Genomic DNA, 57671 nt, shown 5'->3' on the forward strand with positions numbered 1-57671 from the left:
ACGCCCCGGCGCGCGCCCGGCCCCGACCGCCCCGACAACCCACCCCCGACCGCGCCGGCCAGACCCCCGACCGAGCCTCCGCCCCGGACCCCGGCCCCCGGCCCCCGGACCCCGACCCCGGACCGGCCCCCGGAATCCGCCGAGCCTCCGGCCAGGACCCGGCCAGGACCCGGCCAGGCCCCGGCCAGGCCCCCGACCCGGACCCCGGACCCAGGACCCCGCCGAGCCTCCGGCTAGGAACCCGGCAGGGTGAGGACCGCCAACCCCCCGCCCCCCTCCGCCTCCAGGAACTCCAGCCGCGCCCCGATCACCCCGGCCTGCCCCACCGCGATCGTCAGCCCCAGCCCATGCCCCTTGCCGCCCCCGCTGCGGAACCGCTGCGGGCCGTGCGCCTTCAGGTACGCGGGGAACCCGTCCCCGTGGTCCCGTACGGTCACCACCGGCCCGTCCACCGTCAGGACCACCGGCGTCCGCCCGTGCTTGTGGGCGTTGACCACCAGGTTCCCGAGCACCCGCTCCAGCCTCCGCCGGTCCGTCTCGACGTGCGCGTCCCGGACGATCACCACCTCCGTGTCCGTCCCGGACGCCCGCACCACCCGGCGTACCAGCCGCCCCAGCTGGTGCAGATCGCCCTCCACCACCTCGCCGCCCGAGTCCAGCCGGGAGATCTCCAGCAGGTCCTCCGTCAGTTGCCGCATCGTCCGGACCCGCTCGCGCACCAGCTCCGTCGGCCGGCTCTCGGGCAGCAACTCCGAGGCCGCCTGCAGGCCCGTCAGCGGCGTGCGCAGCTCGTGCGCCACGTCCGCCGTGAACCGCCGCTCGCTCTCCAGCTTCGACTGCAGGCTCCCGGCCATGGTGTCCAGCGCCGCGGCCACCGTCGCCACCTCGTCCTGGTGCCGCGCGGGGGCCCAGGTCCGCGGGTCGTTCACCCGCGCGTCGAGGTCGCCCTGGGTGATCCGCCGGGCCACCGCCGCCGTCAGGTGCAGCCGCCGGGTCACGCGGGTCACCGCGAACGCGCCGATCAGCAGCGTCCCGCCGATCGCCAGCAGCGACGACCCGATGATCGCGTTGTCCAGCCCGCTGATCGTCTCGGCGCTCTGTCCGTAGTCGACGGCGGCCGCGAGCGCCCGGCCGTCCGCCGGACCCGCCGCCCACATGGTCGGGCGGCCCCGGTGGTCCGCCACCAACGTGCCCCGGCGCCCGCTGACGGCCAGAGCCCGCAGCTCCGGCGGCAGCCCGACGGGGTCCAGCCAGGAACCGCGCGGCAGGGGTTCGCCCGCCTCGTACGCGCGCGAGACCTCCAACAGCTTGCCGAGGGCCTTCTCCCGCGCCGTGGCCACCGTCTGCCGGGTCACCTCCACGTGCACGAGGGCGCCCAGCACGGCCGCCAGCGAACAGCACATCACCACGATGAAGCACGCCGACTTCCAGGTCAGCGTCGCAGTCCACGAAGGCAACCGCACACGTGGCACACGTGGCACACGTGGCACACGTGGCACACGCGGCACACGCGGCACACGCGGCCCACGCCGCACCCGCACCCGCCGCACAGGCGTCACGGCCGGCCCGGCACGGGCGCGGGCTCCCGGTTGCCCGGGCCTTGCGGATTGCCCGGCACCCGTACGATCTGCTCGCGCGTGGGCAACATGGTGAGCTGCTTCTCGTCCCAGGACCAGGCGGTGATCAGCTCGTAGCCGTGGTTGCCGCTGGGCACCCGCAGGACCACGTCACCCCCGGCCAGTTCCACCGAGATGACGGTCTCCGTGGTCGCCATGATCCGGTTGAGCCGTCCGTCCGGGTCGGCCGTGTAGACCCGTACGGACATCATCTTGTCCGGGAACTCGATGCCGACGATCAGCTCGTCCTTCCCGTTGCCCGTGAGGTCCCGGTAGTACGGCTTGAGCACCGGGCACGCCTCCGGCTCCTCCTCGTCCTTGTCCGCGCCCTTCGCGCATTCCCGGATCGCGGCCGCCGTCCGGGGCGGCATGCCGTCCGCGCCGACCTCGGTGTTCGGATTGGTGGTCAGCTCGGCCTGGACGAGGGCCACCGGGTCGACGGCGTGCACGTCCTGGTCGCGGACCGGCGGGATCCCCTTGATGTACTCGGGCGGGGCGCCACCCGGATCGGCGGGCGGTACGGACGCGCCGCGACGGTCGGGCCACAGATGTACGGGCCCGCTCGCGGTCGGCGTGGAGCCGGCGCTCACCAGCCCGCCGCTGTCCCCGCAGCCGGCCAGCAGCGGCACCAGCGCGAGGAGGGGGAGCACCGTGCGCGCGGGCAGACGCAAGCGCAACCTGTTCACAGCTCCCGTGCCCTTCTGCCCGCGACATGCCGACGGTCGATCACGTCAACCATATGCGGTGGAACATCCGTTTTTACCCTGAGGTCTCAGCTGTCCGTGCGTCCTCGGCGCAGCATGGCGAAGCCCAGCCCGGCCGCACCGACCGCCGCGATGCCGCCCGCGGCGGCGAGCAGCAGCACGCCGTCGCCCGGACCGTCCGCCAGCGTACTCAGCCGCCGACCGCCGCCGGACCCCTCGGCGACGACGTGGGTGTCCCCGCTGGTCGCCTTCCGGGGGCCGGAGACCGGGACGACCTGCCCACCGGGCGCGTCGCCGCGGGTTTCGGTGCGGGCTTCGGTGCGGGCCGCGCTCCGGGTCCCGGTCTTGTGCCCGTCGCCCGCCACGGTGTGGTCGACGCCCCGGGCCGGGACGTCACCCATCCAGGAGCTGAGCCGCCCCGCGGAGTCCAGTGCCGCGTGCAGGTCCCCGGAGCCACCGAAGGCGGTGACCCCGTCACGACTCGTCAGGGTGGCCGCCGTGGAGCCGTCGGCCGCCAGGATCTCGGCCTGGTAGGCCCCGTCGGCCGTGCGGTACAGCTTCGCCGTGGAGACCCCGTCCGCGAGCGCGAGGCTTTTGACGAGGGTCGTGCGCGGGGCCGCGGAGTGCGCGGACGAGGCCGCGGGCACCCCGTCGGCCAGGGCGGCGGCCGTGGGCAGCGCCAGCAGGCTTCCGGCGCACGCGGTCACGGCGGCGGCGCGAACGAGAGTGCGGCGGCTGACGGTGCTCACGGGGGAATCCTTCGGTGCCGGTCAGGGCCTGGGCCATCCAGGTGGGTCAAACCTAGGGCTCGGCCGTTGCGGCAGCGCCCCGTTCATGTAACAGCGGCGTCGCAACGTTCCGTCGGAGTCGTTACACATCCGAGGGATTGCCCTGCGGCGCCCCGGCTGCTCCCATGGACGGCGGGGGTGAGGGCGATGCGCGGACTCAAGGTACTGCCGAGCGGCCGGCCCGGCCGCGGCCGGCTGTATGTCAACCTGCCCGACGGGCAGGCGGTGGGCTGGTACGACCGGCAGGCCAACCGGATCAGTGTCCTGGCGGACGATCACCGCGAGGCGATCGTGGCGGTGCTCCGCCCCTACCTGAGCGGGACGGTCTCGATCGGCCCGCCCCCGGTGCCCACGGCCTCCGACCTGCGGCGTCTCGCACTGCTGCCGGACGCGGACCTGGCGCCCAACCGGCCCGGCGAGACCTTACTGGGCGAACTGGAACACGGTCCGGCCGGCACCAGAGCCCGGCACCGACTCCGCCAGGACCTGACCGCGCAGCAGCGGATGGGCGACTCCTTCGACGCCCTGGAGGCGGAAGGTTGGCGCGCCCTGCACTGCGTCCCGCTCCCGGGCCTGGGCCACATCGACCACCTTCTCATCGGCCCGGCGGGCATCTTCTGCGTGCGTACGGTCCCGGGCCGGCGTCAGCGCGCGGTGGTCGGCGACCTCCTGCTCACGGTGGGCCGCGCGGAACCCCGCCCGGACCCCCGCTGGATCCGCCGCGCGGCGACCTTCGCCTCGGCGGCCCTGGCCGCCAAGGTCACCCCGGCGCTGGCGGTGGTCGACGCCTCACGGGTCGAGACGGCCCCCACGGTCCGCGACATCCGCATCCTCCAGCCCCCGACGGCGACCCCGACCCTCACCACGTCCCCCACGACCCTGAAACCCCCGGAAGTGGAAGCCCTCTTCGCCCAGGCCCGTGACACCACCACCTGGCTACGCCCGAGCGGCGCCCAATCCGGCCTCGCCGGCGTTTGAGCGCTCCCCGGCACCGTCCCCGCCGGCGTTCGAGGCGCGGGGTCCGGGGCGGAGCCCCGGTTTCGGGAAAGGGCGGGTAGGGCGTGTAGGGGGAAGCGCCGCAGGCTCCGCTCCGATCCGCCCCGCCCGGCCGCCCCGACCCGCCTCAGGCGGAGGTCCGCTTCCGCGGCGTCGCGGTCTTCTTCGCAGCCGCCGCCGCACCGGTCTTCTTCGCCGCCGCGGTCTTGGCCGTACTCTTCGCCGCGCTCTTGGTCGCGCCCGTGCCGCCCGCGCGCGAAGTCGACCTGCCCGCCGCCGACTTGCCACTGCTCGCCGTCGTCGACTTCTTCTTCGTCGCGGCCGAGGCCGCCGTCTTCTTGGCCGAAGCCGCCGTCGACTTCTTCCCGCCGACCGCCTTCGGCGCGGCAGCACCCGTACCCGTACCCCGCCCCGTACCCGCACGCGCCCCGGCCTTCCGCCGGATCGGCGTGACCTCGGCCTCCGCCTCGCCCTCGGCGCCCCCGGAGTCCTCGTCCGCCCCCGCCTCCCCCCGGGAAGCCTTCGCGGCCCGCACGCTCTTCTCCAACGCCGCCATCAGGTCGATCACCTGACCGCCGGCCGGCTCCACCACGGCCTCCGTCGGCTCGAACGCCCCACCCGACTTCGCCACGATCAGCGCCTCCACGGCCTCCCGGTAGTCGTCGTGCAGCGACGCCATCTCCACGTCCCCCAGCGTCGCCATCAGCGCGTCAGCCAGGTCGAGTTCGGCGTCCCGCACGGTCACGTCGGCCTCCGGCGCCACGCCCTCCGGCGCCCGGATCTCGTCCGGCCACAACAGCCCGTGCATCGCGATCACGTCGTCCACGACCCGCAGCATGCCCAGCCGCTCGCGCCCCCGCAGCGCGTACTTGGCGATCGCGACCTTCCGGCTCCGCTTGAGCGCCTCCCGTAGCAGCGTGTACGGCTTCGCCGCCGTCGCCCCGTTCGCCGCGAGGTAGTACGCCGCGTCCATCTGCAGCGGATCGATCTCGTCCGCCGGTACGAACGACATGATCTCGATCGTCTTCGCGGTCGCCAGCGGCAGCTGCGCCAGGTCCTCGTCCGTGATCGGGACGATCGACCCGTCGGCCTCCTCGTACCCCTTGCCGATCTCGGCGCTCGGCACCTCCTCCCCGTCCAGCTCGCACACCTTGCGGTACCGGACGCGCCCGCCGTCATTCACATGGATCTGGCGGAAGGAGATCGAGTGGCTCTCGGTGGCGTTCACGAGCTTGATCGGGATGCTGACCAGGCCGAAGGAGATCGCCCCGTTCCAAATGGATCGCACGGTTCCTCCTGTTTCGTGGCAGTCTCATCGTATGACGCCGATCACATTGGTGGAGGGCCGTCGCATCGCGCTCAGCAATCTCGACAAGGTCCTCTACCCGGAGACCGGCTTCACCAAGGGCGAGGTGCTGCACTACTACGCCACCGTCGCGGACCCGCTGCTCGCCCACATCCACGACCGACCGGTGTCCTTCCTGCGCTACCCCGACGGTCCGGACGGCCAGCTCTTCTTCACCAAGAATCCGCCGCCCGGCACGCCCGACTGGGTGAGGACCACCCCCGTGCCGCGCTCCGAGGACCTCTCCGCCGCCCAGGTGGTCGTCGCCGACCTGGCCACCCTCATGTGGTCCGCCAACCTCGTCGTGGAGTTCCACACCCCCCAGTGGACCGCCGGCCACCCCGCCCTTGCCGACCGGATGGTCCTCGACCTCGACCCCGGCCCGCCCGCCACCGTCGTCGAGTGCTGCGCCGCCGCGCTCTGGCTGCGCGAGCGGCTCGCCGCCGACGGCCTGCACGCCTACGCCAAGACCTCCGGCTCCAAGGGCATGCACCTGGCCGTGCCGCTGGAGCCGACCCCGTCCGAGCGGGTGTCCGCGTACGCGAAGCGGCTCGCGCAGGAGGCCGAGCGCGAGCTCCCCGAACTGGTCGTGCACCGGATGGCCAAGGCGCTGCGCCCCGGCAAGGTCTTCGTCGACCACAGCCAGAACGCAGCAGCCAAGACCACCGCCGCGCCCTACACCCTGCGCGCGCGGGCCCGACCGACCGTGTCCGCGCCCGTGTCCTGGGCGGAGGTCGAGGCCTGCCGGACCGCCGCCGACCTCGTCTTCCTCGCCGACGACATCGCCCCGAGGCTCGCCCGTGACGGGGACCTCTTCGGCCCGCTGACCGACCCCGAGCAGGCCCGCCCGCTCCCCGGCACCGGGACGGCGACCGGCACCGGCTCCGGGACGGGGACGGCGCCAGGGGCCGGGACCCGGCCGTGATCCGCGTCGCGCTGGCCGCCGCCGTACGGACCCTGCCGCGCGGGGCGGGGCTGGCGTACGAGCCGAAGTTCGACGGCCACCGGCTCGTCGTGCTGCGCTCGGCGACCGACGTGACGCTCCAGGCCCGCTCCGGTCGGATCGTGACCAGCGCCTTCCCCGACCTGGCCGCGGCCGCGCTGCTGCTGCCCGCCGACACGGTCCTCGACGGCGAGGTGGTGGTCTGGCACGCGGGGCGTACGGACTTCGCCCTGGTGCAGCGGCGGGCGGCGGCCACCGCCGCCCGGGCCGCCGTCCTCGCGCAGCGCCTGCCCGCCTCGTACGCCGCCTTCGACGTGCTGGAACTGGCCGGGCTGGACCTGCGCGGCCGCCCCTACGAACGCCGCCGGGCCCTCCTCGTCGACCTGCTGCTGCCGCTGGGACCGCCGTTGCAGCCGGTGCCGATGACCACCGACCCGGAACTGGCCGCCACCTGGTACGAGACCCTGCCGGCCAGCGGTATCGAGGGCCTCGTCGTGAAACGGCTCGACCAGACCTACCCGGCCGGCCGGCGCGGCTGGCAGAAGCTGCGGCACACCGACGTCCGCGACGCGGCGGTGGTCGGCTACACCGGCACCCCGCGCCGCCCGCTCGCCCTGGTACTCGTCCTGCCGGTCGGGGACGAGACCCCGCTGGTGTCGAGCCCGCTGAGCGCGGCACTGCGGGCGGAGGTGGCCGCCGAGGTGGCCGCCCGCGGGGCGGCCTCGCCCTCCCTGGCCACGGTCACGGCCATCGGGCTCGGGGAGGTCCCCTTCCGGGCCCTCGACCCACCGCTCACGGCCGAGGTCCGCTGCACCTCGGCCCGGCACCCGCCGCCGGAGGTGCTCCGGCTACGGACAGACCTCTGACCCGCGCGGGAGGCGCGGGTCGGAGGCCGTCGAAGTGGGTGCGTGCCGGGTGGTGCGGCGGATGGTGCGGCGGGGGTGGTGCGGCGGGTGGTGCGGCGGGGGTGGTGCGGCGGGTGGTGCGGCGTCAGGCGTGTGCGCCGCGCCCGGCGTCCGGGGGAGCCCCCGGCTGTGGATGCGGCCCCGGGCCTTCCGGCAACTTGTAGCCGGACTCCCGTTCCGCCCGGACCTCGTCCGGATGGGTGGAGGTGGTGGAGCCGAAGTTCCCGTAGCCCTGCATCTCGTGCGGCCGGAGACCCCCCTCGGGGATCTCCACCTGGTCCCGCTCCTCGCGGACCTCGTAGACCGCCCCGCCCTCCGGCAGGTGGGGCTGGCTCTCGGCGGTGGGCGGGGGTGGCTCCTTCTCCCGTACCTTCTTGCCCAGCAGGAAGCCGCCCAGCAGGAAGCCGGCGACGAGGATGCCGACGACCAGGAACCAGGCGATGTCGGCAAGGGTCGCGTCCACGCTCAGGGTCGTGTCCATACCGACCATGTTCCCGCACGCAGGTCCGAAATGCTTCGCTATGCCCTGGATGCCGTGGGCCATCCGGGGTACACGCCCGGTACACGCCGACGTGAGAAGGAGGCCGACGATGCCCCGCGGATCGTCCCCGAAGCGCGAACGACAGTACGAACACATCAAGGAAGGTCTGGAGGAGCGCGGCGAGCCGGAGGAGAAGGCGAAGGAGATCGCCGCCCGGACCGTGAACAAGGAACGAGCCAGGGCCGGCGAATCCCGGACCGCGAGCAGGGAATCCCTCCAGGACATCTCCTCGTCCCGGCGCGGAGGCCTGCACTCCCACTCGGGCGCGCAGGGCCCCACGTACGAACAGCTCTACGCCGAGGCCCGGCGCCGCAACATCCACGGCCGCTCGGACATGAACAAGACACAGCTCAAACGGGCCTTGGGCGAGTGAAGGCCCCGGTCAGGCGTTGATGGGCCCGTCGGCATCCCGCAAGGCACCGGCGGCCTTGCGCTCCCCGAGCGCCCCCAGGATCTCGGCGCAGATCGCCAGCGCGGTCTCCGCCGGGGTGCGGGCGCCCAGGTCCAGGCCGATCGGGCCGTGCACCCGCGCCAATTGAGCCTCGGTGACCCCGGCCGCGAGCAGCCCCTCCCGGCGCCGAGCCGTGGTCTTGCGGGAGCCCAGAGCGCCGACGTACGGCACCTCCTGGGCCAGCGCCACCCGCAGCGTCGGCACGTCGAACGACTCCTCGTGGCTCAGCATGACCAGGCACGCGGCGTCCCGGCGCGCCTCCAGCACCTTGCCGGCCTCCTCCGGGCCCGTGACCAGTACGGCCTCCCAGCCCAGCAGCAACGACTGCCGCTCGATGATCTCGGCCAGCTCACCACCGCCGCCGATGACCACGTACGGGGCCGACGGGAACGCCTCGACCAGCACCAGTCCCGACTCCGCGTACAGCGCGTCCCGCCCGGCCCGCCGGGTCGCCAGCAGCTCGCCGGCCCGCCGCCCGGCATCGTCACCGGGCGGGTCCGTGGCCCGTACGACCGCACTGGTGGCCTGGTCGGCGGCCTCGTTCAGCCGGGTCACCAATGCCACCCCGACCCCCTCGCCCAGCAGCTCCCACCACTCGGCCGGGATCGCGGCGAGCGGCTGCAGCAGCACCTCGGCCTGCCCGCCGCAGGTCAGCTTCGCGGCGACGGCCTCGGCCGCCCGCACGGACACCTCGCAGACCCGCGCCGTGACGCCGGGCGGCAGGGCCGCGACCTCGGCGGCGAGCTCGGCGTCGAAGACCCCGCGGTAGAGCGTGCCGACACACTCCCCCCGAGGGTCGATGAGCACGGCCCCGGCCGGATCCCGCGGCCCGAACCCCTGCTCGGTCACGGGCCGGGCCAGATACCCGCCCCGCCCCTCGGCCGCCCACCGCCGCGCCGTCTCCACCAGCTCACGCATCCGTGCCGCCCCTTCTCGATCGCCAGAGCCCGCCGCAGAGCACCTGGCGAGCGGCGCGGTGCGGCCTCACGATTCACCTTAGGCAGCCCCGCAACGGCACCCCATCCCCCGAACCCACAGACTGCCCCACCCCCACTTCGTACGGACCACCGGAACGCGCCGCCAGGATCTGCAGCCGCCTAGGCAGGCGTGCGCCCGGCCTCCGCAACCGGGACGGCGGCGGGCAGTCCGTCGGCCGAGGGCCAGATCCCCAGAACCACCGAGGCGAGGTAGGCGCCCCGATCCCGGATGCGGTCCTCGTCCCAGGAATCGGCCCATGCGGTGATGGCGGAACCGGGCGGGGGATTGAGCAGCGTGCCGTGAGTGAGACGGAGGAGGCTGTGTTGACTCAGCCACTGCCGCTTGCCGTCCCACGCCATGTTGCCGAGGGTGGGATTGAGACGGGCTGTGACCAGGGTGAGGTTGCCGAGGGTGTGCACCAGCTCGTCGCGGTCGGCACCTTCGTTCGGATCGTCCTCCAGGGGCGGCCAGTTGTCGCGCCAACTCTGCGGCATGACATGTTCAATCGTCAGCTTCGAACCGAGCTGTTCGCCAATGGGCATGGTGAGCTGCTCGGTGTGGTCGGTGCGTAGCTCGTCCTCCAGTGCTTCCAGGAGGATGCGGACGCGGTGGCGGTAGAGGCGGGCGTACAGCGGATCCTGTTCCAGTGCCGTGCGGAATTCGGCGTCGGACGGCCAGTTCCGGTGTTGGCCGTGCATCCCCGTGAGCGTCCTGACGATGACTTCGTCCGCGCGCTCGGGCTCCCGGGCCGCTGCGGCGACGAGGTCGCGGAAGACATGGTTGTAGTCCCGGTTGCTGAGGTTGAGGATCGCCCGCCGCACCAGGTAGCTGTCGATGGCGCGGATAGCCCTGTTCCGGCGCTCGGGGGACAGCACTTCGTCGCCCAGACCGTAGAGGAAGAGGAGCAGAGGCATCGGTGTCGACATCTGCATGACCTTCATCCGGTACAGGAAGCGGCCCTCGAGACCATGGGAGGGGTACTGGTCGAGACGCTCGTAGATCTCGGCGTACCGCGCCAGTTCCGCGAACACGTCCTCGGTGGGGACGTAGGCGGAGCGCAGCCAGCGCTCGAACTCCTTGAACAGGGCCGAGGAGGTGAATTCACGTTGGGTACGCATGGTGAGCCAATAGGTCAGGAAGACGTCGAGACGGCTGCGTGTGATGCGTCCGGTCGTCTGCTCGGTCCGCCACTCGGCCTGATCAAAGGGGGCCCAGTAGGTCCTGTAGAGGCGGTCGATGTCCGCGCCCGCGTGTTCGGCGTCCCGGAACAGCAGGTTCTTGACCAAGTCCGCATGCTCCAGCGGCGTGCCACGACTGTTGAGGGTCTCGAAGACGACCTGGGCGTCATCATGCTCCTCCAGGTCGATGATGACCAGACGCAGATGTTCCCGCATCGTCTGCACCAGCGTCCCGAGCCGCTCATGCGGTTCGGGCGCTTCCGCCAGCCACTTGTCGATCTCCTGTTGGAAGTAGTCGACGGCCAGGGTCAGTCGCCCGCTGCCGCCCTTGCCGAGCATGACGGAGCGGAACTCCTCGCGGTCGGCATTGGTGGGCCAGACCTTGTAGAGGTGGTCGGGATGGCGGCCGCGGTCGAAGAGGTCCGCGTCGTTCTCCAGGAACTTGCTCAGCAGCCGGACGGACTTCTCGTGATCCCGGGCCGTGGCCGACAGCCTTGCCGCGAAGAGGAACAGCTGGAGCGTCGTCAGCCGCTGCTGGCCGTCGATGACCTGACGGGTCTCGAGATCGGAGGACATGTGCGGTGCCTCGTCGAAGACGACAGCACCAAGGAAGTGCGGGGCGACGGGCTCGCCGACCTGCGCCGCCTCCTCCGCCCGCTCCACCGTGCGGCGGATGTCCTCCCACAGGGCGGCCCAGTTGTCGTCCCGGTCCCACACGTACGGACGCTGGAACAGCGGCACCGTGTACCGGACGTCCCTGCCGAAGATCCGTCGGAGATCAACCGTGTCTGCCTTCATGGGGCTCCCCTCCCTCACACGAACGGCCACCACCGTAGCGATCTTCCGCGCGCCTGACGTCGACTCGGCCGTATCCACCCACGGCGACCAGGGCGGGCAGGGGCCGCTGGGCGGCCAACACGGAGCGGCTCCCCGAGCTGCTGGAGGAGCGGGATCTGTCGCTTGCCGCCCCGTACCGGCGGATCACCGGCATGCGGGAGTTGGCCGATCATCTGCTCACCGACGAGTCGGTGGGCCACGGCCTGATGGCGGTCGCGTCCGGCGAGCTGGAACTGCTGGCCTCCATCGCCGCCCTTGCCCTGGAGCGGCACGGTCCCGTCGCCGGCGGTGACAGCGAGGACGGCCCCCGGTACCCGTGGCAGCAGCATCGGCCGGTGGAACCGGCAGACCGGCTGGTGGCGGAGAAGGACGTGCTGGCCTGATTCGAGCCGGGGGAGCACCGGCAGCGCGCCGAGCGCATGCTCGGGCGGCTGCGTGAGCGCGTTCTGCTCCTTCCCGCGCCCAGGGGCAGGCCGTCGCCGCCGCTGCACGTCCGGGCCGCCGGGTTCGACGGCTACGGCGGCACCGCGGACTGGCTGCTGACCGCCGCCTACAACGCCCCCGAGGTTAAGCGGATCGCCGCAACCCTGTTGGGCGACGGCGCGGCCCGCACCCGGGACCCGGCCCAGGAGCTGATCACCGCACTCCTCGCCGACGCCGCCCGGGTCCGAGCTCTGGTGGCGAAGTCCCCAGCCCCCTCCTGGATGCGGAGCCGTTCACCGCGACCGCACCGCTTCCGCCGGGCTGGGAGGGGCAAGGCGCCGCGGCCGCCGCCTGGCGGGCCGAACTGGTCCTGCGGGCGCTGGCCGCCCAGCCGGTCGCGATCCGCAAGGCGGGCGGGATCGCCGTACGCGACACGCGGCGGCTCGTGCGGACGAGTCGGACACCCGGCTGTGGCTCGACCTCGCCGTCAACGCGGGGCTCGCCGCACCGCAGAACGAGGAGCCGTCCCCCGCCCTCGGGGGCCGCCGGAACTCCAAGGCTTCCCGGCCCCCCCAACCCTCCGCCCGGCTGCTGCCCAGCGACCACTACGACGCCTGGGCCGCCGCCCCGGCCGCCGGCAAACTGCTGCCGCTGCTGGCCGCCTGGGCGGCGGTCCCCGAAGTCCTCAGCCACTGGCCCGACCCCGACGAACCCCCGGTCGCGCTCATCAGCCCGCAGGACGAGGGCGCCGTAACCCTGCGCACCGGGGTACTGCGCGCCCTCGCCACCCTCCCCGACGGACACGGGCTGAGCGGGGACGCCCACGGCTACACCGAACTCGTCTCCCGGGCAGCGTGGTTCCAGCCCGCCTTGGGAGGCCACCTGGCCGCGGAGGACACCAGAACACCGGCCCCCATGGACGAATTCCTCGACCGCCTGGCGGCCACCCTGAACGAGGCGGTGCTGCTCAGCACATCCGCATCTGGGGTACTTGGCGCGCGGTCCGCAGCGTGCGAACCGCCCACTACGCCAACCGGCGGCCTGTCAGTCGTCCTCGCCCTGACCGAGGGCCTACCCCTCCACCTCCCACCGGCGGAACCAGTGGCGGTACGTGGGCTGCCGTAAGGGAAACGCCGCGGTGCGAGCGCCGAGGCCCCTCCGGAGAGTGGCCACGTCCCAGCTCAGCGCACTCGCGCCGTGGCGGGCCTCAGTTGACTCGGCGGTTACCGGGTGGGACCTCGCTTCGGTGTATACCCACGACGACGGAACCGGGGCCTTCCGAGGACAGACTCCTCCGGATGAGTTCAATGACGTAATCCGAACCGGTGCCGCGGGTTCCGAGCCACCCATCCCTGAGCAGTGTGGTGAAGGTGGTGTTGTTCAGATACCGGGGGATTGAGTGCTCGACGATCCGTGTCCCACCTGACGGCCCCGTGGCCTCCGGGCGCTGAAGCAATTCGGAGAAGTGCTCTCGTGTGAGGTACATACCGGGGATGAGCGCGGCGGAGTTCATCATGAAGGGTTCGGTCCGGCATAGCTTGACCATGCTTGGCGTGGTGACCAGGCGCGGATCTCCCGCCGTCCCCGCCGCGGGGCGGCCGGTCTCGATCCATGCCGGATCGCATTCGGCATCGACGGCCTCCATCCGCTTCATCTCGCGCTCGCCGGTGCCGTCGTGCCAATACACCCAGTTGTGCCCGCTCTGTCGCATGCGCTTGTACTGGACCATCGCCACGCTGTGCGCGTGCTCGTTCACGTAGATCATGTCGACGCCCATGGCGGCCTCGGCCTGAGTGCGGTTCGCGTTGAACACGAACAGCCGGTGGGACGACTCGGTGCTGCGGCGGTAGATACGCCAGCCCACCTGTACGGCGTCCTCTCCATCCATGCCGGGAAAGCGCATGTAATCGTGGACAATCTGCTGGTCCTCGATCTGCCGGAGGGAGGGCAGCCCTTCGAGGAACGGGACGGAGCGGGAGTGAGGGCCGTCCTCGCCCAGCGGCGGCTGCCACGCTTCGAGGGGATCGCGGTCCATTCCGGCCGTCTCGAGAAGGGTTCCCACGGCATCCTTCTCAAGGCTCAGCCGCTCGCCGACCTCCCCCGTAGGGGCATTGGCTCCCAGACCGGCCTCCAAGCCGTCCAGTACATCGCCCAATTCCCGCCGTAGGTTCCGCACGGCATTGAGCAAGTTGCGTCCCGCCGCCGGCGGCATGTGGCCGTCATGCTTCAAGAACCGGCGGCTGGCCCCCATGGGGGTCTCGAGATCGACAAGCCGCAATGGTCGCTCGAGTGCGGTGAAGTCCCGCGCGATCAGTGCGCGCTCGTACGTTCCCGATCGCCGGCCCGGGAAGACGGTGCCTACGCCGATGATCGAGCGCTGCTCGAAGCGAGGGTGCCGATCGGTGAAGAAGGCGAGACACCAGACGCGCGGCTTCCGCCACTCGTGGTGTGGATACGCGAAGGTGCGCTCGCCCCGCGTCAACCATGCCGGCGGCCTCTCCGGCAACCGTTCCAGCATCAACGCGGTGCTGTGCACCAGTGCGATGGCGAGCAACTGCGGCCTCCTGCGTCTCAGAAGTCAGCTGACTTGACCTCGGCTGAGCGTCAGCCCAGCACCTTGGCGATGGCGAGTGCGATCCGCTCGATCCAGTCGATCGCGTCGGTGACGTCCGCGTCAGAGATTGGCCGTCGCCGCTTCAGGTCGCCGTCCAGCAAGTCGGCGTCATGGGCGATCTTGTTGCGACGGTCGGTGATCGAGATGTACTGCTTCTTGAGGGTCTGGTCGGTCATCCCCGTGCGGCCGTGGTTCCACTCGTTGAGCTGGACCGCAGCCTTGGCCCAGATGTTCTCCTCCGTGACCAGCTTCAGCGCCTCGCTGATCTTGCGCGGGTTCTGAAGGGAGGCGTTGGCCCACTTCGCCTTGACGTGCTCGGACACGGCGTCGGCGAGGGTGGTCGTGCCCCGCCGGACCTCCTCGACCTTCTCCAGCGGCAGCTCGAACTTCGTCAGCTGGTACGGCATGCCAGGACTGTCTGCGGCGGCCAGGTCGGCCACACGGCGGTACAGCTCCTCGTGGAACCAGTGGTCGATGGCGCTGACCGCCTGCACCCACGCGGCGCGGTAGAAGTCGCCGATGTCGAAGACGGGGGACTGGAAGGCGGCCAGGCTCTGGCCGGCGAGGACCATCTTCCGGGCGTACTCGATGTTGGTCTTGAACGCCTGGAACTCGCGCGTCTGCGGCTGCGGAACTGCCATGGGATGCCCCCGTCTCACTGATTGATCGAGATCAAGACTTCCGGCGAGACGGGGACGGGTCAACTCAGTTGCGGGTCAGGCGCCTTCGCCTGGCTGGATCTCGTCAGTATCAGCCGAGATCTCGCCACCGAGCGCCTCCGCGATCGCGGCGAACTCGCTGAGCGCGGCCTGCAAGTCCTCCACGATCTCCTGTGCGATCACCTCGGGCGGCAGCAGGCTGTCGGCGTCGTCGAGGGCCGGGTCCTTCATCCAGGTGATGTCGAGGTTCACCTTGTCGCGGGCGATGAGTCCGTCGTAGTCGAAGCACTTGAAGCGCTCGGTTTCGACACGTTCACTGCGGTCCTTGCCCGGCAGGTATGCCTCGACGAACTCCTCCAGAGCAGCACGAGTCAGCGGGTGCTGTTTGAGGGTGAAGTGCTTGGCGGTGCGGAAGTCGTAGACCCAGAGTTTCGAGGTGTTGTGCGCGCCTCCACTGCGGGGCGGCTTCTTCTCGAAGAACAGGACGTTGGCCTTGACGCCGCCTGCGTAGAAGATGCCGGTGGGCAGACGAAGGATCGTGTGGAGGTCGAAGTCTTCGAGCAGGCGACGCCGGATCTTCTCGCCGGCCCCGCCTTCGAAGAGCACGTTGTCCGGGAGGACGACTGCCGCTTGGCCGTTCATCTCCATCAGCGACATGATGTGCTGGAGGAAGTTGAGCTGCTTGTTGGTGGTAGTGGCGCGGAAGTCGTCACGGTCGTAGGAGATGTCCTGCTTGTCGGCCTTACCGTCGGTGCCGACGATGGTGATCGCGGACTTTTTGCCGAAGGGCGGGTTGGCGAGGACGAGGGAAGCATGCTGCTTGGGCTGTTCGGCGAGAGCGTCCCCCTCAGTGATGAGGGATTTGCCGTCGGCGTCGCCGATGCCGTGGAGCAGCATGTTCATGGCGGCGAGGCGGGCGGTGCCGGTGACCAGCTCGTTGCCCCAGATCTTGCCGTCGCCGAGGGCGAGCCGCTCCTCGCGGGAGAGGTTCTGCATGTGGTGCTTGCGAATGTAGGCGTGCGCGGCGATGAGGAAGCCGGCGGTTCCGCAGGCGGGGTCGGTGATGGTGTCACCCGGCTGGGGCTGCATCACGTCGACCATGGCGTCGATGAGCGCCCGGGGGGTGAAGTACTGGCCGGCGCCGGTCTTGGTGTCCTCGGCGCCCTTGGCGAGCAGGCCTTCGTAGGCGTCACCCTTGAGGTCGGTGCCCTGGATCGTCCAGTCTTCCTTGCCGATCAGCTCGACCACGAGCTTTTCGAGGAGGGCGGGCTCGGTGATCCGGTTCTGCGCCTTGGCGAAGATCCGACCGAGGGTGGTACCGGGGCTCTTGCCAAGTTCGGCCAGGATCTCCCGGTAGTGGACTTCGAGCTCGATCCCCTTCTTGGAGGCGAGCGACTGCCAGTCGTACTTGGCGGGTACGACGGTCCGGGCTTCGGCCTCGGTGAAGGGGTCGGAGGCGATCTCGTCGGCCATCTTGAGGAAGAGCAGGTACGAGAGCTGCTCGACGTACTCGATGGTGGACAGGCCGTTGTCCCGGAGGACGTTGCAGTAGTTCCAGAGCTTCGCGACCAAGGAGTTGGTCTGCGCGTGCGCCAGGGCGGGGGATGCGGGGGTCACAGCGGAAGCTCCTGCTGAACGGCGTTGGTGGGGGCAGGGGTTGAGGCGGGGGCCGGCGGCGGCGCGGCTTCGGCCGCCTTACGGGGCCGACGCGTGCCCCGCTTGGCCTTGCCACCCTGCGCTTCGCGCTCGGCCCGGATCCGGTCGAGCACGAAAGAGGCGGGCTCGTCGGAGGCGTCCTGCGGGACGAGCTGCCCTGTGAACGCGCGGTTCAACAAGGCTCCTCGAAGGGCGGCGCGCCTGGCATGCGAGCGCTCTACTGCTCTCGCGGCAGCCTCGATCGCAGTGATCTGCTGCTGCACTTCCTCGACGATCTGCTTCTGAGTAGCCAATGGAGGTACAGACACGGGCAGAGCGCGAATTGAGCCGATGTTGACGCCCTTCACGGCTACGCCACGGGCATGTTCCTTCAGGTATCGCTGCGTGAAGCTGCTTTGAAGATAGAGCTGGAGATATTCGGGATCGATCCCTGGAAGCGGCGCAATTCGGGCAACGTCGCGGCTGAGGTTGGCGCCTTTCAAGCCTGATGGAACGACCGCCGATCGATCATACGAACCACGCACGGCAAGGAGGACGTCACCTGGCTGGATCCGTGCACCCGCGAACTGCTCGTCAAGATCCTTGCTCGTCAAGTGCAGTTTCTTCTCGTGAAGAGAGCATCCCTTAAGGTCCTTTACTTCCACGTAGGGAACTGTGCCGCCATGCTTGACCTTAGGCATCAGAATCCCATAGCGAATGAGTCGGATCGGGTCGGTGAGTGCTTCTAGGCTGTAGACAGCCCAGTTGGTCGGAAATTGCGGAATCTGGTCCAGATTTGGCGCAGTGGGTTCCTTGTATTTTTTCACCTGCACGGATTCCCAGAATCTACGACGCTGCTTCAGGAAATCCGGAACAACATCGCCGGTTCCGGTTCTCAGTCTTCCTTCTGTGGCCGTTGTGTGGAGGGAGCGACGCTGCAGCGGGATCAAGGCCTGTGCGTGAACGAGCGAAAGCGATGCTGCATCGAGGCGGGAGAGGTGGTTTTCGAGAGTTTCGACGATGCGGTGCTGCTCCGCGAGCGGCGGAACCGGCATTTTGACGCTCGCGATGGTTGACTGGTCGATCTTCGGCATCGAGCCCGCCAGTCCTTTCGCATGCGCCTTGAAGTAATCGCGGACGGTCTTGCTGCTCAGCATTAGGGCGGCAAATTCGGGGGTGATACAGGAGTTCAACCTCAAGCGAATGAGGAGGTCTGGGTAGATCGCCCAGTTCTCGCGCCCCTTGTAAAGGGCTGAGGTTCCGACAAGGTCGGGTGTGTTCGATCTTTGGATGAGGATGTCGCCCGGCTTGAGCCACAGGTCGTCTACGCGTTCCGGGTCTGCGCAGGTGACTTTCGTGTACTTCTCGCTGAAGTCATTGAGCGTGACAGCAGTCAGGCTGAGGGTCCTGATCCCGTCGGGTTCCGTCGTGATGCGTGCCGAGTGTCCGTTGCGCAATGGTTCGCGCAGCAAATCTCCGAGTTCGGCTACAGCCCAACCCGCTGGAAGTTCCACGTCACTCAAGCCAATTCTCGATTCAACTCACTCAACAGAGACCGCACATCCCGCCCTGGGAACGCGTGCTGGAACCCACGCCCCCCGCCCTTCCCCTTGAAGGGCTCCGCGTTGAACTCCTTGGTACTGATGCCGACGTCGCTCGCCACCACGTCCCGTATGGACCGCAGCCACCACAACTGCTCCTCCGAGAAGTCCGCCCCGGCCTGCTGCTGCTTCAGCAGCCACACCTCGAAGCGCTCGTCCACCGTCTCACGGTACGGCCGCAGCTCCTCGTCCACGCCCAGCTCGTACCGGATCAGGGAGATCAGATCCGGGACGCCCGCTTCACGGCCGGGGGAGTGGGCCGTCACGCCCAGGTCCTCGTAGTAGGTCCAGAGGACCTTCGGGGTCCAGGCGAAGTGCGGGCGGCGGATCTCCAGCGCCAGTTCCTGGAGCGCCGCGTACGTCTCCGCAGGCGAGACAGCCCGCGGGCTCGTCAGAGCTATGCTCACCGCCGCGATGCGGTCGCGCTCCTCCTTCAGGAGCCGGCTCCAGCGGTCGACCTGTTCCTTCGCCCGCTCCTCGCGCGGGATCTCGTTCAGATCCGTCACCGCGACGGGCGTGAACTCGTCGAAGACGTAGTCCTTGTCCCGCCGGATTTCGATGATGTGCCGACGCAGCTCCGGCCGCTCCGTCAGCGGGGCGATCGCGTTCTCGATCAGCCGCCGGGCCGCCGCCTGGCCGCCCTCGTCCAGCGCGCGCTCCTGCCGGTCCGGATCGACCGCCTTGACGATCGCCCCCGCGATCTCGGACAGCGTCCGTCCACCCGCAGCCCGCGTCAGCTGATCGCGCTCCTCCGTCGTCAGCTGCTGGTTGAGGCGGGCCAGACGTCCCGCCAGGATCTCGGCCTCGTTCGTGCTGATCGACTTCGTACCGGCCTTGTCAAGCAGCTTGGCCAGCGACACCTGGCGCTCACCTGCCGGAACCAGCGGCCGGGCGTCCACCAGCGGCGAGTCCGTCACACCCACCGCGTCCACCAGCACGAAGCGGCCCTTCCGCACCGACGCGTCCGCGTCCGGCGTGACTTCCTGGAGCTCCGTCGCGTCGATGGTCCGGGCGCCGCGCCCCTTCATCTGCTCGAAGAGCACCGCGCTGCGCACCTCGCGCAGGAAGATGACGCACTCCAGCGCCTTCACGTCCGTACCCGTCGCGATCATGTCGACGGTGACGGCGACCCTCATCCGGGGCGAGGTCCGCAGTGCGCGGATCAGCTCGTCCGGGTCCTCGCCGGCCTGGCGGCTCTTGTACGTGATCTTCTTCGCGAAGTCGTCCCCGCGCCCGAAGATCTCCTTGACCTGGGCCAGGACGTCCTCGGCGTGGTCCTCACCGACCGCGAAGATCAGGGTCTTCGGGAGCTCGGTGCGGCCCGGGAACCAGCGCTGCCAGTTGTCCCGGTACGCCGTCAGGACGGCCCGGATCTCGTCCACCGTGACCACCGACCGGCCGATCTGCCCGGTCGTGTACGTGAAGTCGTCGTCCAGCTCCTGGTAGCGCTGCCGCCGGGTCTTGCGGTCCTTGATCCGTACCGTCGTACCCGACTCGATCTTCGCGCCGCCGTTCTCCCGCAGGTCGGTCCGCATGCGTACGACGTCGAAGTCGACGTTCACCCCGTCCGCCACCGCCTGCGGGTAGGTGTACTCGGAGACCAGGTTGCGGCCGAAGAAGCCGAGGGTCTGGAGCGTGGGGGTGGCGGTCAGGCCGACCAGGTGCGCGTCGAAGTACTCCAAGACGCCCCGCCACAGGCCGTAGATCGACCGGTGGCACTCGTCCACGATGATCAGGTCGAAGGACTCGATCGGCACATCGGGGTTGTAGGAGACGTCGATCGGCAGGTCGGTCGCGTACGTGTCCTCGTACGCCTCGCTGTCCGCGGCCTCGTCCGCCTGCTCATCCTCGGCGAGGGCCTCGCCGCGCAGGAGCGAGTACATCTTCTGGATCGTGCAGATGGTGACCGACGAGGTGTCCTGGAGTCCGGCGGCGCCCAGACGGTCGACGTTGTAGATGTCGGAGAGCTTCCGGCCGTCGTCGGGCGTCGTGAACTTGCGGAACTCGTCGTAGGCCTGCCGCCCCAGGTTGTTGCGGTCCACAAGGAACAGGATCCGCCGGGCCTTGGCGTGCTTGAGCAGCCGATACGTCTGTGCCACGGCGGTGAAGGTCTTGCCGGCGCCGGTCGCCATCTGGATCAGCGCTCGTGCGCGGTCCTCGCCCAGGGACTTCTCCAGACCGGTGATCGCGTCGATCTGGGCGAGGCGCAGGCCGTTGGCCTCCAGCACGGGCAGTTGGCGCAGAGCCGCGCGGAACGTGAGGGCGTCCGGGTTCTCCTCCGCGCGCCGCATCCACGCGGCCACCGTGTCGGGCCGGTGGAACGAGAAGACCTCGCGGGAGCGGGCGTCGGGGTCGAGGCGATTGATGAAGTACGTCTCGGTGCCAGTCGTCGCGTACCGGAACGCGAAGGGCTCCGCCTCGCGCCAGACCGCGAGGCGGTGCTCCTTCAGGACTCCGGACGCGTACCGGTCGTTCTGCTCAACGGCGCTGGACAGGTGGTCGCCCTCGCGCTTGGCCTCCACCACGCCGACGATGTGCCCGCCGACGTACAGGACGTAGTCCGCGCGGCCCGTCGCGAGGGTGAACTCGCGGACCGCCACGCCCTGCCCCGCCTCCGGGTTGACCTGGTCGCGGTCCTGCACGACCCAGCCGGACGCGCGCAGCATCCCGTCGATGGCGTCGCGGGCCTGCACCTCGTTGAGCGGGGCCGGCCGCTGCGCACGGTGGATGATCGCCTCGCGGCGCTTGGCGTCCACCTGCCGGGGCTGCTGACGGGCAGCCTCGTACTTCGCCTGCTGAGTGGTGCGCAGCTCATCGATCTGCGAGGTCAGCTGCTCGACGCGGGCCAGCAGCTCGCTCTTGTTCGCGTCGGCGCTGGCGATGAGGTGCTCGGCCTCGGCCCGTGCCTTGCGCTCGGCTTCGAGAGCGTCGCTGGACTCGGCGAGCCGGGTCCGGGCCTGGGTGAGCGCCTGGCGGTGGCCGTCGAGGGCCTCCCGCAGCTCGGCCAGCTCGGCCGGGTCCGTGACCTGTGCGCTGTCACCGGGATCGGTGGGCGGTACGAACTCCGCGACCGTCCGTCGGCCCTCGATGGCATCGTGGAACCAGAGGCCGAGTTTGTAGCAGACGCGGACAGCGGCCAGAGCCTTCGCCGTGTCGAAGAGGTGGCTGTGCGCGGCCTTGTTCCGGTCGCGCCGCAACCGGTCGAAGTCGTCACGGATCTCGGGGACCAGCACTCCGGCACGGGTCAGCGCGACCAGCCGGTCGATCTGGCGGTCGCCCTCGACCCGCATGCCGATGCGGGTGATCAGCTCCTCCGCGAGGACCTCGCCGAACTGTCCTGCCTGCACCAGCGATGAGTTGGGGTGGGTGAATACCGTGGCCTCGGCCGAGGCGCCGTAAAGAGAGAGCAGAGGCTGGTGCTGGTAGAGGACCCCGAAGTTCGGTGATCCCTTCGCGAAATCGCGAAGCCTGTCGTCCACGGTGTTGTCCCCCCGAAAATCTGGTCTGCGGGTATCCACGGTGCGAAACACAAGAAGACCCTCCGAACAGCACTGACACTGTTTGGAGGGTCTCTCTGGCACTTCCTGCGAAGTGCCCCCGGCAGGATTCGAACCTGCGCACACGGCTCCGGAGGCCGTTGCTCTATCCCCTGAGCTACGGGGGCGCGTCGCCTGCGTTGCGGCGACGGGTTGAACACTACCAGCTTCCGTGGGGTGATCAGGAACGGGTTTGCGGGGGAGGAGGGGGTGGTTCGCCCGCAGGGGGTGGAAGTGGCGAAAACCCGGACGCGGGGGCCCTGGCGGACCTACTCTCGAGTTGTGCCAGGCGTCTCGGGCCGGGTGCTTGTTGTCGACGACAACAAGGTCATCCGGCAGCTGATCAAGGTCAATCTCGAGCTGGAGGGCTTCGAGGTCGTGACCGCGAACGATGGTGTCGAGTGTCTGGACGTCGTGCATCGGGTGTGTCCCGACGCGATCACCCTTGATGTGGTCATGCCGCGGCTGGACGGGTTCGGGGCCGCCGCGCAGTTGCGGGCCGATCCGCGGACCAGGGACGTGCCCGTCGCCATCGTCAGCGCCTGTACGCAGCACGAGGTGGAGGCCGGGATCGCGGCCGGGGTGGATGCCTTCCTCGCGAAGCCGTTCGAGCCCACCGAGCTGGTACGGATCGTGCGCCGGCTGATCGAGCGCAAGGATCGGAGTGACGGGAGGAAAGGGGCGCCCGCCGGGAGGGGGAGGGGCGGTCCCCACCAGTAGAGCGTCCTCCCCTCGGTTGTCCGGTGTCCGGCGCTCTGTTCACATGGCGAAACCCTTCGACTGATGACGGTGCGTCTCCCCTAGGCTGGGTCCCGTGACCCCCGCCGACCTCTCCCGTTGCGTCGTAAGCGCCGTGCGCTGCGCCGTCGAGGACGGTGAGCTGGGTGGGATCGTGCCCGCGCGGGTGGTGGTCGAGCGGACCAGGCCCGGTGGGGTCGGGGAGTACGCCACCCCCGTCGCCTTCCAGATCGCCAAGGGTGCTGGCCGGCGGCCGGCCGAGGTCGCCGAGGTGTTGGCCCGCCGGTTGGGCGCGGTGGCCGGGATCGAACGGGTCGACGTCACCGGGGCCGGGTTCCTGAATTTCTCGCTGAGTCCCGTTTCCGCCGCCGAGCTGGTGCGTGACGTGCGCCGACCTGTCGTGATCGAGGCTCCGGAGGCGGCGTGCCGCGAGCCGCGCGAGCGGCTCCTACGGGCCGCCGTCGCGCGGATCGAGGCCGCTCAGGGGGTCGGACCCGGTCCGGAGCTCGTCGTCGCGCCGCTCGCCCGCCGTGATGGGGACGTGCTCGCGCGGTACGGGGCCGACGCCGTCGCCTGGGCCGCGCTGACCACCCCCGCGCGCGAGACCCCCGAGTTCTCCGACGCACTGCTCGTACAGGGGGAGGGCAACGAGCTCTTCCGGGTCCGGTACGCCCACGCCCGCGCCCGTGCCCTCGTACGCAACGCCGATCAGCTGGGCTTTGGACCGGAGCCGGGCGATGTCGACGCGCCCGCGCTGCTGCGCGCGCTGGCCGATCACCCCCTCGTCCTCGAAGCCGCCGCGCACCACCGCGCGCCCGAGCGGCTCGCCCGGCACCTCGTCGAGCTCGCCGACGCGCTGCTCGACTTCCAGTACCGCGTCCTGCCCAAGGGTGACGAGAAACCCTCGGCCGCCCACCGTGCCCGGCTGGCTCTTGCCGAAGCCGCCGGGACGGTGCTGGCCGGCGGCCTGGCCCTGCTCGGCATAGACGCACCGACACGCCTGTGATTCGCGAAGAGAGATACCGATGAGCCGTTCCGCGCACCCCGCCGGGCCCCGCCACGCCGACGTCCTGCCCGAGGGGCACTACTCCCCGCCGCCGGCCGACCTGAACGCGCTCGACGAGAAGGTGTGGTCCCGGACCGTCGAGCGTACGGCCGACGGGGTCGTCTCCGTCGGCGGCATCGAAGTGACCCGGCTCGCCGAGGAGTTCGGGACGCCCGCCTACTTCCTCGATGAGGAGGACTTCCGGGCGCGCTGCCGGGCCTGGGCGCACGCCTTCGGTCCCGACGCCGACGTCTTCTACGCCGGCAAGGCGTTCCTCTCCAAGGCCGTCGTGAAGTGGCTGAAGGAAGAAGGGCTGAACGTCGACGTGTGTTCCGGTGGGGAGCTGAGCACCGCCCTCGCCGCCGGGATGCCCGCCGCGCGGATCGCCTTCCACGGCAACAACAAGTCCGAGGGCGAGATCCGCCGGGCCGTCGAGGCCGGGGTCGGGCGCATCGTGCTCGACTCCTTCCAGGAGATCGCCCGCGTCGCGCACATCGCCCGTGAGCTGGGCGTCCGCCAGCCCGTCCAGATCCGCGTGACGGTCGGCGTCGAGGCCCACACCCACGAGTTCATCGCCACCGCGCACGAGGACCAGAAGTTCGGCATCGCGGTGGCCGACGGGTCGGCCGCCGAGGCCGTGCGCCGGGCGCTCGGGCACGACTCGCTGGAACTGCTCGGCGTCCACTCCCACATCGGTTCGCAGATCTTCGACATGGCCGGCTTCGAGGTCTCCGCCAAGCGCGTCGTGCGGCTGCTGGCCGACGTACGCGACGAGCACGGCGTGGAGCTGCCCGAGATCGACCTCGGCGGTGGCCTCGGTATCGCGTACACCTCGAGCGACGACCCGCGTGAGCCCCACGAGATCGCCAAGGCCCTGCACGAGATCGTGGCCCGGGAGTGCGAGAGCGCGGGCCTGCGCGCCCCCCGGATCTCCGTGGAGCCCGGCCGCGCCATCGTCGGCCCGACCGCGTTCACGCTGTACGAGGTGGGGACGATCAAGCCGCTGGAGGGTCTGCGGACCTACGTGAGCGTCGACGGCGGGATGTCCGACAACATCCGCACCGCCCTGTACGACGCCGAGTACTCCATCTCGCTCGTCTCGCGCACCTCCACCGCCGAGCCCATGCTCGTACGCGTCGTCGGCAAGCACTGCGAGAGCGGCGACATCGTCGTGAAGGACGCGTTCCTGCCCGCCGACCTCGCTCCGGGCGACCTCTTGGCCGTGCCGGCGACCGGCGCGTACTGCCGCTCCATGGCCAGCAACTACAACCACGCGCTGCGCCCGCCCGTCGTCGCCGTGCGTGACGGACAGGCCCGAGTGATCGTCCGCCGCGAGACGGAGGAAGATCTCCTGCGTCTCGACCTCGGATGATGAAATAGGTGTCTCACTCAATGGACCGAGGATGGAAACTGCTGTCCATTGAGTGAGACTGGTTCCACCCGGCGGGCAAACCGCCCGCGGGGTACTGATGGAAGATCGAAAGGCGTAGGTCGAATGATGCGTACGCGTCCGCTGAAGGTGGCGCTGCTGGGCTGTGGAGTGGTCGGCTCAGAAGTGGCTCGCATCATGACGACGCACGCCGACGACCTCACGCAGAGGATCGGCGCGCCCGTCGAGCTCGCCGGCGTGGCCGTGCGCCGCCCCTCCAAGGTCCGCGAGGGCATCGACCCGGCGCTGATCACCACCGATGCGACCGCCCTCCTCAAACGTGGTGACATCGACATCGCCATCGAGGTCATCGGCGGCATCGAGCCGGCCCGCACCCTCATCACCACCGCCTTCGAGCACGGCATCTCCGTGGTCTCCGCGAACAAGGCGCTGCTCGCCCAGGACGGCGCCGCGCTGCACGCCGCGGCGGAGCAGCACGGCCTGGACCTCTACTACGAGGCCGCCGTCGCCGGCGCGATCCCGCTGGTCCGCCCGATGCGCGAGTCGCTCGCGGGCGACAAGATCAACCGGGTGATGGGCATCGTCAACGGCACGACGAACTTCATCCTCGACAAGATGGACTCCACCGGCGCCGGGTACCAGGAGGCGCTCGACGAGGCCACCGCCCTCGGGTACGCCGAGGCCGACCCGACCGCCGACGTCGAGGGCTACGACGCCGCCGCCAAGGCCGCGATCCTGGCCGGCATCGCCTTCCACACCCGCGTCCGCCTGGACGACGTGTACCGCGAGGGCATGACCGAGGTCAGCGCGGCCGACTTCGCCTCCGCCAAGCGGATGGGCTGCACCATCAAGCTCCTCGCCATCCTGGAGCGCGCCGCCGACGGCATGTCCGTCACCGCGCGCGTCCACCCGGCGATGATCCCGCTCAGCCACCCGCTCGCCTCCGTCCGTGAGGCGTACAACGCCGTCTTCGTCGAGGCGGAGGCCGCCGGGCGGCTCATGTTCTACGGGCCGGGCGCGGGCGGTGCGCCCACCGCGTCCGCGGTCCTCGGCGACCTCGTCGCCGTCGCCCGCAACAAGCTCGCCGAGGCAACGGGGCCCGGCGAGTCGGCGTACACCCAGCTGCCGGTCAGCCCCATGGGGGACGTCGTCACCCGCTACCACATCAGCCTCGATGTGGCGGACAAGCCGGGCGTCCTCGCCCAGGTGGCGACCACCTTCGCGGAGCACGGCGTGTCGATCGACACGGTGCGGCAGCAGGGCAAGGACGGCGAGGCCTCCCTCGTCGTCGTCACTCACCGCGCGCCCGACGCCGCCCTCTCCGGGACCGTCGAGGCGCTGCGGAAGCTGGACACCGTCCGCGGTGTCGCCAGCATCATGCGTGTTGAAGGGGAGTAAGGACCCATGAGCAGCAATCGCACCCACCAGTGGCGCGGCATCATCGAGGAGTACCGGGACCGCCTGCCGGTCACGGACACGACTCCCGTGGTGACGCTCCGCGAGGGTGGCACTCCCCTCGTCCCCGCCCAGGTGCTCTCCGAGCGCACCGGTTGCGAGGTGCACCTGAAGGTCGAGGGGGCGAACCCCACCGGTTCCTTCAAGGACCGCGGCATGACCATGGCGATCACCAAGGCCAAGGAAGAGGGTGCGAAGGCGGTCATCTGCGCCTCCACCGGCAACACTTCCGCCTCCGCCGCCGCGTACGCGGTGCGCGCCGGGATGGTCTCGGCCGTCCTCGTACCCCAGGGTAAGATCGCGCTCGGCAAGATGGGCCAGGCGCTGGTGCACGGCGCCAAGATCCTCCAGGTGGACGGCAACTTCGACGACTGCCTGAACCTGGCTCGCGCGCTCTCCGACAACTACCCGGTCGCACTGGTCAATTCGGTCAACCCGGTGCGTATCGAGGGCCAGAAGACGGCCGCGTTCGAGATCGTCGACGCGCTCGGTGACGCGCCCGACATCCACGTGCTGCCCGTCGGCAACGCGGGCAACATCACCGCGTACTGGAAGGGCTTCAAGGAGTACAAGGCCGACGGCCTGTCCACCCGTACGCCCCGCGTGTGGGGTTTCCAGGCCTCCGGGTCCGCGCCCATCGTGCGCGGCGAGGTCGTCAAGGAGCCGCACACCATCGCCACCGCGATCCGGATCGGCAACCCGGCCTCCTGGGACTACGCGCTGGCCGCGCGGGACGAATCGGGCGGCTTCATCGACGAGGTGACGGACCGCCAGATCCTGGCCGCGTACCGGCTGTTGGCCTCCCAGGAGGGCGTCTTCGTCGAGCCCGCCTCGGCCGCCTCGGTGGCCGGTCTGCTCAAGGCCGCCGAGTTGGGCCTGGTCGACCCCGGTCAGAAGATCGTGTGCACCGTCACCGGCAACGGCCTGAAGGACCCCGACTGGGCGATCGCCGGCGCTCCGCAGCCCGTCACCGTTCCGGTGGACGCCGAGGCCGCCGCCGTGCGCCTCGGACTCGTCTGACGGCGACACGGCAGCACCGCGGCGCAGCCGCGCCGCGGTACCGCGCCACCGTGGGGAGCTGGGGTCCGGAGGGCTCCGGAAGGCCGTTCGAGGCCTTCTCGGGATCTTTCCGGAACCCGGCAACTCACCCCGTACGACAACAAAAATGCGGTCGAAGTCGGTCGAAGTCGGTCGAAGTCCGCGACACGCATCGTGCGCCTCCTGTGCGCCCTATGTCGCGAGAGAACCTTCCTTCGATACGCTGTACCTACATCCGCCACCGCGCATATGACTGCGGTGCTGCCCCGAGGGCCTTCGGGTGTCGTACGTTCTCCAGTACATTCGCAGCGAGCCAGCGAAGAGCGAAGATCTCGCACAGTCACAAGGAGTGTCATCGGACGATGGCCGGTCCAGCGTTCCGCGCCGCCGCCGTACGGGTGCGCGTTCCCGCCAGCAGTGCCAACCTCGGCCCGGGCTTCGACGCCCTGGGCCTGGCCCTGGGGCTCTACGACGACGTGGTCGTCAGGGTGGCCGACTCCGGCCTGAACATCGACATCGCGGGTGAGGGCGCCGACACCCTCCCGCGGGACGAGAGCCACCTGCTCGTACGCTCCATGCGCACCGCCTTCGACCTGCTGGGCGGCCAGCCGCGCGGCCTGGAGGTCGTCTGCGCCAACCGCATCCCGCACGGCCGTGGCCTCGGCTCCTCCTCCGCCGCCATCTGCGCCGGCATCGTCGCCGCCCGCGCGGTGACCATAGGCGGCGAGGCCAAGCTCGACGACGCGGCGCTGCTCGAACTCGCCACCGAGATCGAGGGCCACCCCGACAACGTCGCCGCCTGTCTGCTCGGCGGATTCACCCTCGCCTGGATGGACGGCGGCAGCGCCAAGGCGATCCGGATGGAGCCCGCCGAATCCATCGTTCCGGTGGTCTTCGTACCCTCCAAGCCGGTCCTCACCGAGACGGCGCGCGGCCTGTTGCCGCGCACCGTCCCGCACGTGGACGCGGCCGTCAACGCGGGCCGCGCGGGCCTGCTCGTGGAAGCCCTGACCAGGCGTCCCGAGTTCCTCCTGCCGGCCACCGAAGACCGGCTCCACCAGGAGTACCGGTCCCCGGCGATGCCCGAGAGCGTGGCACTCGTCAACAGGCTGCGGGCGGACGGGATCCCCGCGGTCATCTCCGGCGCGGGCCCCACGGTCCTGGCGCTGGTCGACAACGGCGCGGCCGACAAGGTCGCGCAGCTCGCGGGCGAGGGGTGGGCGGCCAACCGGCTCGCACTCGACGCCGCGGGCGCGAGCGTACTTCCGCTGGGCACCCAGGGCGGCTAGACCCGCTTTCCCGGAGTGCACAGCCGGTCAGGGGCGGGCGGCCAGGGCAGGCCGCCCGCGCGGAAGGGCGCGATTGCCGGTGATTGAGAGGGGGAATATCTATTGGATCCGGTAGTGTTAGTCTCAAGTGCGCATCGGAAGCCGTCATGGCTCGGTGCTCAGTGTCCCCATTCGGGACCACATTTCTTCCGGGAGCCTCCCCGACTGCTTTGATCACTTCCAGCAGTTTCGAGCACGCTCCGGAATCGGCGTGACATTCCCACGCTTTCAGCTCGGGGGCTTCTCGCCGGAACCAGCCATGCACGTTTCTTCCGCCGTATTTCCATCGGCGGACCACCGCCCCGGCACGGTCCACACCTAGGACCGTCGTCGGACAGCACAACCGGTCGCCGAGCCAGACAGGCCGACGTCCGCTCCAGGGAAGGACCCTTCGTGAGCGACACCACCGATCTGATGGGCGCTGCCGACACCTCTGTCGACACCAGTGCCCCCGCCGCGGGCGCCGCACCCAAGCGTCGACGCACCGGCACCGGCCTTGACGGCATGGTCCTGGCCGAGCTGCAGCAGGTCGCGTCGGGCCTCGGGATCAGGGGCACCGCGCGGATGCGCAAGAGCCAGCTGATCGAGGTCATCAAGGAGGCGCAGGCGGGCAGCGGTGCCCCCAAGGCCGCCGCCTCCACCGCCGCAGACACCGCCGAGGCCAAGCCGAAGCGCCGCGCCACCAGCAAGGCCCGCACGGGTGAGGCCGCCGCCGAGGCGCCCGCCGAGAAGGCCGCCGCGAAGGCGCAGATCGAGATCCCGGGCCAGCCGGCCAGCGAGGACGCCCCGGTCGGCGAGCGCCGCCGCCGTCGGGCCACGGCCCCCTCCGGCAGCCCGGAGGCCTCCGCCCCCGTCGCCGTGCAGGTCGAGCAGAAGACCGAGACCGCGCCCGCCGCCACCGCCCCGTCCGAGGCCAAGGCCGAGGCCGCCACCGCGGTCTCCGCCGGCCAGGCGCAGGGTGCGGAGGGCGAGGGCCGCGGCCGTCGCGACCGCCGTGACCGCGGTGACCGCGGTGACCGTGCCGAGCGCACCGACCGTCAGCGCGACCGCCGTGACCGCGGCGCCAAGGCCGACGACCAGGGCCAGGGCGGCCAGGGTCAGGGCCAGGGCGGCCAGGGTCAGGGCGGCCAGGGTGGTCAGGGTCAGGCCGGCGGCCGTCAGGACCGCGCCGACCGCCAGCAGCAGGGCGGCCGTGGCCAGGGCCAGGGCCAGCAGCAGGGCCGTCAGGACCGCCAGGACAACGGGCCGCAGGACGACTTCGACGGTGAGGACGGCCGTCGCGGCCGGCGCGGCCGCTACCGCGACCGCCGTGGCCGCCGTGGCCGCGACGAGTTCGCGCCGAGCGAGCCGCAGGTCGCCGACGACGACGTGCTGATCCCCGTCGCCGGCATCCTCGACATCCTCGACAACTACGCGTTCATCCGGACGTCGGGCTACCTGCCCGGCCCCAACGACGTGTACGTCTCCCTCGCCCAGGTCCGCAAGGCCGGCCTGCGTAAGGGTGACCACACCACCGGTGCCGTGCGTCAGCCCAAGGACGGCGAGCGTCGCGAGAAGTTCAACGCCCTCGTGCGTCTGGACTCGGTGAACGGCATGGCGCCCGAATCCGGCCGTGGCCGCCCGGAGTTCCAGAAGCTGACCCCGCTGTACCCGCAGGACCGGCTCCGTCTGGAGACCGACCCGGGCGTGCTGACCACCCGCATCATCGACCTCGTGTCGCCGATCGGTAAGGGTCAGCGAGGCCTGATCGTGGCCCCGCCGAAGACCGGTAAGACCATGATCATGCAGGCGATCGCCAACGCGATCACCACCAACAACCCCGAGTGCCACCTGATGGTCGTCCTGGTCGACGAGCGTCCGGAAGAGGTCACCGACATGCAGCGGTCGGTCAAGGGCGAGGTCATCTCCTCGACCTTCGACCGCCCGGCCGAGGACCACACCACCGTCGCCGAGCTGGCCATCGAGCGCGCCAAGCGTCTCGTCGAGCTGGGTCACGACGTGGTCGTCCTGCTGGACTCCATCACCCGTCTGGGCCGCGCGTACAACCTCGCGGCGCCCGCCTCCGGCCGCATCCTGTCCGGTGGTGTCGACTCGACCGCGCTGTACCCGCCGAAGCGCTTCTTCGGTGCCGCGCGCAACATCGAGGACGGCGGCTCGCTGACCATCCTGGCCACCGCGCTCGTCGACACCGGCTCGCGCATGGACGAGGTGATCTTCGAGGAGTTCAAGGGCACCGGCAACATGGAGCTCAAGCTCGACCGGAAGCTCGCCGACAAGCGCATCTTCCCGGCTGTCGACGTCGACCCGTCCGGCACCCGCAAGGAGGAGATCCTCCTCAACGCGGAGGAGCTCGCCATCGTCTGGAAGCTGCGCCGGGTGCTGCACGCGCTCGACTCGCAGCAGGCGATCGAGCTGCTGCTCGACAAGATGAAGCAGACGAAGTCGAACGCCGAGTTCCTGATGCAGATCGCGAAGACGACCCCGTCGGGCAAGAACGACGACTGACGTCCGGCTCGCGTAGCACCGCGACAGCCCCCGCCGCACCTTGCGGCGGGGGCTGTCGCGCGTACGGGCCCCCGGACGGGGTACACGCGCCCGTTACGGGGCGCACACGCCTCGCCGGGCGGTTCGGCCCGGAATGGAACCCTGCGCGCCCTGCACCCGTCTGTTTCAGCGGAGCCGCGGGGTGGACGGCGGGCCGGAACGACCAGGGATCGGACCCAGGACTGAGGAGAGCATGACCGAGGAGAGCAAGGACCACGGCGGGCGTGCCGCGGCCCGGCGCCGACGCAAACCGGCGAAGCGCCGCAAGGCCCTCGCCGTGGCCGCCTGGAGCGCGGCGGGGGTGGTCCTGCTGGGGGGAGCGGGCCTCGGCTACTTCTACTTCAAGCTGAACGGGAACCTGAAGACCGTCGACATCGACCAGGCGCTCGGCACCGACCGCCCGCAGAACGTCGACAACGGCTCGATGGACATCCTCGTCCTGGGCTCCGACTCCCGCGGCGGCGCCAACGGCGAGTACGGCCAGGACGACGGCGGCTCCGCCCGCTCCGACACCGCGATGATCATCCACCTCTACGAGGGCCACGAGAAGGCCAGTGTCGTGTCGATACCGCGCGACACCATGATCTCCCGGCCCTCGTGCGCGACGTCGGGCGGGAAGACCGACCCCGGCGGTCAGCGCACCCAGTTCAACGAGGCGTTCACCGTCGGCGGGGCCGCCTGTGCGGTCAAGACCGTCGAGAAGATGTCGGGGATCCGCATGGATCACTACATAGAGGTCGACTTCACCGGCTTCAAGAAGATCATCGACAACCTCGGCGGCGTCGAGGTGACCACCACCAAGCCGATCAAGGACGGCTCCAGCCACCTCGACCTGGCGGCCGGCACCAACAAACTGAACGGCGAACAGGCCCTCGGCCTCGTCCGCACCCGCAAGAGCGTCGGCGACGGCAGCGACCTGGGTCGAATACAGCTGCAGCAGGCCTTCATCAAGGCGCTCATCAAGCAGGTGAAGGGCATCGGGCTCTACGACAATCCCAAGAAGCTGCTCGACATCGCCGACTCGGCGACCAAGGCGATCACCACCGACAAGCCGCTCGGTGATGTGAAGTCCCTCATGGGCTTCGCCCAGGGGCTCCAGGGCATCGACGCCCAGGACATGCAGATGATCACGCTCCCGGTGACCACGGACCCCCGCGACCCCAACCGCGTGGCCCCGCTCACCAAGGAGACCAAGATGGTCTGGGAGGCCCTGCTGGCGGACCGGCCGATCCCGGCCGAGGCCACCGCGAACTCCTCCGGGGACAAGAGTGCCGCCGGGTCGATCGTGCAGTAGAACCCCGTCAGGGAGGGTCCGCGGACCCGCTCGGAATAGATGGCGACCCCTTGCCGTTGAGGGAGGCGTCCTCAGAATTTTGACAGGCAGCCCGGTCCTGGCAGACTGGTCTGTCGGCCCCGGTTCACGCAGTGCGCAATTCGGCTCCTGCGACCCGGCGCCCTCCCGAATCTAGGAGACACCTTGAAGCGCGATGTTCACCCCGAGTACGTCGAGACCCAGGTCAGCTGCACCTGTGGCGCGTCGTTCACCACCCGTAGCACCCTGACCGAAGGCTCCATCCGAGCCGAGGTCTGCTCCGAGTGCCACCCGTTCTACACGGGCAAGCAGAAGATCCTCGACACCGGTGGCCGTGTGGCCCGCTTCGAGGCGCGCTTCGGCAAGGGTGCGGCCAAGAAGTAGCGCGACCCAGGCGCCGGTCTCCGGCCGCCCCCTGTCCACTCGGGGGCGGCCGGACCGGCGCCTTTGTCGTCGTTCCGGCACGTCCCCCCTGCAGTCCTTCGCACTTTTCACCCCAGGAGTCCCCCGATGTTCGAAGCGGTCGAGGAATTGGTCGGCGAACACGCCGATCTTGAGAAGAAGCTCGCCGACCCTTCGGTCCACTCGGATCAGGCCAACGCGCGCAAGCTGAACAAGCGCTACGCGGAACTGACCCCGATCGTCGCGACCTTCCGTGCCTGGAAGCAGTCCGCCGAGGACATCGAGACGGCCAAGGAGTTCGCGGCCGACGACCCCGACTTCGCCGCCGAGGCCAAGGAACTGACCGCACAGCGCGAGGAGCTCACCGAGAAGCTCCGCCTGCTGCTCGTTCCGCGTGACCCCAGCGACGACAAGGATGTCCTCCTGGAGGTCAAGGCCGGCGCGGGCGGCGACGAGTCGGCGCTGTTCGCCGGCGACCTGCTGCGCATGTACCTGCGCTACGCCGAGCGCGTGGGCTGGAAGACCGAGATCATCGACGCCACCGAGTCCGAGCTCGGCGGCTACAAGGACGTCCAGGTCTCCGTCCGCACCAAGGGCGGCAACGGCGCCACCGAGCCCGGCCAGGGCGTGTGGGCCCGCCTGAAGTACGAGGGCGGCGTGCACCGCGTCCAGCGGGTGCCGGCCACCGAGTCCCAGGGCCGCATCCACACCTCCGCCGCGGGCGTGCTCGTCACACCGGAGGCCGAGGAGGTCGAGGTCGAGATCAACATGAACGACCTCCGCATCGACGTGTACCGCTCGTCCGGCCCCGGCGGCCAGTCCGTCAACACCACCGACTCGGCCGTGCGCATCACGCACCTGCCGACCGGTGTGGTCGCCTCCTGCCAGAACGAGAAGAGCCAGCTCCAGAACAAGGAGCAGGCCATGCGCATCCTGCGGTCGCGCCTGCTGGCCGCCGCCCAGGAGGCCGCCGAGCAGGAGGCCTCGGACGTGCGCCGCAGCCAGGTGCGCTCCGTGGACCGCTCCGAGAAGATCCGTACGTACAACTACCCGGAAAACCGGATCTCGGACCACCGGACCGGTTTCAAGGCGTACAACTTGGACCAGGTCCTCGACGGTGACCTCGACGCCGTCATCCAGGCCTGTGTCGACACGGACTCCGCGGCCAAGCTCGCGGCCGCGCACTGACCGACCCCCGCACCACCCCCCTCCCCCAAGCTCTCGGCTTCGCTCGAGCAGGGGGGACCCCCCTGACAGCAGCCCGGAGGACCAGCGTGAACTTGCTGCTTGCCGAGGTGGCCCAGGCCACCCAGCGGCTGGCCGCCGCCGGCGTGCCCTCACCGCGCTTCGACGCGGAGGAGCTCGCCGCCTTCGTGCACGGCGTCAAACGGGGGGAACTGCACCACGTCAAGGACGCGGACTTCGACGCCCGCTACTGGGAGGCCGTCGCCCGCCGCGAGGCGCGCGAGCCGCTCCAGCACATCACCGGCCGCGCCTTCTTCCGCTACCTGGAGCTCCAGGTCGGGCCCGGGGTCTTCGTGCCCCGGCCCGAGACCGAGTCGGTCGTGGACTGGGCCATACACGCCGTGCGTGCGATGGACGTCGTGGAGCCGCTGATCGTGGACCTGTGCACCGGCTCCGGCGCGATCGCGCTGGCCATGGCCCAGGAGGTGCCGCGCTCGCGCGTGCACGCGGTCGAGCTGTCCGAGGACGCCCTGCGCTGGACCCGTAAGAACGCCGAGGACTCCCGGGTCACCGTGCACCAGGGCGACGCCCTGAGCGCGCTGCCCGAGCTCGACGGCCAGGTCGACCTGGTCATCTCCAACCCGCCGTACATCCCGCTCACCGAGTGGGAGTACGTCGCCCCCGAGGCCCGCGACCACGACCCGGAGATGGCGCTCTTCTCCGGCGAGGACGGCCTCGACACCATCCGCGGAATCGAACGCACCGCCCACCGGCTGCTGCGGCCCGGCGGCATCGTCGTCATCGAGCACGCCGACACCCAGGGCGGCCAGGTTCCGTGGATCTTCGCCGAGGAGCGGGGCTGGGCCGACGCGGCCGACCACCCGGACCTCAACAACCGCCCGCGCTTCGCGACGGCCCGCAAGGCCCTGCCGTGACCGGCGCGACGATTTCCGCCACCCCCCTGCTGCACGAGGAGGCCCGCTGATGGCCCGGCGATACGACTGCAACGACGCGACGGACCGTAAGACGGGTCTGCGTGAAGCCGCATCCGCCGTGCGCCGCGGCGAGCTCGTCGTGCTGCCCACCGACACCCTCTACGGGATCGGCGCGGACGCCTTCAGCCCGGAGGCCGTGCACGACCTGCTCGCCGCCAAGGGTCGGGGCCGCGGTATGCCCACCCCGGTGCTCATCGGCTCCCCGAACACGCTCCACGGCCTCGTCACGGACTTCTCGGAGCAGGCCTGGGAGCTCGTCGACGCCTTCTGGCCGGGTGCGCTGACGCTGGTCGCCAAGCACCAGCCCTCGCTGGCGTGGGACCTGGGGGACACCCAGGGCACCGTGGCCGTGCGCATGCCGCTGCACCCCGTCGCGATCGAGCTGCTGACCGAGGTCGGCCCGATGGCGGTGTCCTCGGCCAACCTGTCGGGTCACCCGGCGCCCGAGGACTGCGACGCCGCGCGCGAGATGCTCGGGGACTCCGTGTCCGTGTACCTGGACGGCGGCCCGACGCCCGGCATCCAGCCGTCGTCGATCGTCGACGTCACCGGGAAGGTTCCCGTCCTGCTGCGCGAAGGGGCGCTCACCGCAGACCAGCTGCGGGAGGTCGTACCCGACCTCGAGGTCGCCCCGTGAGCCCTGAGGGGCGTGGCATAGCAGGGGGGTACCGCCCGCCGGTAGCCGGGGGAAACACTTTCCGCATACTCCACGTCAGCACCGGGAACGTGTGCCGCTCGCCCATCACCGAGCGGCTGACGCGGCATGCCCTCTCGCACCGCCTCGGCGGCCTGGTCACCGGCGACCTCATCGTGGAGAGCGCCGGCACCTGGGGCCACGAGGGCGCCCCGATGGAGGCGAACGCGGCCGCCGTGCTGGCGGACTTCGGGGCCGACGCGTCCGGGTTCACCGGGCGGGAGCTGCTGGACGAGCACGTCATACGCGCCGACCTGGTGCTGACCGCCACCCGCGACCACCGGGCCCAGGTCATCTCGATGGGCCACTCGGCGGGACTGCGTACCTTCACGCTGAAGGAGTTCACCCGGCTGGTCCGGGCGATAGACCCGGCCACGCTGCCGCCGCTGGACGACGGCATGGCGGAGCGCGCACGGGCGCTGGTACGGGCCGCCGCGGCACTGCGCGGCTGGTTGCTGGCGCCGTCGCCGGACGCGGACGAGGTGTACGACCCGTACGGAGCCCCGATCACCTTCTTCCGCTCGATCGGCGACGAGATCAACCAGGCGCTGGATCCGGTCGTGACGGCGCTGACGGGTGTGACTGCGGCGCGTTGAGCGTTTGCCGGTCGGAGGTCGGCGCGGCGGGGCGAAGCCCGGGAGGCCCTGCGGGGCCGAGTGGTGCGAGCGCCGCGTCGAGGAGGGGCTCAACCAGGCGCTGGATCCGCTCGTGACGGCGCTGACGGGTGTGACTGCGGCGCGTTGAGCGTTTGCCGGTCGGAGGCCGGCGCGGCGGGGCGAAGCCCGGGAGGCCCTGCGGGGCCGAGTGGTGCGAGCGCCGCGTCGAGGAGGGGCTCAATCAGGCGCTGGATCCGGTCGTGACGGCCCTGACGGGTGTGACCGCGGCGCGTTGAGCGTTCGTCGGCCGGAGGTCGGCGCGGCGGGGCGAAGCCCGGGAGGCCCTGCGGGGCCGAGTGGTGCGAGTGCCGCGTCGAGGAGGGGCTCGCCGCGCGCTGACAGGGCATCGCGGGGTCCGCGGGCCTACAGTGGCTGGTAACCCGGTACCCCCTGGAGCGCCGCCATGAGCGTCATCACCCAGCCCACGGACCTGCTGCGCGCGCAGGACCCGCAGATGGCCGACATCCTGGCCGGGGAGCGGCAGCGGCAGGCCGGTACCTTGCAGCTGAGCGCCGCGGAGAACTTCACCTCGAGCGCCGTGCTCGCCACGCTCGGGTCCGCGCTCGCCAACAAGTACGCGGAGGGCTACCCCGGCGCCCGGCACCACGGCGGGTGCGAGTACGCCGATCTGGCCGAGCGGACCGCCGTGGAGCGGGCCAAGGCGCTCTTCGGCGCCGAGCACGCGAACGTGCAGCCGCACTCCGGATCCTCCGCCGTCCTCGCCGCGTACGCCGCCCTGCTGCGGCCCGGCGACACCGTGCTGGCGATGGGGCTCCCGTACGGCGGACACCTCACCCACGGGTCGCCGGCGAACCTTTCCGGCCGGTGGTTCGACTTCGTCGGGTACGGCGTCGACCCGGCGACGGGCCTCATCGACTACCGGCAGGTCCAGCGCCTCGCCCGCGCGCACCGGCCCAAGGCGATCGTGTGCGGCTCCATCTCCTACCCCCGCCACCCCGAGTACTCGGCCTTCCGGGAGATCGCCGACGAGGTCGGCGCCCACCTGATCGTGGACGCCGCCCACCCGATCGGCCTCGTGGCCGGCGGGGCCGCGCCCAGCCCCGTCCCGTACGCCGACATCGTCTGCGCGACCACGCACAAGGTGCTGCGCGGCCCGCGCGGCGGCATGCTGCTGTGCGGTACCGAGTACGCGGAGCGCGTCGACCGGGCGGTGTTCCCCTTCACCCAGGGCGGGGCCCAGATGCACACCATCGCCGCGAAGGCCGTGGCCTTCGGTGAGGCGGCCCGGCCGGCCTACACCACCTATGCGCACCGGGTCGTCGCCCATGCCCGGGTCCTGGCGGGCGCGCTCCAGGAGCACGGGTTCACGGTCACCACCGGCGGCACCGACACCCATCTGATCACCGCCGATCCGGCGCCGCTGGGCGTCGACGGCCCGACCGCCCGCGGCCGGCTGGCGGCCGCGGGGATCGTGCTGGACACCTGCGCCCTCCCGTACGGGGACCAGCGCGGGGTCCGGCTGGGCACGGCCGCCGTGACCACCCAAGGGATGGGAGAGGCGGAGATGGTCACGATCGCGGCATTGTTCACAGCGGCGCTGGCCGGGGATGGCGTGAAAACACGGAAGGAGGTCGGTGAGCTCACAATGGCATTTCCCCCATACGGGGAGTAAGTGGCACAAGAAGGGCGTGCCGCAACCGGGATGCCGCCCCCTCGCGTCCTCGGTGAAGGGGACATCGCGGCTAATGTGTGGGGCTGAGATGGCCGGCGATACATCTGGGGCAGCCCGTGCGTGAATATCTGCTGACGCTTTGCGTCACGGTCGCGGTGACCTACCTGCTGACCGGGCCCGTGCGGAAGTTCGCGATCGCGGCCGGGGCCATGCCGGAGATCCGCGCCCGCGACGTGCACCGCGAGCCCACGCCACGACTGGGCGGCATCGCCATGTTCGGCGGTCTGTGCGCGGGCCTGCTGGTCGCGGACCACCTACGGAACCTCAACGGCGTCTTCGAGCTGTCGAACGAACCCCGCGCGCTGCTCTCCGGCGCGGCCCTGATCTGGCTGGTCGGCGTCCTCGACGACAAGTTCGAGCTCGACGCCCTGATCAAGCTCGGCGCGCAGATGATCTCCGCCGGCGTGATGGTCATGCAGGGTCTGACCATCCTGTGGATCCCCGTCCCGGGTATCGGTACGGTCCCGCTCACCCAGTGGCAGGGCAACCTGCTCACCGTCGCCCTCGTCGTCATCACCATCAACGCCGTGAACTTCGTCGACGGTCTGGACGGCCTCGCCGCCGGCATGGTCTGCATCGCCGCGGCCGCGCTCTTCCTCTACGCGTACCGGATCTGGTTCGGCTACGGCATCGAGTCGGCGGCGCCGGCGACCCTCTTCGCCGCGATCCTCATGGGCATGTGCCTGGGCTTCCTGCCGCACAACATGCACCCCGCCCGAATCTTCATGGGCGACTCCGGCTCGATGCTCATCGGACTGGTGCTGGCCGCCTCCGCGATCTCCCTCACCGGGCAGGTGGACCCGGACGCGCTGGCCCTCTTCGCCGGTGGTGAGCGCAACGCGACGCACGCGATGCTCCCCGCCTACATCCCGCTGATCCTGCCGCTGACGGTCATCGCGATCCCGATGGCGGACCTGGTCCTGGCGATCGTCCGGCGTACGTGGAAGGGCCAGTCGCCGTTCGCCGCCGACCGTGGACACCTCCACCACCGGCTGCTGGAACTCGGGCATTCGCACAGCCGCGCGGTCATGATCATGTACTTCTGGTCGGGACTGATCGCCTTCGGCACCGTGGCCTATTCGGTGCACTCCGCCACCATGTGGATCGTGCTGGCGATCGTCGCGCTGAGTGCGGTCGGCCTGATCCTGCTGCTGCTGCCGCGCTTCACCCCGCGCGCCCCGCGCTGGGCGGAGGGTCTGGTCCCGCCGCGCTACCGGCACCGGACGGTGGCGTCCGGCCGCGGACCGGTCGCCGCTGCCGAGGCGGGGGACGGCTCGCCGGCGCCCGCCCGTACGGCCACGGCGACGGGCGAGACCGCGGTGGCCGGCACTCCGGCCTCGTACGGGCTGCACGGTGCGACGGCGCTGTCCGCGGTGTCGGCGCGCAGGGGCGGGACGGACACCAAGGAGCGGGAGCGGTCCTGAGCCCCGGGCCGCGGCCGGCGGGTCCGGCCCACGCCGACGGCCCCGGCCCACGGCCGTAGCGGCGGGGCGGGGCCGTGTCCGATGCAGGACCGCGCGGGGTACGAGCCCTCTCAGCGGCGTCCGGGCAGGGGCTGGTAGGCGCCCCAGACGCCGCGGAGGGTCTCGCAGATCTCACCCACGGTGGCACTGGCGGCCAGGGCCGACCGCATCGGGAACATGACGTTCCGGTCGCCTTCCGCGGCCTCCCGAAGCCGGGCCAGGGCGTCGTCCACCGACGGCTGGACGCGCCAGGCGCGCAGCTTGGCCAGCCGTTCGCTCTGACGCAGGTGCGCGGCGTGGGCCTCGGGCCCGGGTGCTTGGAGCCCGGGGCCGGGTACGCGACTGTCCGGGGGCAGGGCGGTGCTCTGGAATCGGCACTCCACGGCGCGCACGGCGCCGCCGATCCGTTCGATGCTGTGCATCAGCCGGAGCGCGGCCGTCTCGATCTCCAGCGACGCGTCGGCGCGCAGCCAGGGTCGGCCCGTGCGGGTCGCCGCCAGGCTCCAGGGCGACGGGACGTGGCGGCGGAGCACCGCGCGGCCGGCCAGGTCCGGCCCGAAGTGCTCGGTCATGACCCGGGCCCAGATGCGGCGGGCGGCCCGGAACTTCGCCAGGACCTCGGCCTGGTTGCCGCCGCCGGAGAGGCAGAAGGTGAGCCGTGGCACGAAGACGCCCGCGGTCACCGCCGTACGGACGTAGGCGATGCCGTTGGCGAGGGCGAAGGCGACCTCCTGGGCCGGGTCCGCCCCCGCTTCGGCCAGCTCGTGGCCGCAGACGGACACGACGTCCCAGCGCGGCAGGGCGGTCCGGCAGTACCGCAGCAGGTCCCGGGTCAGGCGCATGGACGGGGCCGGAGGGAAGAGGCAGGTTCCGTCAGGGGTGATGAACTCCTTGAGCACGTCGTTGCGGACCGAGCCGCGCAGCCGTTCGGCTGGGACGCCGTGCTCCTGGGCGACGAGCTGGTACAGCAGGATCAGGGGAGCGGCCGCGGCGTCCACGGACAGGGAGAGGGAGACCTTGTCGAGGGGGATGCCGCCCAGCAGCACCCGCATGTCGTCGATCGAGTCGAGGGCGACCCCGGCGCGGGCCACCTGGCCGTAGGCCGACGCCGTGTCGGAGTCCAGCCCCGACGCGGTCGGCCGGTCGACGAGCAGCGGCAGGACGCGCGCGCCTCGATCGAACAACTGTCTGAGGCGGAGGTTGGCGGCCGCCGAGGTGTGGAACCTGGTGGTCCGTTCCGCGGCCGGGGAGATGCCGGACGTCATGGGCTCCTCACGGATGTGATGGGGGGCGCGTGAGCGCCGGGTCGAGGTGGCGGCCGGCGGGAGCGCCACCCGTGGCGGGGGCGTCCACGGTGATCGCCGTGAGAACGATCCCCTCGCGGACGAGCCAGCGGCCGGCGAAGGTGCTGAGGTCGGGGTGGGCGGCGACCAGGGCCGGAGGGAGCACGCGGGCGGAGAAGGTGCGGTGCGCCGGGTCGATCCGGATGAGCGCGTCCTCGAACTCCAGCGCGAGGGATGTCTGCGGGAACCACGCCTTGTAGACGCTTTCCTTGGTACTGAAGAGCAACTTGTCCCAGTTGATTCCAGGGTGCCGCACGGTGAGTCGCCCGATCTGGGCGATCTCCTCCGGCAGGGCGATGCTCTCCAGCACGCCCCCGGGCAGCGGCTTGTCGGGCTCCGCGTCGATACCGATGGCGGCGACCCGGGAGGCGTCGGCGACGGCCGCCGCGTGGTAGCCCGTCGTGTGGGTGATCGCGCCGCGTACGGCGTCGGGCCAGACGGGAAGCCCGCGTGGGGTGGCGAGCAGCGGGCCCTGGGGGGCGCCGAGGGCCGTCAGCGCCTGGTGGGCGCAGTATCGGGCGGTGGCGAACTCACGCCGGCGGCTTTCGACCGCTCGGGCCACGAGGGGCGCCTCCTGGGGGTGCAGGGTGGCGAACGGCACGTGCTCGAAGGCCTCGAATGCCCGGACGTGGGACGGCAGTACGTCCTCGATCATGGTTTTCCTCTTCCTCGCTACCAGGTGCGGGCAGCGGCCACCGCCGCGGCGTTCCCCAGGATCTGGACCGGACGCCCGGGGGGTGTGGCGCGCCGCTCCCACTCCCGCGGGTAGCCGAGGGACACCTCGTGATGGGGTACGCCGTCGCAGTGGATGGTGCGCGGGATGTGCAGGTGCCCGTAGACCACCGCGGCCGCGCGGTACCTGCGGTGCCAGTCGGCGGTTTCCGTCGTGCCGCACCACAGGGCGAACTCGGGGTACCGCAGGACCCTCGTGGGGTCCCGGACCAGCGGGAAGTGGTTGACCAGGACGGTGGGCAGACCGGGCGGCAGCGCGTCGAGACGTTCCCGGGTCAGGGTCAGTCGGGCGCGGCACCAGGCTTCGCGGGTCGGGTACGGGTCGGGGTGCAGGAGGAACTCGTCGGTGCAGACCACGCCGGCTTCGTCCGCCAGCCGCAGCGCGTGCTCCTTCGAGTAGGCGCCGGGCGGACGGAAGCTGTAGTCGTAGAGGACGAAGAGCGGGGCGATGACGGCGGGGCCGCCCTGCCCGTTCCACACCGGGTACGGGTCCTCCGGGGTGATCACGTCCAGTCGGCGGCAGATGTCGAGCAGATGCCGGTACTTGCTCTCGCCGCGCAGCTGCACCGGGTCGCCCGGGTCGGTCCACAGCTCGTGGTTGCCCGGCACCCAGACCACTTGGGCGAACCGCTCGCGGAGCACGGACAGGGTGCTCTCGATGTCGGACACGGTCTCCCCGACGTCCCCGGCCACGACGAGCCAGTCCGCCGGGGAGTCCGTCCGCAGGTCACGGACGATGTCCCGGTTGCGCTCGTGGCGCACGTGCAGGTCGCTGATGGCCATCAGCCTGCCGTCGTGGGCAGGGGGCAGCACGACTCCGCGCGGTGTGGGGTGGTGGTTCGCACTCATTCCTGTTGCCTTCCCGCGGTATCGGTTCGACCCGGCGTCGGCAACCGCACCGCTTCAGAGTGATCTGACCCACTGCCCGGCGAAACCCCTAGCCGCCCCCTAGATGTGTGGGGGCGGCCCGAACCGGATCCGGCATGTAGGGGTGGGTGGGTAGGTGATCAGGGGTTGTGGCCGCCCGGAAGGTTCGCTCAAGATCCTTTCAGGTGCGACGGCGGTGGTGGTGCGGCCGGCGGCCGGTGCCACGGACCTGTGCGACGAAGGGAACTGCCATGACCGCGAGCGGCGTTGACGAGAACCTGTGGATGCGACAGTTCCACCCCGCGCCCGGCGCGAAGGTGCGGCTGGTCTGCCTCCCGCACGCCGGCGGTTCCGCCCCGTACTTCTTCCCGGTCTCCAAGGCGCTCTCGCCCGCGCTCGACGTGGTGGCCGTGCAGTACCCCGGCCGGCAGGACCGCCGTGACGAGCCGGGCATCGACAACATCGCGGACCTCGCCGACGCGGTGACGGACGCGCTCCTGCCCTGGGCGGACCGCCCTCTGATCATTTTCGGTCACAGCATGGGTGCCACGCTCGCCTTCGAGGTGGCCCTGCGGCTGGAGGCCAAGGGCATCGTGCCGCTCGCGGTCTTCGCGTCGGGGCGCCGCGCTCCGTCGCGGCACCGCGACGAGCAGGTCCACCTCCGCTCCGACGACGACCTGATCAGGGAGATCCAGTCGCTGAGCGGGACCCAGGCGGCGGTCCTGGGCGACGAGGAGATCCTGCGGATGGTCCTGCCGGCGATCCGCAGTGACTACAAGGCCGCCGAAACCTACCGCTACGAGACGGGACCGAAGCTCCAAGCCCCCATCCAGGCGCACTTCGGCGTGGACGACCCGAAGGTCTCCGCGGACGAGGCGCGGGCGTGGGAGGAGCACACCACCGGAACGTTCGAGCTCCAGACCTACCCCGGCGGCCACTTCTACCTCAACCAGCAGGCGGCGCGGGTCATCGACGCCATCGCGCGGGTCGCGTCGACGGTCGCCTGAGGCGGGTCCCTCCGGGCCCGTCGACAGCGGACGTCTTGGAGAATTCGAGGCAAAATTTGGTTTCTCTCTCAAGGAAAGCGGGCGCCGCTCATGGCGTGAACATTTCCCTCCTGGCTTGATGTCGTCGTAGTTGGCCGAGTATTCGCGGGAGAGTGGCTCACGCGTGACCCTCCTGGCCGACTCGTGCGGTTGAGGGGATTGACGGACGATCTCGTGGCCATTCGAGGTCGGTTGACACTGCATGGATCTTGATGTTGTCTGACATTGGGTTCGAGCACGAGGAGACCTTCGGTCTTCAGGCCGCTCGGGCCGAGTGTTCGGCCACACGGGGGTGGTCTGGACGACTCAACTCCGGGGGTGTTTCATATCCATGGTGCTGTTCGGGCGAGCTGAAGAAACGAAACAGCTCATCGCCGCACATACTGCGGTGTGTTCGTCCGGAAGATCTGCGACTGTCCTGCTGGAAGCTGCTTCCGGCTGCGGCAGAAGTGAAATCCTGGCCGCCTTGACCGATTACGCGGAATCTTCCGGATCGGTGGTTCTGCAGACAGCGGCAACCGTTCAAGAGTCCGAAATTCCGCTGAGTCTGCTCCGGAATATCGTCGATGGAACCTCCTTCTACGGGCGGCTCGCCGGGCGTTTCCGTGCTCTGATCACCGACCTCTCGGGTGTTCAGGGCGAGGGCGCGAGCGGGCAGCTCCGCCGTGATACCGAGCGCTACGAACTGCAGCGTGAATTCTGTGCTTCGGTGCGGGAGCTCTCCCGGTCCGCGCCCGTGGTGATCGCCGTGGACGACGTCCAGCACGGCGACCACGAATCCCTGAGGCAACTGCTGCATCTCGCCCGGCACTGTCGCACGGCTCCTCTCCTGATGGTGTTCACGCAGCCGCTCGCCGGTGGGCGCCAGGACGTGGCCTTCGGCGGCGAGCTCCTGAGACAGCCGAACTTCACGCGGGTCCGGCTGCCGCAGCTCGGCCGTGGCGGCGTCCGCGGCGTGCTGTCCGAGGCGTGGCCCGGCCGGCTCGACGCGAAGACCGTCGACCGCTACTTCGCGCTGAGCGGCGGCAACCCCCTGCTCCTGCGCGCCCTCGTCGAAGACCACCGTGCGCACGCCGGGCCCGGCGCGCACCGGCCCGCGGCGGAGCCGCCGGCCGGGGAGATCTTCCGGGACGCGCTGCTGGCCTGTCTGGAACGCGGTGGGGAGCGCAGCCATCAGGTGGCCGTCGGACTGGCCGTCCTCGGGGACTTCGTCAACCGGGAGCTGCTGGCCCAGCTGCTGGACGTCGGCCGCGAGCAGCTCGCCGAGTGTCTGCACGCCCTCGGTGAGTCGGGCATCGTCGAGGGCCACTCCTTCCGTAGCCGGCCGGCGCGGGACGCCGTTCTGAACGCCTTGGATCCCGAGCAGCGCATCGAACTCCACGCCCGTTCGGCCGACCTGCTGCACGCCTGCGCGGCGCCGCCGTACGTCACGGCCGAGCACCTCCTCCAGGCCGGGAAGGTCGACGCGGACTGGGGGGTGGGAGTGCTCCAGGAGGCTGCCGAGCAGGTGCTCCTCGACGATCAGGTCAAGCAGGCCGTGTCCTACCTGGAACTCGCCCACAGTGCCTGTGAGGACCCCCGGCGCCGCATCGAGATCAGGATCAGGCTCGCCCTCATCGCGCGGCGGATCGGGGCCGCGGCCGCCGAGCTCCACCTCGCGGAGGTGCTGGAGAGGCTGCGCGTCCTGCCCATGCCGGCGGCGACCGTCAGGTCCTTCGCCGAGCTGCTGCACGCTCAAGGCTGGCTGGAACAGGCACGCGAAGTCACCGACTGCGCACGGGCGGACGACTGCGGAGCCGGGGAGGCGACCGAGGCCGGGGACGAGATCGGCACCGCTTGGGACGGCGGCCTGGAGCCGGTGTTCTGGCCGCCGGCCATGCCGATGCACAGGAGCGCCGACCGGGAGGAAGGCGTCCGGCCGGACGCCGCACCACCCGTGCCGCGGACACAGGGCCGGCTGTCGGCGAGGCGGTCGATGAGGCACTGGGAGGCGGAGCGGCCCAGGGCGCTGGAACAGTACGTCGCCGGCGCCGAGGGCTTCCTGGAGATCACCCCGCTGACGGACTTCACCCTCGACCCGCTCCTGAACGCGATCCAGTCGCTGCTGTACAACGGAGCTGCCGAGCGCGCCGCGTACTGGTGCGACGTGTTCCTGAGGAACGCGGTCGGCCGGGGCGCCCCGGGCTGGCAGGCGTCCTTCAGGGTTCTGCGCGCCGAGGCCGATCTGCACAGGGGAAACCTCGCGGCGGCCGAGAAGGGCTTACGGGACTGCCTGACCGCACTGCCCCAGCGGCACCGGTCCGCCTTCGAGGGGACGGCGGTCGCCCACATGGTGGCGGTCAACATCGCCCAGGGGAAGCTCGACGAGGCGGCGCACCACCTCAGCCGTCCGATGGCACGGTCCCTGCCCGGCAGCGCGCACTGGCTGAGCTACCGCAGGGCCCGGGGGCTCTACCACATGGCGAACCACCGGTACCACTCCGCGCTGAGGGACTTCCACGCCACGGGGCGCCTCGCGGGCCTGTGGGAGGTGGACCGGCCGGGCCTGCTGCCGTGGCGCACGGACACCGCCGACGCGATGCTGCGGCTGGGGGAGAGGGAGGAGGCGCTGAGACTCGCCAGGGAACAGCTGGCCATGGTGGCCGACGGCTCCCCCCGGGTCCGAGGCGTCTCCCTGCACACCGCGGCCCTCGCCGGCGAAGCGCACGCGCGCGTACCCCTGCTCGACGAGGCACTCGGCGAACTGCGCAGGGCCGGTGACGGCCTGGGGGCCGCGCGCGTCCTGTTCGACCTCGCGGACGCCCACGAGGAGTCCGGCGAGTCCCGTCGGGCCGCCGTGGCCCGCCGCCGGGCGACACGACTGGCGAAGGAATGCGGGGCGAAGTCCCTGCTGCACCGCGCCGAACCGCCCGACCACGAGGACAGGCCCGCCCACCTCGCCGCCTGCCACGTCCGGACCGCGGACCCGGTGGTACCGGCGCGGGAACCGCTCCCCGTCGAGGCGGGGCCGACCGAAGCCGAATCGGCACGCTGCCAGGAACTCAGCGACTCCGAGCGAAAAGTGGCGGTGCTGGCCGCCAACGGTTACACGAACCGCGAGATCTCTTTGAGGTTGTTCATCACGAAGAGCACGGTCGAGCAGCACCTCACCCGTGTCTACAAGAAACTGCAGGTCGCCGGACGGGACGAATTGCCGCTGGAACTGGAGACTCCTGTCGAGGTCTGAGACGCTCCGATACATGCCGATGCCCGTCCCCCGTAAGGGGGGGCGGGCATCGGCTTTTCTGCCTCCGGGCCTGGCGTAGCGCGCCTCCCCGGGGCTGTTCCGGGCAGGTTAGGGGGTCCTGTGCAAACCTCGAAATACCAGCTCCGCGGGGTGTAGGGGGGCGGTTTGGCGAAGGTAGGGGTTGGGTGCAGGGGTTCGTCTCAGTACAGTCGAATCAATTGGTGCTGCATTCGATTCGAAGTGGTTCTCAAGTATTTCTCGAGTAAGCGTGGGTAAACGGGTGGGGATTGTGGCAGGCGGTATTGTCGCGGAGCTTTTCGAGCGTGACGAGGAAATGAAACTGCTCACGGACGTCATGGCTGGGGTCCGGCGCCGCGAAGGCGGGGTCGTCCTCATCGGCGGAGGGCCGGGGGTCGGAAAGACCGCCCTGCTCGACGTGTTCCTGCGCCGGGCGGCCGATGCCGGAGCCCAGGTGTTCAGCGCCTCGGGATCGGTCGCCGCGTCGGGCGCCGATCTCGCGGTGATCAAGGAGCTGTTCCTGGGATCGGACGACGAAGAGGAGATCCGTTCGGCCACCCGCAGCAGCAAGGGGGCCGGGGAATTCGAGGACCGGCTCTTCGCCGCCATGTGCCGGGAGACCCGCGGCCAGCTCGTCGTGGTCGCGGTGGACGACGTACAGCTCGCCGACGCGGCCTCCCTGCGCTGCCTGCTCTACCTCGTCCGCAGGCTCCGTACCGCGCCGCTCATGATGGTGCTCTGCGAGTCCACGGGCCCCCACATGCTCCCTCCGGCCATCCACGCGGAACTGCTGCGTCACCCCCAGGCCCGCCAGCTGCGACTGCTCCCCCTGTCGCGCGACGGCATCGCCGGGGTGATCGAGCACCACGTGGACACCACCGAGGCGTCCGACCTCGTGGCGGACTTCCATGCCGTCAGCGGTGGCAACCCCCTGCTCGTCCACGCTCTCCTGGCGGACAGCCGTGACGCGCGCCGCCTCGACCCGCACCAGCCGTCCAAGGCGGTGGCGAGCACCGCGTTCACCAAAGCGGCGCTCGCCTGGGCCTACCGGGCCGAGGCCGAGCTCTTCGACGTCGCCTGCGGGTTCGCCGTACTCGGGGAAGCGGCCACGCCCCCTCTGGTCGCCTGCCTGGTCGGCCGGGGCGCCGACGCCGTCGAGCAGGTCATGACGGCACTGGACACGGCCGGGTTGCTGGACGGCGGCACCTTCCGCGACGCGGCCGTGGGCAAGGCCATCCTGGAGAACGTGGACGCGGTGACCAAGGCGGACCTGCGCCGGCGTGCGGCCAGGCTGCTCCACGACGACGGCGCCCCCGCCACGGTGGTGGCGCAGCACCTGCTCGCCGCCTCGGTGACCGAATCCTGGGCGGGCCGTACCCTGCTCGCCGCCGCCGAGACGGCCATGGAAGAGGGACAGGAAGAACTGAGCCTCGACTGCCTGCGCCTGGCCGGCCAGAGCGCGAGGACGGAGCGGGAACGGTCCGCCGTGGTCATGGCGCGCGTCAAGATCGGCTGGCGGATCGATCCCCGGCTGGTGTCGCCGTGGCTCGACCCGCTCGTCGACGCCCTGAACGCGGGGCACCTCAAGGGCGGCGACGCGGCTTGGACCGTCAAGCACCTCGCCTGGCACGGTCAGTTCCGTGAGGCCGAGGAAAGCCTCGCCAGGCTGGGTGAGGCCCCCTACGCGGGTGACCCCCGGGTGGAGGACGAACTGCACGTCGTGCGGCACTGGTTGAAGAGCACCTGCCCCTCGGTGAGTGACGAGGCACCCGGTCGCGCGCCGCGTCCGCAGCGCCGCGGACTCCAGCCCCGCCAGGTGAGCCCGTCCTCGTACGCCGTCGAACTGCTCGGCACGGTCATGGCCGAGGGCCCCCACGACCACACCGTCGCCATGGCGGAGGAGATCCTGCGGGGCTGCCGGTACAACGAAACGGTCGTCGAAGCGCTGGAGGCGGCTCTGCTGACGCTGGTGTACGCCGACCGTCCGGACCGGGCGCTCTTCTGGTGCGACGCGCTCCTCCAGCAGGCCGGACCCCGGTCGTCGGGCACCGTCGTGGCGATCCTCTCGGGCGTTCGGGCCGAGATCGCGCTGCGGCAGGGCATGCTCCCGGCGGCCGAGGAATTCGGGCGCGCCGCCCTGGCGGCCATCTCACTGCCCGGCTGGGGCATGGCCGTGGGAACCCCCCTGTCCTCCCTCGTCCTGGCCACCACGGCTTCCGGGAAGAGCGGGGCCGCCGGAGCGTGGCTGAACGGGGACGTCCCCGAGCGGATGTTCGAGACCCGGCACGGACTGCTCTACACCCATGCCCGAGGGCACTACCACCTCGCCGTCGACCGTCCCGCGGCCGCCCTGGAAGACTTCCTGACCTGTGGCGAGCTCGCCAAGGAGTGGGGAACGGACACGCCGACCTTCCTCCCTTGGCGCAGCTCCGCGGCGCAGGCCCACCTCGCCCTGGGCAACTCCGTAGAAGCCCGCGCGCTCGTACGGGAGCAGTTGGGCCGGCCGGGCGGGAGCACCTTCCGAGCGCGTGGTGTGTCCCTGCGGCTGCTGGCGGCCGTCAGTGGACCGGACCAGCGACCCGCCCTGCTCAGGGAGTCGATCAATCTTCTGGAGGCCTGCGGGAGCCAGGTCGAGCTCATCCGCGCCCTGGCCGACCGCAGTCAGGCCCTGCACGCACTCGGGGCGCCGGCCAAGGCCAGGATGGCGGCCCGGCACGCCAGGACCGTGGCCGACAACTGCGGTGCGGACGCCCTGTTCCGCCGGCTGTTCCGCGACGAGGTGCCGGACGGCGAAGGCGGGCTGGAAGGCGTCGAGGGCGAGGACGAGGGTTCGGCCGGCCTGACGGCCGCCGAACGCAGGGTCACCGCTCTGGCGGCGGTGGGCCACTCCAACCGCGAGATCGGACGGAAGCTGTTCATCACCAAGAGCACCGTCGAACAGCACCTCACGCGGGTGTACCGCAAGCTCGGTGTGCGCAGCCGGGCCGAACTGAGCGACCTGTTCGTCGGGACGAACATGGGAGCCGGACCCGGGGCCGAGCGGCTGGCCCGCACCTCCTGATCCGCCGTCCGACCAGCACGAACGCCGCGTCCTAAGGGGCTGGTAGTGGTTGAGGCTAGGGGCGGAGCGACGTGAGAGTCGTACAGGTACCGCCGTGAGCCCCTTCGGGCGCTTCACGGCGGTACCTGCGGACCGACCACCCGGCCCGGACGGGAGGCTTCCTGATCGACTACGAGGCGAGCCCCGAGGCCATGGCGACGGCGCGCCGGGAACTCATGGACTACATGCTCCGGCTCGCCCACGCCAAGCAAGAGCAGCTTGACGACGGACTGCTCGGCCGGCTTCTGGAACGCGGTGAGCTGACGGCCGAAGAGGTGCCGGTACCGGCCTGATCCTGCTGCTGGGCTGCCATGAGACGACCGTCGGCACGATCGCGCTGTCCGTCGTCGCCCTGATGCCCATCCCCGCACACCTGGACCTGATGCGCCGGGACCCCACGCTCTTCAAGGGGGCGCCGGACGAGCTGATGCGCTACGCCACGGTCGTCCGGATCAGTCGGCCAGGCCGACCAGCGATTCACCCACAAACGCACCACGTGCGAACGATGAAGGAGATCCGCCGTGACCGTGACCACTGCGCAGCAGCTGACCGTTCCCTCGCCGCGCGGCCGTTGCCCGCTCGATGTGCCGCCCGCCTACCAGCAGGCGGCGCAGGAGACGCCGGTAGTCCGCATCGGCCTCCCGTTCGGTGAGGACTGCTGGCTGATCACCCGCTACGAGGACGTCCGTGCGGTGCTGACGGACTCCCGGTTCAGCGCGGACGCCACCCGACCAGGATTTCCGCTCATCTCGGAAGAACTGAGAGCGATGGCGGCCGCGACCCGCAGCACCGACGCCTTCGTGAACGAGCAGGAACACCTTCGCAGGCGCCGGATGCTCACGACGGAGTTCAAGGCGAAACGCGTCGAGGCCCTGCGTCCGGAGATCCAGCAGATGGTCGACGACACGCTGGACCAGATGATCGCCGGCGGATCGCCGGCCGACCTGATGGCCGATTTCGCCGTCCCCGTCGGTTCCGGCGTCATCGCCTTGCTGCTGGGCGTCCCCACCATGGACACCAAGTACTTCCAGGAGCGCAGCCACGTCCTGCTGGACGAGGCGGCGAAGTCCGAGGAGAAGATGGCGGCGCAGCGTGACCTCATGGAATACGTGGTCGGGCTCACCGTGGACAAGCAGCAGAACCCGGACGAGGGGTTCCTCAGCCGCCTGGTGGAGCGTGGCGAGCTGACTGGCGAGGAAGTGGCCGGCAGCGGGCTGCTGTTGCTGCTGGCCGGGCACGAGACGACCGCCGCCATGATCGCCCTGTCCATCATCGCGCTGCACCGCAATCCCGAGCAGCAGGTCCTGCTGCGCCAGGACCCCTCGCTGGTCAAGGGGGCCGTGGAGGAGATGCTGCGCTACGCCACGCTCGTGCAGAACGGGTTGGGGCGGGTCGCGGTCGAGGACGCGGTGATCGGCGGACAGCTGATCAGGGCAGGGGAAGGCGTGCTGTGCATGCTGTCCACCGCCAACCGCGACGAGGAGGTCTTCCCCGGCGGAGGACACCTGGACGTGACGCGCCCCGCCCGCGGACACATGAGCTTCGGGTACGGGCTGCACCAGTGCGTCGGGCAGTCGCTGGCCCGCGCCGAACTCCAGATCGCCCTGGGGACGCTGCTGCGGAGGCTGCCGGAGCTGCGGTTGGACGTTCCTGTGGAGGAGCTCGGGTTCCGTTACCGGGCCGGTCTCTACGCGGTCGACGCACTGCCCGTCGCCTGGTAGCGCACCGGGGAACCGGTGTGCCGGCGCGGCAGTACCCGCGCACAGCCGTCGGGCGGGCCGGGATCCACCGGCCGGTCGGACGGCGGTCCCGCCCCTGACAAGTGGAAGCGGCTCCGTCACACCCTGACACCCCTTATGAGGGTCGGAGCTAAGGGGTCGGCTAGTGGTTGAGGCTAGGGGCGGCCCGACCGGATATTCGCAGTGGACTGCGGCCACGTGCCGCTCTGAGCGCGCTTCGCGTGATCCTCGTGACGTAAAGGGAAGCACATGGCGGGTCGGTCCGAGTCAAAGGCCGCTGAACTCCAGGCAGGATCTTCCGAACCCATCGCGGTGGTGGGCATCTCGTGCAGTCTGCCGGGAGCCGTCGGCCCGGACGACACACCCGCGCGGGGCGGCTTCCTCGACTCCGTCGACCGCTTCGACGCCGACATCTTCGGCATCTCGCCGCGCGAGGCCGCAGCGATGGATCTGCAGCAGCGGCTCACCCTCGAACTGGGTTCAGAGGCGCTGGAGGACGCGGGCCTCGTGCCCGGTGCCCGCAGGGCGGCGCTGCCCGTCCACGCGTTCCAGCGCCGGCGGCACGGGCCGGTGGACGGGGCGCAGCGGACCGCGCGCACCGCGCCGGGCCGATGCTCCCGGCCCCCGGAGCAGGCCGCCGAGGCCGCTCCGCAGACCGACGGGACGGAGCCCGGCCGCACGCTGCCGGAGCTCGTAAACGCTTCGACGGCCCTGGTGCTCGGCCACGAGTCCCCGGACGGCATCGCCGTGAACACCGCCTTCAAGGAGCTGGGTTTCAGCTCCCTGATGCCGGCGGAGCTGGGCGAACGCCTGACCCAGGCGACCGGCCGCCGCGTTCCGGGTCACCTTCTACCCGCCGGCCGAACACGGTGCCGCCCTCGCCGCCGGCAGCACCCTCGAGGCCCTGCTCTCCAGCTGAGCGCGCCCGCCTCCGCCCCGGAGGTGCCCGCGGCGCCCGGGCCCGCTTTGCCGGGCCGCCGGCGTCCCGCAGGCACACGGCCCCACCCGCACACCCGCCGCGCCGTCACGCCCGGCCCCGCCCTGCCCACCACGAGGGGACACGAGTTCACATGCTGACCGACGAGGGAACCGCCTCCCCCGACCACGCAGCCGACGGTGAGGCCATCGCTGTCGTCGGCATGTCCTGCCGGGTCGCGGGGGCGGACACGCCCGAGGCGTTCTGGCAGGTGCTCAGCAGCGGCACCTGCGCGGTGTCCCGGGACGAGCGGACCGGGCAGTGGGCCGGGTTCCTGGAGGACAAGGACCGGTTCGACGCGGCCTTCTTCGGCCTCACCCCGCGCGAGGCCGCAGCCATGGACCCGCAGCAGCGGTTGGTGCTCGAACTGGCCTGGGCGGCGTTCGAGGATGCGCGCATGGTCCCCGACCGGCTCGGCGGCACCCGAACCGGTGTGTTCGTCGGCGTGATCAACGACGACTACGCCACGCTGGTGCGCCGTACCGGACCGGCCGCGATCTCCGGCCTGACTGCCACGGGCCTGCACCGCTCACTGATCGCCAACCGGCTGTCCTACCTGCTGCGGCTGCGTGGCCCGAGCCTGACCGTGGACAGTGCCCAGTCGTCCTCGTTGGTCGCGGTCCACCTGGCCTGCGAGAGCCTGCGACGTTCCGAGAGTGACGTGGCCGTCGCGGCGGGGGTCAACTTGATCCTCGCCGACGAGAGCACTCTGGGCATGGAGTGCATGGGCGCACTCTCCCCGGACGGGCGCAGCCACGTCTTCGACGCACGCGCCAACGGCTACGTGCGCGGGGAGGGCGGCGCCACCGTCGTCCTCAAGCGGCTGGCCGACGCGCTGGCCGACGGCGACCGGATCCACTGCGTGATCCGGGGCGGCGCGGTCAACAACGACGGCGGCGGAGCCGGTCTGACCGCACCGGACCAGGCTGCGCAGGAGGAGGTACTGCGGGTCGCGCTGCGGCGGGCGGGCGTCGCGGCGCGAGAGCTCGGCTACGTCGAGCTTCACGGCACCGGCACGCCCGTCGGCGACCCGGTCGAGGCCGCCGCGCTGGGCGCCGTCCGTACCGCCGACACGGGCGCCGCCGTCGGGACGGCTCCTCTTGCGGTCGGCTCCGCCAAGACCAATGTCGGCCACCTGGAGGGCGCTGCGGGCATCGTCGGCCTGATCAAGACGGCCCTGTGCCTGACGCACCGGCGCATCCCGGCGACCCTCCACCACGAGAACCCCCACCCCGCGATCCCACTCGACCGCCTGGGCCTGCGGGTGACGACCGCGCTCACGGACTGGCCCGCCATCGTGGCGGACCGACCGCGGCTCGCGGGTGTCTCCTCCTTCGGCATGGGCGGCACCAACTGCCACCTGGTCGTGGCCGAGGCCCCGGCCCTCCCCGCCCCGGTCGAGGCGCCGACACGGGCACCGTTCGCCGAGGCCGTCACGCCCTGGCCCGTGTCGGGCCGTTCGGAGCAGGCGCTGCGCGCCCAGGCCGTACGGCTGCTCGACTTCACCCGCGACCGGCGTGCGCTCGACGAGGCAGGCGTCGGCCACTCGCTGGCCGCGACCCGCACGGCCTTCACCCACCGCGCCGTCGTGCTCGGCGCCGACCGGGCCGGCCTCACGGCCGGACTGGCCGCGCTCGGCGGGGGCGAGGAGTCGGCCTCCGTGGTCCGGGGCACCGCCACCGGAGCCGGGAGCGGAACCGTCTTCGTATTCCCCGGGCAGGGCGCCCAATGGGCGGGCATGGGGCGCGAACTGCTCGACACCTCGGAGGTGTTCCGCCGGGAGATCCAGGCCTGCGAGGCGGCGCTCACCCCGTACACCGACTGGTCGCTGACCGAGGTGCTGCGGGGCGAGCCTGGTGCGCCGCGCCTCGACCGGGTCGACGTGGTCCAGCCCGCCCTGTTCGCCGTCATGGTCGGCCTGGCCGCGCTCTGGCGCTCCTGGGGCATAGAGCCGGCCGCTGTGGTGGGCCACTCGCAGGGCGAGATCGCCGCCGCGTACGTGGCGGGCGCCCTGTCCCTCGACGACGCCGCCCGGGTGGTGGCCCTGCGCAGCGCCGTGATCGCCCGCCGGCTCGCCGGCCGCGGCGGCATGGCCTCCGTCGCCCTGCCCGCCGCCCAGGTGGCGGAGCGCCTGCACGGCCCGTACGCGGACGTGGAGATCGCAGTCGTCAACGGCCCCGCCGCCACCGTCGTGTGCGGCGACCCGGCTGTCCTCGACACCCTCGCCGCCGAGCTGGAGCGCGAGGAGATCCGCGTCCGCCGCATCGCGGTCGACTACGCCTCGCACTCCGCCTACGTCGAGGAGATCGAGGAGGAGGTGTCGGCCGCCCTCGCCCCGCTCGCGCCCGGGGCACCGCGGATCCCGTTCTACTCGACACTGCTGGGCCGCCGGATCACCGACGAGCCGCTGGACGCCGGCTACTGGTACCGCAACCTGCGCTGCACCGTCCACTTCCAGGACGCCGTCGAGGCGCTGCTCGCCGACGGCCACACCGGCTTCGTCGAGACGAGCCCCCACCCCCAGCTGACCCCGGCCGTCGAGGACACCGCCGAGCGGGCCGGCGTCCCGGTCGCCGCCGTGGGTTCCCTGCGCCGCGAGGACGGCGGCCCCACCCGCTTCCTCGTCTCCCTCGCGGAGGCATGGACCCGGGGCCTCCCCGTCGACCTCACCACCGCCTTCGCGGGCGCCCGGCCCGTCGACCTGCCGACGTACGCCTTCCAGGGCGTGCGGCACTGGCTCCCCGAACTGGACGCCGCCGCGCTGCCCGCGCCCCTACGCCGGTCAACGGATCGGGACCGCGACGACGTGGGGAACGCACACGAAGCAGGGGACTCGCAGGAGAACGGGCTGCGCCGCGAGCTCGCCGCCCTCCAGCCCGCCGAACGCGCGCGTCGCGTCCTGCACCTCGTGCGCTCCACCACCGCCGCCGTGCTCGGCCTGGACGGGGCCGCCCGGGTCGATGCCGCCGTCACCTTCAAGAACCAGGGCCTGGGCTCCATCACCGCCGTCGAGCTCCGCAACAAACTCCAAGCGCTGACCGCTCTCAAGCTCTCGACCACGCTGGCCTACGAGCGGCCCACCCCGAAGGCGCTCGCGGACCACCTGCTGGAGCAGTTCGGCGAGATCGAGCAGAGCTCCGACGGCCCCGCCGCCGAGCTGCCCGGGCCACACGCCGGCGGCCCGCCGCGGGCGGCCGCCTCCGAGGATCGGGCCGTCACCCGCGCCACGGGTGAGGACCCGGTCGTGATCGTCGGCATGAGCTGCCGGTTCCCGGGCGGCGTCGACTCGCCCGAGGAGCTCTGGCGGTTCGTGTCCGCCGAGGGCGACGCCATCTCGCCGCTGCCCGCCGACCGCGGCTGGGAGCTGCCCGCCGGGTTCTCCGGCGAGGGCGGTTTCCTTCCGGACGCGGCCGGGTTCGACGCCTCCTTCTTCGGGATCTCGCCGCGCGAGGCCCTGGCGATGGACCCCCAGCAGCGGCTGCTGCTGGAGACCTCGTGGGAGGCGCTGGAGCGGGCCGGTGTGGACGCGCTGTCCCTGCGCGGCAGCCGCACCGCCGTGTTCGTCGGGGCGAGCCCCTCCGAGTACGGCCCCCGGCTGCACGAGAGTTCGGAGTCCGACGGCCACGTCATGACCGGTACGGCGCCGAGCGTGCTGTCCGGGCGCATCGCCTACGTGCTGGGCCTCGAAGGCCCCGCGCTGACCGTGGACACGGCCTGCTCGTCCTCGCTGGTGGCGCTCCACCTCGCAGTGCGGGCCCTGCGCGACGGCGACTGCGACCTCGCGCTGGTGGGCGGTGTGACCGTGATGGCCACCCCCGGCGCGTTCGTCGAGTTCTCCCGCCAGGGCGGTCTGGCCGGCGACGGCCGGTGCAAGGCCTTCTCGGCCGCCGCCGACGGCACCGGCTGGGGCGAGGGCGCCGGCATGCTGGCCGTCCAGCGCCTCTCCGACGCCGTGCGCGACGGCCGCCGGGTCCTGGCGGTCGTACGCGGCTCCGCCGTCAACTCCGACGGCGCGTCCAACGGCCTGACCGCCCCCAACGGCCTCGCGCAGCAGCGCGTCATCCGCCAGGCGCTCGCCGACGCCCGGCTGGCCGCCGCCGACGTGGACGTGGTCGAGGCGCACGGTACCGGCACGAAGCTCGGCGACCCGATCGAGGCGCAGGCGCTGCTGGCCACCTACGGCCAGGACCGGGTGCATCCGCTGATGCTCGGCTCCGTCAAGTCCAACATCGGGCACACGCAGGCCGCCGCCGGCATCGCCGGTGTGATCAAGTCCGTGCTCGCCATGCAGCACGGCACCCTGCCCCGGACCCTGCACGTCGACGAGCCCTCGCCGCACGTGGACTGGTCCGCGGGCGCGGTGGAGCTGTTGACCGAGGCGCGTGAGTGGCCCGCGCCGGGCCGGCCGCGCCGGGCCGGGGTGTCCTCGTTCGGCATCAGCGGCACCAACGCCCACGTGATCCTGGAGCAGGCGCAGGTCACGGCGGAGCGGGACGAGCCCGCCGGTGAGCCGGCCGGCGCCGTCGCGTGGGTGCTCTCGGCCCGTTCCGAGGAGGCGCTGCGGGAACAGGCGCTGCGGCTGGCCGAGCACGTCCGGACGCGGGAGCCACGTCCGGCGGACGTGGGCCTGTCGCTGGCCGTCACCCGGGCGGGCCTGGAGCACCGGGCGGTGCTGACGGCCGCGGACCGCGACGAGTTCCTGACCCAGCTGGCCGCGCTCGCCACCGGCGGGAGCGCCGCGGGAGTGGTGCGCGCCGCGGCGCGCGAGGGCGGACCGACCGCCTTCCTCTTCACCGGCCAGGGATCGCAGCGTCCCGGCATGGGGCGCGAACTGTACGAGAGCCAGCCGGTGTTCGCCGCGTCCTTCGACGAGGTGTGCGCGGAACTGGACCCGCTGCTGGGACGCTCGCTGAAGGACGTCGTGTTCGGCGACCCG

The 57671-nt window shown here is 71.1% G+C and carries 42 protein-coding genes and 1 tRNA gene (1 of these 43 running past the window's edge); 27 read left to right on the forward strand and 16 right to left on the reverse strand.

The window, feature by feature from the left end:
- Nucleotides 1–233: 233 nt before the first annotated feature.
- The 3 genes from BCL76_RS35820 to BCL76_RS35830 all read right to left on the reverse strand — a co-directional run bounded on the left by BCL76_RS35820 (nucleotide 234) and on the right by BCL76_RS35830 (nucleotide 3069).
- Complete coding sequence (locus BCL76_RS35820) at nucleotides 234–1403, reverse strand: sensor histidine kinase (RefSeq protein WP_109783561.1); 1170 nt, start codon at nucleotides 1401–1403, stop codon at nucleotides 234–236.
- Between the two features lie 152 nt (nucleotides 1404–1555).
- Nucleotides 1556–2302, reverse strand: coding sequence for a hypothetical protein (locus BCL76_RS35825; RefSeq protein ID WP_109783562.1), 747 nt, complete (start codon nucleotides 2300–2302; stop codon nucleotides 1556–1558).
- A gap of 86 nt (nucleotides 2303–2388) precedes the next feature.
- Nucleotides 2389–3069, reverse strand: coding sequence for a hypothetical protein (locus BCL76_RS35830; protein WP_109783563.1), 681 nt, complete (start codon nucleotides 3067–3069; stop codon nucleotides 2389–2391).
- A gap of 186 nt (nucleotides 3070–3255) precedes the next feature.
- Between BCL76_RS35830 and BCL76_RS35835 the strand changes: the two genes are divergently transcribed.
- Complete coding sequence (locus BCL76_RS35835) at nucleotides 3256–4086, forward strand: nuclease-related domain-containing protein (protein ID WP_109783564.1); 831 nt, start codon at nucleotides 3256–3258, stop codon at nucleotides 4084–4086.
- Nucleotides 4087–4231: 145 nt separating this feature from the next.
- Here BCL76_RS35835 and ku read toward each other — a convergent pair whose 3' ends face one another.
- Complete coding sequence (ku, locus tag BCL76_RS35840) at nucleotides 4232–5392, reverse strand: non-homologous end joining protein Ku (protein ID WP_109783565.1); 1161 nt, start codon at nucleotides 5390–5392, stop codon at nucleotides 4232–4234.
- A 31-nt stretch (nucleotides 5393–5423) separates the two neighbouring features.
- Here ku and ligD point away from each other — a divergent pair, with 31 nt between their 5' ends.
- Nucleotides 5424–6374, forward strand: coding sequence for a non-homologous end-joining DNA ligase (ligD, locus tag BCL76_RS35845; protein WP_109783566.1), 951 nt, complete (start codon nucleotides 5424–5426; stop codon nucleotides 6372–6374).
- The gene (locus BCL76_RS35850) at nucleotides 6374–7258 is read left to right on the forward strand and encodes an ATP-dependent DNA ligase (RefSeq protein ID WP_109783606.1); all 885 of its coding nucleotides are present in this window, start codon (nucleotides 6374–6376) and stop codon (nucleotides 7256–7258) included. The genes ligD and BCL76_RS35850 overlap by 1 nt, the downstream gene beginning before the upstream one ends.
- A 124-nt stretch (nucleotides 7259–7382) precedes the next feature.
- Here BCL76_RS35850 and BCL76_RS35855 read toward each other — a convergent pair whose 3' ends face one another.
- On the reverse strand, nucleotides 7383–7778 hold the full coding sequence (locus tag BCL76_RS35855; RefSeq protein ID WP_109783567.1) for a DUF6479 family protein: 396 nt from the start codon (nucleotides 7776–7778) through the stop codon (nucleotides 7383–7385).
- Nucleotides 7779–7887: 109 nt separating this feature from the next.
- On the opposite strand from BCL76_RS35855, the gene BCL76_RS35860 reads away from it, so the two are divergent.
- Nucleotides 7888–8211, forward strand: a complete 324-nt coding sequence (locus BCL76_RS35860) for a plasmid stabilization protein (RefSeq protein WP_109783568.1) — start codon at nucleotides 7888–7890, stop codon at nucleotides 8209–8211.
- A 9-nt stretch (nucleotides 8212–8220) separates the two neighbouring features.
- On the opposite strand, the gene BCL76_RS35865 is transcribed toward BCL76_RS35860, so the two are convergent.
- Both BCL76_RS35865 and BCL76_RS35870 read right to left on the reverse strand, forming a co-directional pair.
- On the reverse strand, nucleotides 8221–9207 hold the full coding sequence (locus BCL76_RS35865; protein ID WP_109783569.1) for an XdhC family protein: 987 nt from the start codon (nucleotides 9205–9207) through the stop codon (nucleotides 8221–8223).
- Nucleotides 9208–9386: 179 nt separating this feature from the next.
- Nucleotides 9387–11243 carry a DUF262 domain-containing protein gene (locus tag BCL76_RS35870; RefSeq protein WP_109783570.1) on the reverse strand — a complete coding sequence of 619 codons (1857 nt, stop codon included), beginning with the start codon at nucleotides 11241–11243 and terminating at the stop codon, nucleotides 9387–9389.
- A gap of 191 nt (nucleotides 11244–11434) precedes the next feature.
- Between BCL76_RS35870 and BCL76_RS35875 the strand changes: the two genes are divergently transcribed.
- Entirely contained in the window at nucleotides 11435–11665 is a 231-nt protein-coding gene (locus tag BCL76_RS35875) for a hypothetical protein (protein WP_109783571.1), read from the forward strand.
- 1247 nt (nucleotides 11666–12912) lie between these two features.
- On the opposite strand, the gene BCL76_RS35880 is transcribed toward BCL76_RS35875, so the two are convergent.
- The 6 genes from BCL76_RS35880 to BCL76_RS35905 all read right to left on the reverse strand — a co-directional run bounded on the left by BCL76_RS35880 (nucleotide 12913) and on the right by BCL76_RS35905 (nucleotide 21878).
- Nucleotides 12913–14259 carry a hypothetical protein gene (locus BCL76_RS35880; RefSeq protein ID WP_109783572.1) on the reverse strand — a complete coding sequence of 449 codons (1347 nt, stop codon included), beginning with the start codon at nucleotides 14257–14259 and terminating at the stop codon, nucleotides 12913–12915.
- Nucleotides 14260–14309: 50 nt separating this feature from the next.
- Entirely contained in the window at nucleotides 14310–14960 is a 651-nt protein-coding gene (locus tag BCL76_RS35885; RefSeq protein WP_109783573.1) for a hypothetical protein, read from the reverse strand.
- Nucleotides 14961–15035: 75 nt separating this feature from the next.
- Nucleotides 15036–16595 (reverse strand): type I restriction-modification system subunit M, encoded by a 1560-nt coding sequence (locus BCL76_RS35890; protein ID WP_109783574.1) that lies wholly within the window; start codon nucleotides 16593–16595, stop codon nucleotides 15036–15038.
- Nucleotides 16592–18127, reverse strand: coding sequence for a restriction endonuclease subunit S (locus BCL76_RS35895; RefSeq protein WP_146228500.1), 1536 nt, complete (start codon nucleotides 18125–18127; stop codon nucleotides 16592–16594). The genes BCL76_RS35890 and BCL76_RS35895 overlap by 4 nt, the downstream gene beginning before the upstream one ends.
- A 5-nt stretch (nucleotides 18128–18132) precedes the next feature.
- Nucleotides 18133–21693 (reverse strand): type I restriction endonuclease subunit R, encoded by a 3561-nt coding sequence (locus BCL76_RS35900; RefSeq protein ID WP_109783576.1) that lies wholly within the window; start codon nucleotides 21691–21693, stop codon nucleotides 18133–18135.
- Nucleotides 21694–21806: 113 nt separating this feature from the next.
- Nucleotides 21807–21878 (reverse strand) — tRNA-Arg (locus tag BCL76_RS35905).
- Between the two features lie 82 nt (nucleotides 21879–21960).
- On the opposite strand from BCL76_RS35905, the gene BCL76_RS35910 reads away from it, so the two are divergent.
- The 15 genes from BCL76_RS35910 (at nucleotide 21961) to BCL76_RS35980 (ending at nucleotide 39649) form a co-directional block, all read left to right on the forward strand.
- Entirely contained in the window at nucleotides 21961–22470 is a 510-nt protein-coding gene (locus BCL76_RS35910; RefSeq protein ID WP_109783607.1) for a response regulator, read from the forward strand.
- Nucleotides 22471–22564: 94 nt separating this feature from the next.
- Nucleotides 22565–23494 (forward strand): ArgS-related anticodon-binding protein NrtL, encoded by a 930-nt coding sequence (gene nrtL, locus BCL76_RS35915; RefSeq protein ID WP_109783577.1) that lies wholly within the window; start codon nucleotides 22565–22567, stop codon nucleotides 23492–23494.
- Between the two features lie 19 nt (nucleotides 23495–23513).
- Nucleotides 23514–24905 (forward strand): diaminopimelate decarboxylase, encoded by a 1392-nt coding sequence (gene lysA, locus BCL76_RS35920; RefSeq protein ID WP_109783578.1) that lies wholly within the window; start codon nucleotides 23514–23516, stop codon nucleotides 24903–24905.
- Nucleotides 24906–25031: 126 nt separating this feature from the next.
- Complete coding sequence (locus BCL76_RS35925) at nucleotides 25032–26321, forward strand: homoserine dehydrogenase (RefSeq protein ID WP_109783610.1); 1290 nt, start codon at nucleotides 25032–25034, stop codon at nucleotides 26319–26321.
- Between the two features lie 6 nt (nucleotides 26322–26327).
- A complete protein-coding gene (gene thrC, locus BCL76_RS35930) occupies nucleotides 26328–27398 on the forward strand; it encodes a threonine synthase (RefSeq protein WP_030764126.1) in 1071 nt (356 codons plus the stop codon).
- A 380-nt stretch (nucleotides 27399–27778) separates the two neighbouring features.
- Nucleotides 27779–28705 carry a homoserine kinase gene (gene thrB / locus BCL76_RS35935; protein WP_109783579.1) on the forward strand — a complete coding sequence of 309 codons (927 nt, stop codon included), beginning with the start codon at nucleotides 27779–27781 and terminating at the stop codon, nucleotides 28703–28705.
- A gap of 432 nt (nucleotides 28706–29137) precedes the next feature.
- The gene (gene rho, locus BCL76_RS35940) at nucleotides 29138–31249 is read left to right on the forward strand and encodes a transcription termination factor Rho (RefSeq protein ID WP_109783580.1); all 2112 of its coding nucleotides are present in this window, start codon (nucleotides 29138–29140) and stop codon (nucleotides 31247–31249) included.
- Between the two features lie 232 nt (nucleotides 31250–31481).
- The gene (locus tag BCL76_RS35945; protein WP_109783581.1) at nucleotides 31482–32582 is read left to right on the forward strand and encodes an LCP family protein; all 1101 of its coding nucleotides are present in this window, start codon (nucleotides 31482–31484) and stop codon (nucleotides 32580–32582) included.
- 183 nt (nucleotides 32583–32765) lie between these two features.
- Nucleotides 32766–32984 (forward strand): 50S ribosomal protein L31, encoded by a 219-nt coding sequence (rpmE, locus tag BCL76_RS35950; RefSeq protein WP_030708126.1) that lies wholly within the window; start codon nucleotides 32766–32768, stop codon nucleotides 32982–32984.
- A 126-nt stretch (nucleotides 32985–33110) separates the two neighbouring features.
- On the forward strand, nucleotides 33111–34190 hold the full coding sequence (prfA, locus tag BCL76_RS35955; RefSeq protein ID WP_109783582.1) for a peptide chain release factor 1: 1080 nt from the start codon (nucleotides 33111–33113) through the stop codon (nucleotides 34188–34190).
- Nucleotides 34191–34276: 86 nt separating this feature from the next.
- Nucleotides 34277–35122: a peptide chain release factor N(5)-glutamine methyltransferase gene (gene prmC, locus BCL76_RS35960; protein ID WP_109783584.1), complete on the forward strand. Its 846-nt coding sequence runs from the start codon at nucleotides 34277–34279 to the stop codon at nucleotides 35120–35122.
- A gap of 49 nt (nucleotides 35123–35171) precedes the next feature.
- Complete coding sequence (locus BCL76_RS35965; protein WP_030720925.1) at nucleotides 35172–35819, forward strand: L-threonylcarbamoyladenylate synthase; 648 nt, start codon at nucleotides 35172–35174, stop codon at nucleotides 35817–35819.
- Nucleotides 35816–36472, forward strand: coding sequence for an arsenate reductase/protein-tyrosine-phosphatase family protein (locus tag BCL76_RS35970; protein WP_181382876.1), 657 nt, complete (start codon nucleotides 35816–35818; stop codon nucleotides 36470–36472). Before BCL76_RS35965 ends, BCL76_RS35970 begins: the two co-directional genes overlap by 4 nt.
- Nucleotides 36473–36935: 463 nt before the next feature.
- The gene (glyA, locus tag BCL76_RS35975; RefSeq protein ID WP_109783586.1) at nucleotides 36936–38165 is read left to right on the forward strand and encodes a serine hydroxymethyltransferase; all 1230 of its coding nucleotides are present in this window, start codon (nucleotides 36936–36938) and stop codon (nucleotides 38163–38165) included.
- Between the two features lie 116 nt (nucleotides 38166–38281).
- Nucleotides 38282–39649 carry an MraY family glycosyltransferase gene (locus BCL76_RS35980; RefSeq protein ID WP_109783588.1) on the forward strand — a complete coding sequence of 456 codons (1368 nt, stop codon included), beginning with the start codon at nucleotides 38282–38284 and terminating at the stop codon, nucleotides 39647–39649.
- Between the two features lie 110 nt (nucleotides 39650–39759).
- On the opposite strand, the gene BCL76_RS35985 is transcribed toward BCL76_RS35980, so the two are convergent.
- Genes BCL76_RS35985 through BCL76_RS35995 form a run of 3 tightly spaced genes read right to left on the reverse strand, consistent with a single transcriptional unit; the run spans nucleotide 39760 to nucleotide 42612 of the window.
- Nucleotides 39760–40953: a methylmalonyl-CoA mutase family protein gene (locus BCL76_RS35985; RefSeq protein ID WP_146228501.1), complete on the reverse strand. Its 1194-nt coding sequence runs from the start codon at nucleotides 40951–40953 to the stop codon at nucleotides 39760–39762.
- 7 nt (nucleotides 40954–40960) lie between these two features.
- Nucleotides 40961–41686, reverse strand: coding sequence for a 4'-phosphopantetheinyl transferase family protein (locus tag BCL76_RS35990; protein WP_109783592.1), 726 nt, complete (start codon nucleotides 41684–41686; stop codon nucleotides 40961–40963).
- A 17-nt stretch (nucleotides 41687–41703) separates the two neighbouring features.
- Nucleotides 41704–42612, reverse strand: a complete 909-nt coding sequence (locus BCL76_RS35995) for a metallophosphoesterase family protein (RefSeq protein ID WP_109783594.1) — start codon at nucleotides 42610–42612, stop codon at nucleotides 41704–41706.
- A gap of 269 nt (nucleotides 42613–42881) precedes the next feature.
- Here BCL76_RS35995 and BCL76_RS36000 point away from each other — a divergent pair, with 269 nt between their 5' ends.
- The 7 genes from BCL76_RS36000 to BCL76_RS40195 all read left to right on the forward strand — a co-directional run.
- Nucleotides 42882–43637 carry a thioesterase II family protein gene (locus BCL76_RS36000; RefSeq protein WP_109783597.1) on the forward strand — a complete coding sequence of 252 codons (756 nt, stop codon included), beginning with the start codon at nucleotides 42882–42884 and terminating at the stop codon, nucleotides 43635–43637.
- A 370-nt stretch (nucleotides 43638–44007) separates the two neighbouring features.
- Nucleotides 44008–46902, forward strand: a complete 2895-nt coding sequence (locus BCL76_RS36005) for a helix-turn-helix transcriptional regulator (protein WP_109783598.1) — start codon at nucleotides 44008–44010, stop codon at nucleotides 46900–46902.
- 289 nt (nucleotides 46903–47191) lie between these two features.
- Nucleotides 47192–49981 (forward strand): LuxR family transcriptional regulator, encoded by a 2790-nt coding sequence (locus tag BCL76_RS36010; protein ID WP_258310119.1) that lies wholly within the window; start codon nucleotides 47192–47194, stop codon nucleotides 49979–49981.
- A 191-nt stretch (nucleotides 49982–50172) separates the two neighbouring features.
- The gene (locus BCL76_RS39310) at nucleotides 50173–50313 is read left to right on the forward strand and encodes a hypothetical protein (protein WP_181382877.1); all 141 of its coding nucleotides are present in this window, start codon (nucleotides 50173–50175) and stop codon (nucleotides 50311–50313) included.
- Nucleotides 50314–50541: 228 nt separating this feature from the next.
- Nucleotides 50542–51741, forward strand: a complete 1200-nt coding sequence (locus tag BCL76_RS36015) for a cytochrome P450 (protein ID WP_309136883.1) — start codon at nucleotides 50542–50544, stop codon at nucleotides 51739–51741.
- A 267-nt stretch (nucleotides 51742–52008) separates the two neighbouring features.
- Nucleotides 52009–52836 carry an acyl carrier protein gene (locus BCL76_RS40190; protein ID WP_258310120.1) on the forward strand — a complete coding sequence of 276 codons (828 nt, stop codon included), beginning with the start codon at nucleotides 52009–52011 and terminating at the stop codon, nucleotides 52834–52836.
- A protein-coding gene (locus BCL76_RS40195) for a type I polyketide synthase (RefSeq protein ID WP_258310121.1) crosses the window boundary here: on the forward strand, nucleotides 52830–57671 show its beginning. It continues 13656 nt past the right edge of the window; 4842 of the gene's 18498 nt are visible here — the first part of the coding sequence; its start codon is at nucleotides 52830–52832; its stop codon lies beyond the right edge, outside the window. The genes BCL76_RS40190 and BCL76_RS40195 overlap by 7 nt, the downstream gene beginning before the upstream one ends.

It is taken from the genome of Streptomyces sp. CG 926 (assembly GCF_003148825.1).
Taxonomy (GTDB): Bacteria; Actinomycetota; Actinomycetes; order Streptomycetales; family Streptomycetaceae; genus Streptomyces.

Excerpts from the sequence above, each read along its gene's own strand:
- BCL76_RS35965 (WP_030720925.1), top strand. The coding sequence starts at position 35,172 with ATGGCCCGGCGATACGACTGCAACGACGCGACGGACCGTAAGACGGGT.
- BCL76_RS40190 (WP_258310120.1), top strand. The coding sequence starts at position 52,009 with ATGGCGGGTCGGTCCGAGTCAAAGGCCGCTGAACTCCAGGCAGGATCT.
- BCL76_RS35945 (WP_109783581.1), top strand. The coding sequence starts at position 31,482 with ATGACCGAGGAGAGCAAGGACCACGGCGGGCGTGCCGCGGCCCGGCGC.
- BCL76_RS35885 (WP_109783573.1), bottom strand. The coding sequence starts at position 14,960 with ATGGCAGTTCCGCAGCCGCAGACGCGCGAGTTCCAGGCGTTCAAGACC.
- BCL76_RS35995 (WP_109783594.1), bottom strand. The coding sequence starts at position 42,612 with ATGAGTGCGAACCACCACCCCACACCGCGCGGAGTCGTGCTGCCCCCT.
- BCL76_RS36005 (WP_109783598.1), top strand. The coding sequence starts at position 44,008 with ATGGTGCTGTTCGGGCGAGCTGAAGAAACGAAACAGCTCATCGCCGCA.
- BCL76_RS35990 (WP_109783592.1), bottom strand. The coding sequence starts at position 41,686 with ATGATCGAGGACGTACTGCCGTCCCACGTCCGGGCATTCGAGGCCTTC.
- BCL76_RS35855 (WP_109783567.1), bottom strand. The coding sequence starts at position 7,778 with ATGGACACGACCCTGAGCGTGGACGCGACCCTTGCCGACATCGCCTGG.
- BCL76_RS35875 (WP_109783571.1), top strand. The coding sequence starts at position 11,435 with ATGCGGGAGTTGGCCGATCATCTGCTCACCGACGAGTCGGTGGGCCAC.
- BCL76_RS39310 (WP_181382877.1), top strand. The coding sequence starts at position 50,173 with ATGGCGACGGCGCGCCGGGAACTCATGGACTACATGCTCCGGCTCGCC.
- ligD (WP_109783566.1), top strand. The coding sequence starts at position 5,424 with ATGACGCCGATCACATTGGTGGAGGGCCGTCGCATCGCGCTCAGCAAT.
- BCL76_RS35860 (WP_109783568.1), top strand. The coding sequence starts at position 7,888 with ATGCCCCGCGGATCGTCCCCGAAGCGCGAACGACAGTACGAACACATC.
- thrB (WP_109783579.1), top strand. The coding sequence starts at position 27,779 with ATGGCCGGTCCAGCGTTCCGCGCCGCCGCCGTACGGGTGCGCGTTCCC.
- glyA (WP_109783586.1), top strand. The coding sequence starts at position 36,936 with ATGAGCGTCATCACCCAGCCCACGGACCTGCTGCGCGCGCAGGACCCG.
- thrC (WP_030764126.1), top strand. The coding sequence starts at position 26,328 with ATGAGCAGCAATCGCACCCACCAGTGGCGCGGCATCATCGAGGAGTAC.
- BCL76_RS35985 (WP_146228501.1), bottom strand. The coding sequence starts at position 40,953 with ATGACGTCCGGCATCTCCCCGGCCGCGGAACGGACCACCAGGTTCCAC.
- BCL76_RS35870 (WP_109783570.1), bottom strand. The coding sequence starts at position 11,243 with ATGAAGGCAGACACGGTTGATCTCCGACGGATCTTCGGCAGGGACGTC.
- BCL76_RS36000 (WP_109783597.1), top strand. The coding sequence starts at position 42,882 with ATGACCGCGAGCGGCGTTGACGAGAACCTGTGGATGCGACAGTTCCAC.
- BCL76_RS35925 (WP_109783610.1), top strand. The coding sequence starts at position 25,032 with ATGCGTACGCGTCCGCTGAAGGTGGCGCTGCTGGGCTGTGGAGTGGTC.
- BCL76_RS35865 (WP_109783569.1), bottom strand. The coding sequence starts at position 9,207 with ATGCGTGAGCTGGTGGAGACGGCGCGGCGGTGGGCGGCCGAGGGGCGG.
- prfA (WP_109783582.1), top strand. The coding sequence starts at position 33,111 with ATGTTCGAAGCGGTCGAGGAATTGGTCGGCGAACACGCCGATCTTGAG.
- lysA (WP_109783578.1), top strand. The coding sequence starts at position 23,514 with ATGAGCCGTTCCGCGCACCCCGCCGGGCCCCGCCACGCCGACGTCCTG.
- BCL76_RS35820 (WP_109783561.1), bottom strand. The coding sequence starts at position 1,403 with ATGTGCTGTTCGCTGGCGGCCGTGCTGGGCGCCCTCGTGCACGTGGAG.
- BCL76_RS35835 (WP_109783564.1), top strand. The coding sequence starts at position 3,256 with ATGCGCGGACTCAAGGTACTGCCGAGCGGCCGGCCCGGCCGCGGCCGG.